The following is a 57671-nucleotide window of genomic DNA, read 5'->3' on the forward strand; positions in this document are numbered from 1 at the left end:
GCGGTCGGCTACATCACCAGCGCCGCCTACGGCTACACCATCGGCAAGGGCATCGCCTACGCCTGGCTGCCCACGGAACTCACCGCTCCGGGCACCACCGTGCAGATCGGCTACTTCGACCAGCGCGTCGAGGCCGTCGTGGCCGAAGAGCCGCTGTTCGACCCGACGATGTCCCGTCTCCGCGGCTGAGCGGCGCCCGGTCGGTGTCAGGGGCTCGTGAGGATGACGAGTCGCTGGGTCGCTCGGGTCATCGCGACATAGCGGTCGACCGCTCCCTCGATGCCCGTGCCGAAGTTGTCCGGGTCGCCGAGGACGACCAGGTCGAATTCGAGGCCCTTCGACAGTTCCGGGGTCAGTGACCGGACGCGGGGCGTCGTCGGCCGGAAGGTGGGATCGCCGATGACGCAGGCGATTCCGTCGGCGTGTGCGGTGAGCCAGCCGTCGAGGATCGCGTGCAGGTCCGAGGCGGGTCCGTGGACGACGGCGACGCCGCCGGTACGGATGGAGGTGGGGACGTTGGCGTCCGGGAGCGCGGCCCGGATGACCGGCTCGGCCGCCGCCATGATCTCTTCCGGCGTCCGGTAGTTGATGCTCAGGGAGGCCAGGTCGATCCGGTCGAGCCCGATGCGTTCGAGCCGTTCCCGCCACGACTCGGTGAACCCGTGCCGGGCCTGGGCGCGGTCCCCGACGATGGTGAAGCTCCGGGACGGGCAGCGCAGCAGCAGCATCTGCCACTCCGCGTCGGTCAGTTCCTGTGCCTCGTCGACGACGACGTGCGCGAACGGGCCGGCCAGGAGGTCCGGGTCGGCGGTGGCCAGTTCGGCCTCGTTCACCAGGCTGACCTGGGCGTCCTCGCCGCGCAACATCCTCACCAGACCTTCGCCGTCGTCACCGTCGGCGCCGGAGTCGGCCACGGCATCGATCAGGGTGTCGACGACCCGGGCCATGTGCTCGCGCTGGGCGGCGAGGGCGGCTTCCTGACGGCGCTTGCGCCGCGCCGTCTCCGGGTCGCCGAGCCGTTGCCGGGCCGCGTCCAGGAGCGGCAGGTCGGACACCGTCCAGGCCTGGGCGTCCGCGCGCTGGAGCCGCTGAACATCGTCGCGGCCGAGCCAAGGCGCGCACATCCGCAGGTAGGCGGGTACCGACCACAGGTCCGAGACGAGGTCGGCCGCTTCGAGCAGCGGCCACGCGCGGTTGAAGGCCGTGAGCAGTTCCCTGTTCTGCCGCAGCGACTTGCGGAGCAGGCCGGCCGGGACCTCACCACCATCCGCCGTGGTGTCGCCCTCGTGCTTGTCGACCAGGATCGTGAGCAGCTCCTCCCAGACCTGGCCGCGTGCTTCGTTGTGCGGCGTACCGGGTTCTGCCGCCTCGAACGCCGCGGCCCAGTCGCCGGCGCCCAGCCAGACATCGGACCAGTGGGTCGTGACCGTCATCCCCTCAGTGGGCGGCTCCTCGTAGAACCTGACGGCCTTTTCGATCGCCTTCACCATCTCGGCGGACGACTTCAGACGGGCCACCTCCGGGTCGGCCTCGATCGTGGCCTCCGCTCCCTCGGCGACCAGGTCCCGCAGGGTGCAGGTCTGTACGCCCTCCTCGCCGAGGCTGGGGAGGACGTCGGCGACGTAGTCCAGGTACGGCCGGTGCGGGCCGACGAACAGCACGCCGCCCCGGCGGTGCCCGAGCCGGGGGTCGGAGTAGAGGAGGTACGCGGAGCGGTGCAGGGCGACGACGGTCTTGCCCGTACCCGGGCCGCCGTCGACCACGAGGGCACCGCGTGATCCCGCGCGGATGATGGCGTCCTGGTCGGCCTGGATGGTCCCGAGCACGTCCCGCATCCGGGCCGAACGGTCGCCGCCCAGGCTGGCGATGAAGGCGGACTGGTCGTCGAGCGCGGCGTGCCCGACGAACGCGTCCGAGGTGAACACCTCGTCCCAGTAGTCGCCGATCCGGCCGCCTGTCCAGCGGTACCTGCGGCGGCTCGCCAGTCCCATCGGGTCGGCATGGGTAGCACCGAAGAACGGCTCGGCCGCGGGGGAGCGCCAGTCGACCAGCAGTTGACGGCCCGTGCTGTCCTTGAGGCCGAGTCGTCCGATGTACACGGGCTCGGGGTTGTCCGCGCCGACCATGTGGCCGAGGCAGAGGTCCAGGCCGAAGCGACGCAGTGCGCGCAGGCGCGCGGACAGCCGGTGGATCTCCGTGTCCCGGTCCATCGCCGCCCGGCCGATGCCGCCGGGCGCCTTGCGTTGGGCACCGAGGAGACCGGACACCTCGGCGATGGTCTGCTCCAGGCACTCGGCGACGGCCGCGAAGTGCTGCTCGTCACCGGCGATCAGCGCCGGGTCCGCCTTGGCGGCGAGGCGGTCGGGAAGGGCGAACACGCTGGTGGTCAGCGAGGTCAAGTCAAGAGCTCCGATCTGAGATCGCCTGCGACATTTCCGCAGGTCCTGGCCTAGGCCGGTAATTCTGCGGTACGACCGGGGCCTTGCCGCAAGCCCCCCTGTGTGCTATAGGTTGAGAGTGGCAAGGAGAGAGTGACCTCCTTGCCCTTTCTCTTTGTCGGCCGCCCGCCCTTTTTGTCGACCACTCGCCCCGAACCTCGAAATGGCCCCCCTCACATGGGGGTAGTGGATTCTCCGCGCTCAGTTCATGGTTATGGGCATGGCAGAATTGCAAACCTTCGTACTGCCTTCCATCGTTGAAGGCAGTGACACCGACGAAGCATTGGGCTAGGCGCTCATCGCCGCCTGGCAAGCCGACGGAATCTTCCAGATTCAGGCCACTCCTGAACAAGAATCCGTCACCGAGCGGGCTCTCGAAGCGTCCCGGGACTTCTTCAGCCGTCCGCTCAAGGAGAAGGCCGGGCATGTATCCGACCTCACCTACAGCGGATATGTCGCGTCCGGCGAGGAGGAGACGGCCGGGGAGAAGGACGGCTCGGAGATATTCACCGTCTGCCCCGACATTCCGGAGGACGATCCGCGCGTCCAAGCCACCTGGCCGTGCCACGGCCCCGCCCCCTGGCCGTCGGACCGGTACACCGCGGCCATGAAGGACTACATGGGCGCCGTCGGCGGCATCGGCCAACGCCTGCTCCGGCTGACCGCTCTGGGCCTAGGCCTGGACGACATGGAGCACTTCACGCGGCTCACCGACGACGGCTGGCACCACATGCGGGTGCTGCGCTTCCCGCCGGCGGACGCCACCTCGGAACAGTTGGAGTCGGTGAGGCGGGCGGCCAGTTGACAGATGGTGGTAGGGGGCCCCATCAGCGCGGTCGCGGAGAACTCGTGGATCACGCGTGCCGTGTAGTCCAGCGGGGCGGAGGCCAGGGGCAGGTGCACGTTCGGCACCGACGACACCTGCAGGCACAGCACGTTGAACAGGAAGCTGGCGTAGAGCTCACCGGCGTAGAAGAGGTTGGCGACCCGGTCGCCGGGGCGCAGTCCGGCCTGGGCGAAGCCGTTGCCATGCAGTCGGCTCATGGCCAGCAGTTCCCGCCGGGTGTAGACGGAGAGCTTGGGCTCGGTGGTGGTGCCACCGGACTTGAAGACGATGCCGTCGGTGAGCGGGCCGGTGAGCACCCGGCTGTCGTGGGCGGTGTTCGCCGCCCAGAAGTCGGAGTGGTCGAGGACGGGCAGGTCCTCGATGTGGACCGGCCCGGGCGGGAGGGCGGCGTACAGGTCGCGGTAGAAGGGTGAGTGCCGACGGGGTAAGCGCTCCGCGACGGTCGCGATGCGCCGGGGGTCGGAACCGGCTTCGGGTTCGGTGACGGCTCTGGCGCCGAAGCGCTCACCGCGGTTCTCCGGGATGAGATGGCGCTCGCGCTGTTCGGGGGTGGACGCGATCAGGGCGGCGGCGGTCGGCCTCCACACCGCGGCCCACAGTCCGTTGGTGAGGGTGCCCAGTTGCTCTTCCACGGTCACCTGTTCGATCCAGCTCAGGCCCGCGCCTCCCCACTCGACCGGCGCGTTCATCGCCTGCAGGCCGCTGGCCAGTACCGTCCGGCGGAGGGCGGCCCGACTCTCCGGGCTGAGCCCGTTGTCGGCCTCGCATTCGTCCTCGTAGACCGCGATTTTCCGGGCGAGTTCGACAGCGGTTTCCCTGAGTTGGGCGAGACGGGGAGAGTAGGAGAAATCCATGGGGTTCCTCTCGGGGTGCCTCTTGTCGGGGCGCCTCTTGGGCCGTGCGGGATCGAAGCTGCTGGGTACACACCACGGCTCCGCGTCCGGCGGGCCTTGAGTCGGAGGGGTGGCGCGGGGCTCGTACCCCTTGCCTGGGCGACATCGAGGGGTCCGGGTCGGCCGGCCCACCCTGGGCGGAGTTCCCGGCGGAATTCTTCACGCAGGGAACGAAGGGTCGTGCGGGCGGCGCGTCCCGGCCTGAGCTAGAGACGGCTTTTCGCTGGCACCACCATGGGGGAAACCGGGGCGCCGAGCTACCCCCGTCTGAGGGTAAAGCGGAGGGGATCGCTCCCTAAAAACCCGGTCAAACGGTGACGGGCGGCGTGATGTGCTGCCGGGCCCGATCGCCGGGCCCGACCGCTCGGCTGTGACTCTACGCGCATCGCCCCTCGCGGTGACTCAACGGTAACTGACGAATCGTCAACTATGGGGCTGCTGCGGGCTATTGACGCGGACGAGGCGCTTGCAGAACTGTTCTCCCGATGACGGGGGCAGCCGCAGCGACGTGTTCCACACACTGCCGGCCAGGTAAGGAGTCGACCCGGTCATGCTTCCGGCGGAGGGCAGCAAAGAGGCCGCGGCCACCCGTGCCGCGGTCCTGACGCTGCGCAGGGAAAGCGGTATGCCCGTCGCCGGTGCGGCCTGGGTCGTCGGACCACGGCAGCTGCGGATCAGCGAGACGAGCGGGGTGAAGTCGCGGTACCGCCGTGGGGCGCCCGTGTCGGCCGGGACCGGACTGATCGGCAAGGTGCTCACGACGAATCGGCTCGCGGCGGTGAGCGACTACCAGGCGGCCCCCCAGATCAGCCATGAGTGCGACTCCTTCGTCGCGGCGGAGGGCGTCAGAGCGATGGCGGCGGCCCCCGTGATCGTGGGGACCACCGTCCGAGCGGTCCTCTTCGTGGCATCGCGCGATGCCGTACGACTGGGCGACCGCGTACTCACAGCGGTGACGGAGGCGGCGCGCGACCTGGAGCAGTTCCTCGCCTCCCACGAGCAGGTCCACCGGCTGCTCTCGGAGGCCCGGGCCGCACGCGACAGCGCCGCGCCCCGCGACGGCGCGGCCCTGGAACGCGTCCACGAAGCCCATGCCGACCTGCTGCACCTGACCGCGACACTCGACGACGGTCACCTCAAGGAACGCTTCCACGAGGTGTGTTCCCTGCTGGAACAGGGCTGCTGTTCCGAGCGGACACCACCGGGGGAGCCGGCCCGTCTCTCGCCCCGGGAACTCGACGTCCTCGCCGCGGTCGCCGCCGGCTGCACCAACCCCGACATCTCCGACCGGCTCGACATCGGCCTGGAGACCGTGAAGGGCTACCTGCGCTCGGTGATGCGCAAGTTCGGCACCAGCACCCGCTTCGAGGCGGTCACCGCGGCCCGCTGGGCGGGGCTGCTGCCGTGAGCTGCCATGGAGACACGCGTGACCTGTCATGGAGACACGGTGGTCGGCCAAGCCGTCCTGGTGGTCAGGTGGCGGAGGCCGGTGGCTGCCAGGTGGCCCGGACCAAGGCCCGCTCGGTGGCGGCGAGGTAGACGGCCGCGGCGAGCCAGGCCCGTGCGTAGCGGTCCGGGTCGGGGTCGTCGATGCGGCCGAAGACGTCACGGGTACGGCGGTCGGCCTCGGCGGTGAGGGTGGTAGCCAGGTCAGCGGCCGCCTGGAACCCGCCGCGCCGCAGGGCTGCCCGGCCGCCCCGGTCGCCGTCGCGCGCCGGTTCGGCGACAACCCGGCGGCCTCCGGACACGGCGACCTCGACCAGTCGGCGCAGCCGCCACAGCGGGGCGTCCGCGAGCGGGTCCACCGGGACGCCGTCGAGGCAGGCCGGGGCGGGCAGGGCGTCCGGCAGAGCGTCCGGCGGCGGGAAGTGCGCGCCCTGGAGACGGTCGTAGCCCAGGTCGGCGTGGCCCTGCCAGTCCGCCGGCAGCCGCAGCGTCGTCTCGGCGTCCGGCACCGGGCCCACCGCGAGCGGGCGCAGCGCGGCGGCGCGGTCGGCGTCCAGGCGGCCGATCACGCGCAGCCGCAGACCGGGCCGGGAGGCGAGCTGACGGAAGTTGGCGGTATGGGCGAGGTCGGGATGGCCGTTGGCCGGTACCAGCCGCACCAGCGGGCCGTCCGAGGCCGGTTCCCCGGCAGGTCCCAGTTCACGGGCGAGCAACTGGTCCCCTGCCGCCCCCACAAGGACCAGGTCACAGCCGATCGGCTCACGCAGCGCCTGCTCGCCCCGCTCCGGGTCCGCTCCCGGAGCCCTCGTGAGCCGATCGGCGACGGCCTCGGCCAGGGGGCGGGCGAACAGGGCGGCGAGCGGGCCCGCCGTCCAGGGCAGACCGGCGACCGGAGTGGCCCGTACGCCCTTGCCGGAGCCGAGACGGCCGTCCGGGGAGAGCGTGGCACCTGAGATCAGCAGCCCGCCACGGGCGAGTTGGGCATGGTTGAGACTGCCCGAGCCGAGCGCGACCGTGGCCGTGGCGGCACCCCGGGCGCGGGCCGGACCGCCGGGCTTGACGTCGGCGAGGGAGAACCAGCGTCCGTCGTCGGAGACGACATGGGTGACGACACCGCCATAGCCGGTGGCCGCGATCACCGGCTCCCGGAACACCCCGTGGACCCGCAGGCTCCCGCCCGGCCGGTAACCGCGGCGGGCGGTACCGACGAGACCCGGATCAGGGTCCGCCGCTGCCAACAGGCCGGTGGTGAGGAGCAGTTCGCGCAGGCCCGTGACCAGGTCGGAGAGCCGGTGGCCGTCGTGGCGGGCCCGGGCACCGCGCAGTCCGCGTACGACCCGTAGGGCTGCCGCCTCGGCACGGTGCAGCCCGGCGAGCCGGGCCGAGTGCGCCGCCCGCAACAACTCCGCCTGCGGCACGGCGCCCGCGGCCGGCACCCCGGCGGCGAGCACGGCCGCGGTGGCGGTCCAGAGGGCGGTGGCGGCGGTTACCTGGGCCTTGGTGGGGGCGGTGGGTGTGGTGGGGCCAGGGTGTTCGGTGGAGTCGGCGGCGGTGGGAGCGGTGACCTCCGCTGCGCTGCTGCCTTCGCCGGCCTTGGAGTCGGGATCTCCTGCTGATACGGCGTCACCGTCGGCGCCGGCCGCCACGGTCGCCGGGGCGGTCGTCTCGCCCGCGTCGTCCGTCGCCTCCGGCGCGGCCATCGCCTCCGCGTCGGCCACCGGGCAGGTGCCCAGTACCGCGGCACGGTGCAGGCACCGGGGTGCGAGCAGACAACTGCACACCGCCTGCCCGGCGTCCGTGACCGCGCCCGAGGGACCGGGTGTGAGGGTGACCTCGGCGTCCTCGCCGCACCGGATGCGCAGGACACCGCCGTCGAGGGTGACGGGCACGGCCGCGTACGACTCGATCGCGGCGTCCAGCTTCTTGCGCAGCCGGGAGGTCAGGCTCTCGACGGCGGTGGCGACCACCTCGGGTGCCACCGGGGGCAGTTCGGCGTTCATCGGGTCTCTCCGCGGAGGCGATCGCCCACCCAGCGGGCGAGGGCGAGGGGACTGAGGGCGGCGACGGGCATACCGGCCGCGACGAGCTGTTGGGCGACGGGCACCGAGTAGCGCGGCGTACCGGTGTCGTCCAGAGCGGCACAGCCCATCAGGTGCACCCCGGAGCTCGCGAGGGCCCGTACTTCGCCGAGGAGCCCGCCCAGCGGGTAGCCCTCCTCGAAGTCGCTCACCACGACCACGAGGGTCCGGCTGGGTACGGTCACCAGGGACCGGGCGTGCGCGAGCCCGGCCGCGATGTGCGTGCCGCCGCCGACCCGTACCTCCAGGAGCAGCGACAGCGGGTCGTCCACCCGGTCCGTCAGGTCGATCACGTCGGTCGAGAACGCGAGGAAGTGGGTGGACAGGGTGGGCACTCCACCCAGGACGGCCGCCGTCAGCGCCGACCAGATGACGGACGCCTCCATCGACCCCGACACGTCGACCACCAGGATCAACCGCCAGTCCGCCTCCTTGCGGGAGCGGGTGCTGAACACCGGCCGCTCCGGTACGACCACGGTCCTGCCGTCGGCCGTCCGGCGCGTGTGCGCCAGGTTGGCGCGCAGCGTGCGCGGCAGGTCGAGCCGACCGCCGGGACGGCGGGTCGGGCGCGGCGTGGCCAGACCCGTCAGGGCCGGGCGCATACGGGTGGCGAGCTCCTTCGCCAACTCGTCGACGAGACGGCGGACGAGCGGGCGCAGCTTGGCCAGTTGCTGTTCGGGCATCCCGCCGGCCAGGGACAGCACGGAGGTCAGCAGATCGACCGACGGACGGACCGCCTTGGGGTCGAGCTCGGCCAGTACGTCCGTACGGCCGTGATCGGCGGCCCGCGCCAGTACCTCCTCGCGGACCTCCGCGCCGAACAACGCGTCCAACTCCTCGGCCCACTCGCGGGCCGTCGGGAACGAAGCCTCCTGGCCGCCGCCCTGGCCCTGACCGCCACCCCGGCCGAGGTCCGAGGAACCCTCGCCCCGGCCGGTGCCGTACAGCTCGTCGAGCGCGTGCGCGTAACGGCGGGCGCCCTGAGGGAGCTTCTCGCTCTCCCTCCCGAGCAGCAGCCGCCAGCGGTCGGTGGGGGAGAGGAGGAGGGCGGAGGGGGCCGTGGACACATCCGTGGGGTGGTGTGCCGTCGGGGGCGCCGGAACGGCACGGTCGGGGGCTCCGGCCGGGTTCACCTCATCGGCGGCCTCTCCGGCCTCGGCACCCCCGGTGATCGCGGGGCTCTCCGCCCCCCTGGTCTCGGCCTGCCCCGCCGTGTCGTTCATCCGCACCGGCAGCCGCAGGGCGTCGACCGCCGCGAGGCCCGCCGTGTCCGCGGCCGTCCACAGGGCGAGGAGTGCCGGTGAGGCGGCGAGTGACAGGTCGAGGCGGTCGCCGAGGCGCTCGGTGACGGTGTTCAGGAGGCGGTCGCGGCCGGCCGGGCTGAGCGTGTCGAAGCCGCCGCGCAGCGCGGGCAGCCGGTCCAGGAACCCCTGGTCGGTCAGCGTGTCGACCCGGTCGAGCAGCGGGTCCAGCGCGGTCGGCGCCGACTGGAGCAGCGGGGCGGCACCGCTGAGCAGCCCGGTGAGCCGGCGGCACAGCGCCCGGCGGCCGTCGGGGCCGGTGGCGGTGTCGATCCAGCCGGCGGCACGCGCGCCGAGGGTGTCGGCGTCGTCGAGGTCGAGCAGGACCCGGGCGGCCAGGGCGGCACCCTGGACGAGCGGGGAGCCGGTACGGGCGAGGGCGCCCAGGGCGTCGTCCATCCGCAGACCCAGGCGGTGTTCACCGGCCCGCGAGGCCAGCCCGATGAGCGCGGCCGCGTCCTCCGGCTCGTCGCTGCCCGCCAGGCCCGGCAGCGCCCGGACCGCCGCCTCCAGCAGGTCGGCGGCCAGTTCGGTGGCCGCCTTCCTGCCCTCGGGCGTGGTGCCGGGGAGGTGCCCCCGGCGCAGCGCCTCCAACAGGTCGAGCGCTTCGAGGAGTTCGGGGAGCGTGGCGGCGGCCGGGAGCACGGCCGCGGCGTCGGCCAGGCGCTCGGCGACCAGCGCGGGCAGGTCGCAGCGGGCGGCCGCCCGAAGCCCGGCGAGGACGAGCGCACAGGTGGGTCCGTCCTCCGCCGACTCCCGGCGGAAGGTCTCCCGCAGGGTGCCCTCGGCGGCCAGGGCGGCCGTCACACCCCGTGTCCCGGCCAGGTCGAGCCGTACGGGAACGGCCGGTGTCCACGACAGCCGCCACCGGGTGGTGAGCGCGGCCCCGTCGCCCGTGCCGGCCACCGCCACGGCCTCGCCGTAGCCCGCGCCGCACACCTCGAGACGCTGGAGCAGGATCTCGCGGCGGCCGTCGAGGGCGGAGCGGAGCGGGTCGAGCCGGACCTCGCGGGAACCGGAGTCGTCCGGGCCCGGCAGCCGCAGCGCGGTCAGCTCCGACTCCACGGACGGGCCGAGCCCCGAACGCGGTGTGCCCGGCGCGATCCGGCCTCGGTCCGTGCCGACCAGGACCACCTCGAGCGCCCGCGCGAGGGCCCGGCCACGGCCGAGCGGCTCGCCCTGCCCCAGCACCGTCGTCAGCGCCTCCAGCACTTCGCCCCGCCCCGGGGCCGTGAGCCCCCGAATCCGGGCCAGGTCGCACGCCATCCGCAGGGTCTCGGCGGCCTCACCGGTCCCCGCGGTGTGCCCGGCCGCGCGCAGCTCCCGGCACACATCGGTGATCGCCCGCGCGGCGGCGCCGTGCAGCGACTCGGGGTCCCCACCGGCCGCGAACACCGCCTGCTGCCAGCGAGGGTCTCGGATGCCCGCGGGGTAGCCGGACCGGGAGTCCAGCAGATCGAAGGCGTACGGCACGAGCGAGGTGACCACGGGCGGGTACCCCTCGACGACGGATTCCCCGACCGCCGACGCCGAGCCCGATGCCTCGCCACCCGCGCGCGGCCCCGGAACCACAACCTCCGCCCCGGCGAGGTCTGCGTCGACCGCCTTCGCCCTCGCGCGGTCCGCGTCGACACCTTCCGCCACGCCATCTTCCGCCCCGGCGCCGACCGTTCCGGCACTGTGCGTCCCCGCACCCTCCGCTCCGGCCCCGTCCGTCAACGCCGGGGCGTGGAACGCCCCGACGACGGCCGCGACCCTGCGCCCACCCGCCCCGGCACGGGCGATCGTGTCGCGCATGTGGGCCTCGCGGGCCAGGTCCACCGGCGGCACGCCGCCCGCCGACTCCGCGTCGCGACGCAGTGCCCACCCCACGCCGAGCGCGGCGCGGCGGATCGCCTCGGGCGTGCAGCCGGGGGCGAGAACCTCCACGCAGCGGTCCCACAGGTCGTCGCCGTCACGGCCACTCCCGGCGGCGGCGAGCGCGTCCGCGAAGGCGGTGGACGGGGCGACAGCGGTGGCGCCGGCCACCGCGCTCCGCGTGTCGTCCATCGTCGCGGGTGCGGGTGCGGGTGCGGGTGCGGGTGCGGGTGCGGGTGCGGGTGCGGGTGCGGGTGCGGGGCCATTCCCCGGAGCAGCCATCAGCACCTGCGCGTTCCACCGCGGATCGCCCATCGGCAGGTCGCAGCACACGACCTCCGCACCCCGCCCCCGTGCCCAGCGGATCGCGGCGAGTTCGGGGGAGAAGTCGGCGAAGGGGTAGAAGCCGAGCCGCCCGTTCTCACCGGCCCCGGCCAGCGCGACCGGGGCGAGCGTGCCCGGGTCGGCCACATGCGGGAGCCACGGCTGGAAGTCGGCCGGCAGCTCCACGCAGACGACCTCCGCGCCCGAGGCGTCCAGCAGGGCGGGCACGGCCGTGGCGAGGGCCGGGCTGTGGTGCCGTACACCCAGCAGATACGGCACCGTGGCGTCGGCGAGGGCCGTGACGGCCGCCCGGGGGTCCTGAGCGAGCGTCACCGGAGGCTCTCCCGCAGGTCCCAGAGGCGGCGCCACATCGCCGAGCCGTCCTCGGCGCGGCGGCGGACCGGGCCGTCCCAGTAGCCGAGCAGACGGGCATGGTCGGCCGGGTCGTCCTTGTGGACCACGCCCAGGAGGTGGCCGGGGACGAGGTCGAGGGCGTCCCCGCCGGGCAGGTAGGCGGCGGCGACCCCGAGGGACGCGGCGACCTGGACGGCCTCGGCGGTGGACATCACCGTGCCGGGCCGCTCCACGTCCCAGCCCTCGGCGGACCGTCCGGCGCGCAGATCGCGGAAGACGGTGACCAGCACGTCGAGCACGGCGTCGTCGACGCCGAACGCCGCGCCCGCCCGCTCGACGGCCGCCGTGGCCTGCCGCTTGACGAGCGCGGTCTCGGCGTCGACGTCCGCGATCGGATGCACGGTCTCGAAGTTGAAGCGGCGCTTGAGCGCGGCGGACATCTCCGAGACACCACGGTCGCGCAGGTTGGCCGTGGCGATGACGGTGAACCCGGGCGCCGCCGCGACCTGGGCGTCGTCCGTGCCGGACAGCTCGGGCACGCTCACCCGCCGGTCGGACAGGATCGACACCAGGGCGTCCTGCACCTCGGGCAGACAGCGGGTGATCTCCTCGACCCGCGCCACCCGTCCGGAACGCATGGCGCCGAGGACGGGAGAGTCGACCAGCGCCTGCGGGGTCGGGCCCTGGGCGAGCAGCAGGGCGTAGTTCCAGCCGTAGCGGAAGGCGTCCTCGGTCGTACCGGCGGTGCCCTGCACGGTGAGCGCGCTGGTGCCGCAGACTGCGGCCGACAGCAACTCGGAGAGCATCGACTTGGCCGTGCCGGGCTCGCCGACGAGCAGCAGGCCGCGCTCACCGGCGAGGGTGACCACGCACCGCTCCACCAGGGCGCGTTCCCCGACGAACTTGGGGGTGATCACCAGCTTGTCGGGCAGTGTCTCGTGCGGCTTGGGCAGCTTCAGGCTCTCGCCGCCGCTGCCGCAGACGAACGTCACCACAGAACGCGGGGTCAGTCGCCAGCCGGGCGGACGGGGGCCCTCGTCCTGCGCGGCGAGGAAGGCGAGTTCGGTGGCGTGGCGCTCCTCCGCGGGCAGGGTCTGCCGGGCCGGACGGGCAGTCGCCGCCGTCGCCACCGTGTCTGTCGGGGTCATGGAAGTCCTTGCTGGATGGGTCGGTTGGTCTGCTGGACGGGTCGGTTGGTCTGTCTGTCGATCTGTCTGCTCGATCAGGGAGAAGGACGCCCGGGGTCGAGCGCCCCGTCCCTCAGCGGCGGCGGCCCCGCCGCACCTTCAGCTCCTCGAACCGGGGAGCGTCACCGTCCTGGACTCGCTGCCAGGCCCTGCGGTACAGCTCGGCGGCCGGCTCGGTCGGCACGATCACGCCAAGCGGCGCGTACTCGTCGCTCAGGAGGTCGCCGAACAGCGGCAGCTTCCATCGCTCCAGCGGGACCCGCGGCGCCTTCGTGTCCACCCAGGCGCCGGGCAGGAACAGCGAACGCCCCGCCCTGGTCCGGCCGGCCTCGACCACCAGGTCGCCCGCGGCCAGTTCGGCACGGGCCGTCTTGAGCCGGGCCGGCTTCCACCCCGTCCAGCGGGCTGTCATGCGGTCGGTCGGGTCGGGCATGGCGAGCAGCATCAGATAGAGCGTGGCGGCGTCCTCGCCCATGCTGTACTCCTTGGCCACCTCGGTCACCAGCTCCGGCACCGAGCGGCTCGGGTCCTGCGGCCACCAGGTGCCGTCCTTGCCCCGCTCGCCGGCGAGCGGGGCGCCCGGGTCGGCGAGGAGAGCCGCGAACCGCGGGGCGCGAACCAGCCGCAGCGCCACCTCGGCCGCATACGGCCGCTGGTCGTCGACGCGCAGCGCGGGCAGATACGGGTCGTGCCCGGCCGCGTCGAGCAGCGCGACCCGCAGGCCCGGCGACGGCTGGCTGTCGTGGGTGGCCAGGATGACGGCGCCGTACCGCTCGAAGCCCTGGCCGACCTCGGCCGGAGCGCCGGCGGTCTTCCGGAACGCCGGGAGGCTGATGTACCGGCCGAGGTCGAGCACCAGCCCGGGGTGGTCCAGCCGCTCGCGTACGGCGGTGAGCGCGGTGGGCAGCGCGGCCCGGAGCGGGTCGCCGGCCGGCAGACGGTGGGCGAGCCAGGCGGCCAGACCGACCGCGCCGACCAGTGTGTCCGCCGTGAACCCGACCGCGTTCCCGTCGACGGGCCGGACCCGGTCGCCGTTGACCGCCCACTCCAGGTCCCGGGTGAGCCGGGGCTCGCCGGCCGGGTCCAGCAGCGCGGGCAGCGCCTCCCGTACTTCCCACCGGGCGTGTTTGATCGCGCGGACCGCGTCGCCGAGCAACTCCTCGGGGACGGCCGTGCGCTTGCCGACCTTGCTGTTCCAGACCTCGGCCGCGGCGGCCACGTTCGGTCCCTCGGCCCACAGCCGGGCGGGGTCGGCGGGCAGCAGCGCGGCCACGACCGCGGCGCGGATGTCGCCGTCGACGCCGCGCAGTTCCTCCTTGGCGTCGGCCGCCGGGGCGGCCTTCACCCCGAGGGCGTTCCGCGCCTCCGTCGTCAGGAACGTCCGCTCGTAGACGTCGACCCGCGGCAGACCGGCCACGATCAGCCGGGCCATCGTCTCGGTGACACCGGTGAGGCGGGCGAACTCCCCGGCGGCCTCCGGGAACCAGGGCGCCGGACCCCGCGCGTCCAGCTCCGTGAGGAACGCGCCGAGCCGGCCCGCCTCCCCGTCCTCGCCGAGCGGGGACGACTTCCGGAGCGTGTACGGCTCGGGGACCTCGAACCGTCCGGACGGGTCGTGGAAGAAGCCGGTGAAGACGCAGCCGTCGCCGGCCTGGCGCATCCATTCGTGCTGTACGAGGGCGATGAACGCCCCCTCGCCCAGCGGCAGCAGCCCTCGCCACCGGCCCTCGCGCGACTCGCCCGACGGGCCGCGCAACAGGTCGGCCTCCAGGTGCAGTTCCACCGTGCGCCACCGCTCGGGCGCGGCGGTCGACCCCAGCCCCAGGGCGTCGAATTCGCCGAGCAGCGCGCGCAGCGCCTCCCGGTGCTGCTCGGAGGTGGTGCCGGCCGCCGCCCGGAACGCCAGGGCCGTGGCGCGATCGACCAGGGTCTCCAGGTCCGGCTGCCCCGAGGGCAGCCCGGGGCCGTCGTGGTGGAGGCGCACGGTCCGCCCCTCCGGTACAGGGGCGTCGGAGAGCCCGGCGGCCCGGCCCATCGCGCGCAGGGAGCGGAAGACGGTGGTGACCTCCTCGTCGCGGTTCCACCAGTAGCCGCCGACCACTCCGAGTCCGCTCAGCGCTTCGACGAGCACGACGTCCGGTGGCCCGACCGGACCTTCGTCGTCCAGCCCGCCTTCGAGGGCCCGGGTGAGCCGGGCCGCCGCCGCGTCGAGGACGGCCTGCTGACCGGCGGCGTGCCGGACGACTCCCGCGATGCCCGCGACGAGCGCGTCATGCGTGACCGGCAGCAGTGCTCGGATCGCGTCGGGCAGCGCCTTCTTGTCGTCCTGCGCGGCAGCCGCCAGCAGCGCCGCCGACGTGTCCCGGTCGATGCGCCGCAACGCCTCGGAGCCCTCCGGGTCGCGGGGCGTCATGCACTCCCAGTACTGCACCGGCGGCAGCAACAGCGTGCCCTCGCCGAAGACACCGGGCGTACGGTCGGTCTTGGCCACCGAGGTGACGACACCGTCGGTGTCGACGATTTGGAGCTGCCAGCCGTTGCGGACGACCGCGCGGGCCTGGTCGTCACCGGGGAACACCACCAGCGCGGACGGCCAGGCCATGTCGGCGGGCAGGGTGACGGTGTGTCCGGCGAGGTTCTGGGCGCGCCGGGAGCCGTCGGGCAGCCGCACGATGCGCAGGCCGACCAGCCCGTCCACGGGCGCGGAGGCCGGTGCGGGACCGGCCGTCGGCGAGGGGCCCAGCCAGCCGCCCTCGTAGGTGCTGCCCGCCGAGGCGTCGCGCAGGGCGTCCGAGAGGAACGCGGGCATGCTCATGCGTCCGCGCTCACCCGTGGCCGGGTCGTACTCGTACCAGCCGTGCGCCGCCCGGTCCTCGTTCTCCGTGTGCCACACCCAGTACGAGACACCGTCGGAGACCATCAACCGTTCCTCGGGGAGCCTGGTGTCTCCGGCGCGCAGGACACCGCCGCCGGTGGTCCGGCCGCCGCCGGGCAGGGGCAGGGTGATCGGGAAGTCGGCCCGGTACCAGTCCATCTGGGTGCCCCGGGTGCTCTGCGGGCCCTCAAGGCTCACAGCGCGGTCGGCGCGGGTGTGCCAGTAGCCGCGCAGGCCGTCGTCGCGGGACCGCCAGTAGACGAGCAGTTCGCCGTCCACGTGGTGGAAGCCCGGGTCGCCCCAGCGGTCGTTCGCCGGGATGCGCAGGTCGTGGGTGAGGACGGTGCCCTCGGCGCCGATCACCCGGGCCTGGGAGCCGCCCGCCACGACGAGGTGCGGCCAGGCGTCGGCGACGATCAGGTCCTCGACGTCGTTCTTCGGAACGAGCGTGGCGGCCGCGTCCTCCCAGGCGGGCCAGCCGAGTTCGTCGAAGAGACCGGCCTTCAGGGTGCGGGCCAGCACCGGCGCGAGGTCGGTGGCGACGGCCTCGCGGACCTCCTCCTCGGCCAGCGCCAGCGCCTCGGCGGGCAGCCACTTCAGCCGGGTCAGCGCGTCGGGCAACTGGGGCAGACCGACGACGGTGAACCGCCGGACCACTTCACGCACCCACTCCGCGAGCATCGGGCGCCCGCCCGGCGACGCCGCCAGCAGCCGGAGCGCCCGCAGACCGTGGACGTTGTCGCCGAGGTGGTCGGCACCCTTCCGGAATGCCTTGTGGAAACGGGAGTCGGCGGCCAGCGACAGCAGCTCGCGCTGCCCGTCGCCCTTGGCCCACGCGGCGAGCAGCAGCATGGAGTTCTTCCCGGGGGCCGCCACGGGCACGTCCAGCGACAGCAGCTGATCGAGCAGGTCGAGGTCGTCAGCGGCCTCCAACTCATCGCCGGACGCGGTGAGTCCGGCCCGAAGCACCTCGGTGGTCCGCTCCACCAGCGCGTACAGCTCCGGCAGCCGCTGGGATGAACAACGCGCCTCCTGACGGAACTTCAAGAACCGCTTGAGCCAGCCCGCCGTACCGTCGCTCGACCGCTCCTCCACGGGCAGCGACGTGTCCCACAGCCCCGCGAGGGCACCGGACGCCTCCAGCACCCCCAGCCACAGCGCGGGCATCGCGTCGTCCTCCACCGACGGGACGATGTCCAGCAGAGCGCCCCGCACCCGCGGCTCACGCCCGGCGAGCGCCACCAGGGCCGCACGGTGTCCCTTCCACCAGCCCGCCGCCGCCCGCAGCGTGGCCGGCAGACCCAGCAGCTCGGCCAGATACTCCTGCTCGGTGAGGTCGGCGTCCCGGCCGGCGGCGCGGGCCAGCTTGCGCAGGTCGTTCGCCATCTGCGCCGACGGCGGCAGACCACCCGCGGTGCGGCGCAGGCACAGCCGGGTGAAGCGCCGCAGAGCCTCCTCGGCGGGGACCCGCGCGGCCAGCTCCTTCGCGTACGCCGACAGCACCTTCACCGGGAGCGCGCCGGCCAGCGCGAACTCCAGGAACACGGCGTCCAACCGCTCCTCGTCCACCACCAGCCCGTGCTCGGCCTCGGCCTTGCGGGCGCGGGTGAACAACTGGGCCGCGTACGTGGCGTTCTCCTCGGCGAGGAACACGCGCCCGGCCTGCTCGTAGAACGTCGGCAGGAAGTGCGGCACCGATGCCGCCAGCCGCTCGCCGAGTTCCACGAAGGCGTCCATGGCCGCCTTCGGCTTCGACTTCGCCTGCCGGGCCGCTCGCTCCAACTCCGGTACGACGCCCAGCGCGCGGTGCCCGTCCTCCGGGTGGTGCACCAGCACCCACTCGGGGAACCCCAGCGACTGGCGCAGCCCGAGGCCCACCACGGCCGGCTCCGCGTCCCGCTCCAGACCGAGGAACCCGGCGGCCAGGTCCTCCGCCGCGCCCAGCTCCCCGGCCACCAGCCGCACCACCACCCGGTCGTCCAGGCCCGGGTGACGGTACGTCCGCGCCGTCAGCGGAACCGCCCGCTCCCCGGCTCCCTCGATGTCCGGCGGCAGCACCCCGCCCGCCGCCAGCAGCTCCTCGTACGACACCCGCGTCCCCCCGCTCATGCGTCCTTGCCCTCCTCGATCTCGCGCCCCGCGTACAGCGCCGCGGCCATCCGCATCCCCTCCGACCAGGCCACCGGGCCCACCTCGCGCAGCGGCAGGGCGCGGCCGTCCGGGTCCTGCCAGGTGAGGCCGCCGAGCTCCATCTCGCCGTCCCAGTACGGCTCCCCGATCCACACGGAGGCCTCCACCGTGCGCCCGCCGTCCCGCACCCGGGCCGTGGCGTAACCGCCGGACACCCGGTAGCCGAGTGACGAGGCGCGCGCGGCCAGGGCGAAGCGGGAACGGAACGAACCCCCGGTGAACTCCCGCACCTCGGTGGTCTTGGCGGCGAAGTCGTCCGGCCGCCGCCAGATCGCCCGGTGTATCTGCTCGACCCGCTGGACGATGCCCAGCTCGGCCGCGAACTCCCGCAGCTCCTCCAGGTCCGGCAGCAGCACCGGATGCGGCAGTGTCACCGTGCGCGGGGACAGCCGTACGGTCTCGCCGTCGAGGTTCACGATCCGCAGCTCGCCGGAGTCGGTGGCGCCCCGCAGGAAACCGACCTCGTCCGGGTCGTCACCGACCACCGCCAGGTCGCGCAGCGCGGACTGCCACGCCTCGTCCGGCCACACCCGGGCCAGCAGGCCGGTGGGCACGGGTAGTGACGACACCATCCAGGAGTCGACCTGCGCGACGCACGCCGCGGCATGCCGATCCAGCCACTCGGCGAACCTCCGCAGCCGGTCCACCTCCGGGTGGTCCTTGAGCGCGCGCGGCAGCGACTTCAACTGCCGCCCCGCCGACCGGCCCGAGGTGGCCCGTGCCGCCACCCGCCCCTCCACAAGGGCGACTTCATACCCGTCACCCGCCGACAGCCAACCCACGACCCCCGCCTTCCGCGTCAAGAGCACCATGAAGAAAGCACAGTTCAGCCGGGGAAATCCCGACCCAGCGCGATCATGTGCGAAACGCTATCGGCGACCACTGACAATCGGCCCGGCGCCCCCTGTGACAGTGCCCGCCCGGCGGGCCGTGCGGACGCGGCGACGAGCCGACACGCGAGGCGATCTTCCCGGCGTCCGGCAAGCCAAGCGCAGGAAGATCGCCGCCGCATCCGTAGATCTACGTAAAGAACTACGTACTACTGGCTGGTTACCGCCGATGGCGCACCGATGCGCGGAGTCACGCTCGGTACGCGCCGATGGACCGGGCACCCTCCGTGCGTGTCGCTCGGCTGAACCAGGGGGGCGGTTGGCGGCCGCCGGCCGGACCGTGGGCACCGAAGGGCTGGGCCCCGTACTCGCCGACCGGCGGGTACGGGGCCCAAGTACGCGAGTGGGTCAGAGGGCAGCCGCGGCGCTGTGGAGGTTCTTGGCGGCCAGGGCGAGTCCTTCGGTCTGGGAGTAGGCCGCGTCCTCGTGCTCGATGTTGACGGCCATGTCCGGGTCGATGTCGGCGAGGGCGCGCAGGAACTCGGTCCAGAACGGGACGTCGTTGCCTTCGCCGACGGCGACGAACTTCCAGGCGGGGTTCTCGGGCCAGGCGTTGCACCAGAAGCCGTAGCCGGTGGGCACCTTGCCGGGGGCGTCGGCGGGGACGCGGGTGAAGGAGATGTCCAGCACGCCCGCCCGGGCAGAGCGTGGCGTCCTTCGCCGCCGCGTGGAACACCAGCGGGCCCAGCCACTTGACGGAGGCGATGACGTCCATGCCCTGCCACATCAGGTGGGAGGGGTCCATCTCGGCGCCGACGTGCGTCGCGCCCGTCTCGTCGACGAGACGCTTGAGGGTGACGGGGGAGAAGACCACGTTGTGCGGGTGCATCTCGATGGCGACCTTGACGTCGTTGGCCCGCGCCAGCGCGTCGATCTCCTTCCAGAACGCGACCGCCACGCCCCACTGGTAGTCCAGGACGTCCATGTAGACGCCGTCCCACGGGTTCACCACCCAGGACGGGTACTTGGCGTCGGGGTCGGAGCCCGGGGTACCGGACATGGTGACCACGCGCTTGACGCCGAGGAGCCCGGCGAGCTGGATGGTCGATCGCGTTCCGGATCAGGGTCGCCTGGCCGCTCGCGCTCTCGTCGTTGGAGTAGATCAGCTCGACGTTGTCCTTGGCGGCGGCGGCCTCGGCGCCCTTGCGGATGATGTCCCAGAAGGTGTCGCCGGAGGGCGCGTGGGTGACCATCGCGATCTTCATACGGGGGGTGTCGGCCTTGCCGGCCGCGGCGGCGCTGCCGCCTTCCTCGGCTTCCTTCCCGCCGGAGCTGCTGGAACAGCCCGCGAGGACCAGGGCAGCAGCCGCGGCGACGCCCACGGCTGGGGCGATTCTGCGGGAACGGGAAAGGGATCTGCGGTTCATACTGCTTGCACCTCACTGTGCAACTGAGAGGGGAGTACGGATGACCGGCCACCGCCGCCCGGCCGTCGGATGGGCCGGAGTGGACGCGAACGGCCCCGGTGGGGGCGGCGCGAGCAGTACGGGTGGCTGCCGCGCGCTGAAGTGCTTCGATAGTGCCTCGAGATCACTTCGTTGGAACAACAGGACAATTTAAAGCGCTTTAAGTTCTGGTGCTATCAGCCTTGTTTCATGAGGGTGTCAAGGGTGTTGCACGAGGAGATTTGCCGCGGGGAGGCACAAGTGGGCGACGGCGAAACCGCGCGTCACCGGAACGGCACGCACAAACGCCCCCGGCTGGAGGATGTGGCCGCACGGGTCGGTCTGTCCACGGCGTCGGTGTCCCTGGTGCTGCGCGGCGCGCCCGGCCCGAGCGAGCGGACCCGGCAGCGCGTCCTGAAGGCGGCCGCCGATCTCGGTTACCAGGTGGACCGCACCGCCAGCACGCTCGCCAGCAGGCGCAGCCGACTGCTCGGCGTCCTGGTCGACATCCACAGCCCGTTCCATGCCGAACTGGTCGAGCATCTGCACACCGCGGCCGAGGAGGTCGGCTACGACCTCGTCCTGAGCACCCTCACCCGGTCCCGCGACGAGGCCACCGCGGTGGAGACCCTGCTGGCCTTCCGCAGCGAGGCGCTGATCCTGCTCGGCCCGACCTCACCCGGGGACACGCTCGCCGCCCTCGACAACAAGGCCCCCGTCATCGCCGTCGGCCGCCGGATCTCCGACGCCGGCCTGGACGTCGTACGCAGCGCCGACGACGACGGCGTCGGCCAGATCGTCGATCACCTGGTCGGACTCGGCCATCGCGAGCTCGTCTACGTCGACGGCGGCAAGGGTGCCATCGCCACCGACCGGCGCCGTGGCTACCGTACGGCCATGCGTCGCCACGGTCTGGACGACCGCATCCGGATCCTTGCCGGAGACAACACCGAGGCGGCCGGTGAGCGCGCCGTGCGGCATCTCCTCGACGGCAGGCGGCTGCCCACCGCGGTCGTCGCGTACAACGACCAGTGCGCCATCGGTGTGCTGACCGCCCTGTCCCGTGCGGGTGTCGCCGTCCCGGGCCAGGTGTCCGTGGCCGGTTACGACGACGACACGCTCTCCCGGCTGAGCTGCTTCAACCTGACCACCGTCAGCCAGAGCGCCCGGGAACAGGCCCAGCACGCGGTGACCGCCGCCGTAGAACGACTCGACCGCGACCGCACCGAACCCCGTGAGGTCGTCCTCACTCCCCACCTCGTCCTCCGCGGCACCACGGCCGCACCCGCCTGAGGCTAGGCGAAGCCGCCGTTGCTCATCAGGAGTTGGCCGTTGACCCACTGGCCCTGTGGGGAGCAGAGGAAGTCGACGAGGTGGGCGGCGTCCTGGGGGGTGCCGAGGCGGTTCAGCGGGGTCCGGCCGAGGATGTACTCGCGGCCTTCGTCGGTCATCCAACCGGTGTCCACCGGCCCCGGGTTGATGACGTTGGCGGTCACGCCCAGGTCGGCGAACTCGTGCGCGGCGGCCAGGGTGATGCGGTCCAGGGCGCCCTTGCTCGCGCCGTAGGGGAGGTTGCCGACGGTGTGGTCGCTGGTGAGGCTGATGATCCTGCCGCTGCCCGGGGTGGCCGCGAACCGGCGGCCGTACTCGCGGACGAGCAGCCAGGTGGCGCGCGCGTTGACCGCGAAATGGCGGTCGAAGCTCTCGACGGTGGTGTTCAGCAGGCCGGAGTCGACCGATTCGCAGTGGCACATGACGAGGGCCGTGACGTTTCCCAGCCCGCGTTCGACCTCGTCGAAGACGCGGGCCGGGGTCTCCGGGTCGGCGAGGTCCGCCTCGACGGCCAGGGTGGCGGCACCGCACTCGGCGAGGGCGTCGGTGATCGCCTCGGTCGCGCCGGACTCGATGCCCCAGGCCATGCGCTTGTCGTAGGGCGTCCAGTAGGTGAAGGCGATGTCCCAGCCGGATGCCGCCAGTTGGCGGGCGATGCCCGCACCGATGCCGATCGTGCGGCCCACGCCGGTGAGCAGAGCGAGGGGGCGGGCGGAGGAAGGGGAGGGCTGGCCGTGGTCGGAGTTCGTCGTCACGGTCCAGGATCGTTCATGATCGGGATCGGCTCGGCAACCGTATCTCGCGGCCGGCTCAGTGCCAGCCGAAGCGGCGGTCGACGACCGCGGCGAACTCCTCCAGGGTCAGTACGGCGTCGCCGTTCTGGTCGGCGGCGTCGAAGAGGGCCGAGGAGGCGTCGGTGTCGCCGACTCCCCAGAACGGGAGATCCCCCGACGCGGCGAGGGACGGACCCTTCGTACGCAGGGCGTTGATCACCTCAGCGCGGGTCAGCGTGCCGTTCTGGTCGAGGTCGAGTGCCTCGAACAGTCTTCGGGCCTTGTCGCTTGGCATAGGGTTCTCGTCCTCTTCCTCGGCGGGTGGGTGAGCGGGCGGGGCGGATGGGTCCGCCTGCCCGGCTCACGAACGACAACGATTCCTCGCCCACCCCGGTTCCCCGCCGCCGTACGGCAGGGCCTACAGGGCCCGGGCGATGAGGAGGGCGACGTCGTCGTGGTCGTCGGAGTGGCGCAGGCCGTACAGCAGCAGGTCGCAGGTTTCCTCCAGGGAGTGGGGGGGTTCGTCGAGGAAGCCGAGCAGGGCGCTCAGGCGGTCGTCGAGGGGGTGGTACCGGGTCTCCACGAGGCCGTCGGTGTAGAGGACCAGCAGGTCGCCGGGGTCGAGGCGGGCCGTGGTCGTCTCGAAGGCGATGCCGCCGACGCCGAGCGGGGCGCCGGTGGGCAGGTCGAGCAGCGTCGGGGAGCGGCCGGGGCGGGCCAGCGCGGGCGGCATGTGCCCGGCGTTGGCCATGCGGCACTGCCTCGTGACGGGGTCGTACACCGCGTAGAGGCAGGTGACGATGTAGTGCTCCAGATCGCAGGTGATCTTGTCGAGGTGCTGGAGCACCGCTTCGGGGTCGAGGTCGAGGTCCGCGTACGCACAGGTCGCGGTGCGCAGTCGGCCCATGGTGGCGGCCGCGTCGATGCCGTTGCCCATGACGTCGCCGACGACCAGGGCGGTTCTGTCGTCGCTCAGCGGGATGACGTCGTACCAGTCGCCGCCGACCTCGCTGGTGGCCTGGGCGGGCTGATAGCGGGAGGCGAGTTCGAGACCGGTGTGCCGGGGCGGGTGGTCGGGCAGGAGACTGCGCTGCAGCGTGAGCGCGGTGTTGCGCACGCTCTGGAACCAGCGCGCGTTGTCGATGGCCACGGCGGCGCGACCGGCCAGCTCGGCGGCGAGGACGACATCGTCGTCGTCGAACGGCAGCGGGTTGCGGGTGCGTTTGAGGTCGAGGGCGCCGAGCACCTCGCCGTGGGCGATCAGCGGTACGGCGAGATACGAGTGGACGCCGGCGCGGGCCAGCAGGGAGCCGGCCTCGGCGTCCCGGGCGATGCGCGGCAGATCCTGGTCGCCGACGTGGCGCACGAGGACCGGCCGGCCGGTGTGCACGCACAGCGTGACCAGGCGGTCGCCGTCGTAGGCCGCGAGGTCACCGGGCGGGTCGGCGGCATGCAGCGCCACCGTGGGCTGGGCCGCCTTGAGCGCGAGGGCGCGGAAGAGCTCCGGGCCGTTGTCCGGTCTGCGGGAGCGGCGGCAGGCCAGCGCGGAGTCGAGGACGTCCACGGCGACCACGTCGGCGAGTTGCGGGACGGCGATCTCGGCCAGCTCGCGGGCGGTCTCCTCCACCTCCAGCGTCGTCCCGACGCGGGTGGAGGCGTCGGCGATGAGGGCGAGCCGGCGCCGGGCCCGGTCGGCCTCGGCGGCCGCGCGGTGCCGTTCGGTGACGTCGACGACCGAGGTGGCCGCGCCGAGGACCCGTCCGCCGGGGTCCTCCAGCCGGTAGAAGGAGAGCGACCAGGCGTGCTCGTGGTCGGGGTCGGTCGGCGGGCGGCCCACGTGGTACTGGTCGAGCAGCGGGGTGCCGGTGGTGAGCACCTGACGCAGCGCGGACTCGATGGTTTCGATGTCGGGCAGGGACAGGGCCTCCCCGAGATGACGGCCGACGTGGTCCGTGGCGGGGATGCCGTCGATGCGTTCCAGCGCCGGGTTGACCAGGAGGTACCGCAGGTCGGGGTCGAGCAGGGCCAGGCCGATCGGGGACTGGTTGATCAGCCGCTCGCACAGCGCGAGGTCCGTCTCGACGCGCTGGAGCAGGGTGTGGTCGGCGGCGATGCCCAGGGCGTAGACGTCCCCGAGGTCGTCCTGGAGCCGCATGTTGCGGAACTCCATCAGCCGGCTGCCGCCGTCCTTGTGCCGGATGGGGAAGGCGCCCGCCCAGCTCCGGCCGGTCTCCAGCACCTCCGCGAACAGCCTGGCCACCGCCTTCAGATGCTCGGGATGGATGAACAGCCGTGCGGCGTACTTGCCGAGGGCCTCCTGCGCGGTGTACCCGAAGAGATCCTCCGCCTGCGGGGTCCAGAACACGATGCGGCCCTCGGAGTCGACGACCATGGCGGCCACGCTCAGGACGTCCAGCAGACCGGTGGGCGGGGGCGTGGGCGGCCCGGACTCGGGGATCGGGCCGTGCGCATCGTCGGCGGACCGGAAGGATTCGGCTGTCATACCGGTACCACCTCCACCGCTGCGCGGGATCCGGCGGCTTCCGGTGACCTGCGTCGGCGTCGCCGCGATCCCGGGTACCGACCATCCGCACTTCCATGCTGCCCCCGGTCCGGTATGTCCGGAAACATGGAGCATCTCTACGTATTTCGCCGCATCTCGACGGCGGGCCCGCCGGGGCCGTGCGCAAGGCGCGGACAAGCAGGACCATGGTCGTGTAAAGGACGGCACCGAATGACATCCATGGACCCTGCGCGAGAAACATCCGGCGGGCCGGCGCCCGCGGGGCCGCGCGATCTCCTCGACGCGTCCACCGACGCGGCGGCGGTCGTGTCCGCCGCGGGCGTCGTGATCGGCTGGACCCGGGGCGCCGAAGCACTCCTCGGCCACCCGGCCGCCGAGGTGGTCGGCGGGCCCGCCGCGCGGCTGGTGGCGCTGCCCGCGGACCCGGCGAGAGCGGCCGGGGTCGCCGCGCGCTGCCGTGCCGGAATGGGCTGGAGCGGCCTCATCCCCGTACGCCACCGCGACGGCCGGATCATCGACGTCGACCTGCGGGTCTCCGCGTCCTTCCACATCGGCGGCGACGAGTGCTTCCTGGTCTCGGCGCGGGAACTGCGGCAGCGGTGGACGGCGGGCCGGTCCGTACTCGACGGGTTCCTGGCCCGCGCCCCGGTCGGCATGGCCGTGATGGACCCGGACCTGCGCTACGTGTGGCTGAACGACACCCTCGAACGATTCGGCGGTGTGCCTCGTGAGCAGCGGCTGGGGCGTCGGCTGAGCGAGCTGCTGCCCGGACTCCAGGCGACCACCCTCGAGGGGCTGATGCGCCAGGTCCTGGAGAGCGGAGTCCCGGTCACCGACTACGAGTACATGGGCTGGAGCTGGGCCGACCCCCACCGCCAACGCGCCTACTCCACCTCGTTCTTCCCCCTCGTCGACGCCGACGACGCCGTCACCGGCGTCTGCTACCTGGTCCAGGACGTCACCGAGCGGTGGCACGCCCGCCGGCTGCTGTCGCTGGTCAACGAGGCCGGGGCCCGCGTCGGCACCACCCTGGACGTGATGCGCACGGCCCAGGAGCTCGCCGACTTCGCCGTGCCCCGCTTCGCGGACTTCGTCGTCGTCGACCTCCTGGAACCCGTCCTCAGCACCGAGGGCCACGGCGCGTGGCTGACCGACGCCGGTCCGGCCCCCGCCAGGCCGGTGATGCGCCGCGCCGGAATGAGCTCGGTGCGCGAGGGCTGCCCGGAGGCCGTGGCACGGGTCGGGGACAGGGCCGGCTTCTTCCCTCCGCAGCACGGCGTGAACCTGCTCATCGACGGCGAACCGATCCTCATGCCCGTCCTCGACCCGTCCGACGACCTGTGGGCCGTCGAGCAGCCCGAGCGGGCGGAGAGCATCCGGAAGTACGGCCTGCACTCCCTCATCTGTGTGCCGATGCGCGCGCGGAACACCGCCCTCGGACTCACCACGTTCGTACGGTCGCTCAATCCCGTCCCGTTCCAGCCCGACGACGTCCTGCCGGCCCGGGAACTCGTGGCGCGAGCCGCGCTGTGCGTCGACAACGCCCGCCGCTACACCCGGGAACACACGGCGGCGGTCACCCTGCAACGCAGCCTGCTGCCCCAGGCGTTGACGGGCGGAACGGCGCTGGAGGTGGCCTCCGCCTATCTGCCGGCCGACCCGACGGACGGGGTGGGCGGCGACTGGTTCGACGTGATCCCCCTGTCCGGGGCCCGGGTGGGCCTGGTCGTCGGCGACGTGGTCGGCCACGGCATCACCGCCGCGGCGACCATGGGCCGACTGCGCACCGCCGTACAGACCCTGGCCGACATGGAGATGCGGCCCGACGAACTGCTGGCCCACCTCGACGACCTCGTGCTCCGGCTGAGCGAGGAGAAGCCCGACGACGGGGCGGCCGACCGCGGCACCACCGCGTTCCTCGGGGCGACCTGCCTCTACGCCGTCTACGACCCGGTCACCGGGCGCTGCACGATGGCCCGGGCCGGTCACCCGCCGCCCGTCGTCGTCGCCCCCGATGGGCGGGTGTCCTTCCCGGAGCCACCGGCCGGGCCTCCGCTCGGGCTGGGCGGCATGGCGTTCGAGGCCACCGAGATCGAACTCGCCGAGAACAGCCTGATCGGCCTCTACACCGACGGCCTCATCGCGGGCGCCGACCACGACATGGAGCGCGGCATGTCCCGGCTCGGCGAGGTACTGGCCCGGTCCGCCGCCGACCCCGGCACCCTGTGCGCCTCCGCCGTGCGGCAACTCGTGCCCGTGCCGCAACCCGACGACATCGCCCTCCTCCTGGCCCGCACCCACATGCTGGGCGCCGACCACGTCGTCTCCTGGGACGTGCCCGTGGACCCGGCCGCCGTCGCCGACGTCCGGGCCCGGGCGACCCGCCAGGTGGTGGCCTGGGGGCTGGGGGAGCTGGCCACGACGACCGAGCTCATCGTGAGCGAGCTGGTCACCAACGCGATCCGCTACGGCACCCCACCCCTGGGGCTGCGCCTGCTCCGCGACGCCCGCCTGACCTGCGAGGTCTCCGACGCCAGCAGCACGGCTCCCCGGCTGCGGCACGCCCGGAGCATGGACGAAGGCGGCCGCGGTCTCTTCCTGGTGGCCCAGCTCAGCCATCGATGGGGGTCCCGGTACACGGCGAACGGGAAGATCATCTGGGCCGAGCAGGAGATCGAGCAGGAGATCGAGCAGGAGGGCCGGTTCACCCCTCGGCGAGAAGGCCGTCCATCTGCCCGACCGCCTGCTTGAGGCCTTCCTCCATGCCCATCTTCGCCAGCTGCTCCATCTGCTCCCGGGTGTCGAAGACGGACCGGATCTCCATGTGGGTGCCGGCGCCGTTCTCGTGTCGGGTCAGCCGTACCTGCGTGGTGGTGGTCGGCATGGTGGCACTCGGGGTGCCGTCCGCGTCGGCGAAGCCGTCGGTGAACTCCAGGGACGTCGGCGGGGCGATCGACGTGACACGCCACCAGCCACGGTGCTTGTCGCCCTCGGGGCCCGTCATGAAGTAGGTGACTTCGCCGCCCGGCGTCAGGTCGTGGGCCTCGACGGTGGCCGGGTAGGTCGGCGGTCCCCACCAACGCTCCAGCCGACGCGGGTCCGCCCACAACTGCCACACCTTCTCGACCGGAGCCGCGAAGTCCGCGATCAGAGTGAGGGTGAGGTTGTCGAAATCCTTGTCCACGCTGGTCACGCTCATCTGTTCTGTCCCTCTTTCGGGTCGGTTTCTTCCGTACGGGGGTCCTGCGTGAGCAGATCGGCCATCCGCTCCACTCTGCCGCGCCACAGGGACTCCAGCTCGTCGAGCGCCTGCCGGGCCCGCGCCACCGCGTCGGGCTCCGTGCGGACGAGCTGCTCCCGCCCCCGCCGCTGCTTGCTGACCAGCCCGGCCCGCTCCAGCACCGCCACGTGTTTCTGCACCGCGGCGAAGCTCATCGGGTAGGCGGCGGCCAGGTGCGAGACCGACAGATCGCCCTGCACGCAGCGCCGCAGTATGTCCCGGCGCGTGGTGTCCGCCAGGGCATGGAAGAGCCGGTCCAGGCTTCCGTCGGTTCCGTCATCTACAACCATTTGGTTGTACGTTAGCGACATGGGGGCGCTCTGTAAACCGCCGTGGGCCCAGCCGCTGAAGTTTTGAATCACTCAGCCGTCTATCTGTTGACTTTCGGCTCGATGAGCCAGAGGATTCCCGGGGTGACCCTTCCCTCCCACGCCCTGGACGAGGCCGCACACCGCTGTCTGGTCGCCGGCTTCGGCGGCACCACGACCGTCCCCGACACCCTGAAGCGGCTCGTCGACCGCGGACTGGGCGGGGTCATCCTGTTCACCCGCAATGTGCGGGACGCCGACCAGGTACGCGAACTCACCGCCACGCTCAGGGCGTTGCGCCCGGACCTGCTGGTGGCCATCGACAACGAGGGCGGCGGCATCGGCCACCTGGTCGGCGCGGGCGCCCCCGAGGTGCCCGGTTCCTGGGCCCTCGGCGTCGCCGACGACCCGGCGCTCACCGCGGCCTGCGCCGACGCACTCGCCGGGCACCTCGCCTCGCTCGGCATCACCGTCTCCTACGCCCCGGTCGCCGACCTCCAACGGCGCCCCGAGAACCCGATCGTGCGCACCCGCGCCTTCGGCGCCGACCCCGAATTGGCCGCCAGGCACCTGCGCGCCTGGATCGCCGCCACCGAGGCACGCGGCATCGCCTCCTGCGCCAAGCACTTCCCCGGCCACGGCGGCACGGTCACCGACAGCCACCACGAACTCGCCGTCGACCCACGGCCGCACGCCGATCTCGACCTCGCCCCCTTTCGGGCGGCGATCTCCGCAGGCGTGCCGATGCTGATGAGCGCCCACGTCGTCTTCCCGGCCCTGGACCCCGACCGCCCCGCCACCCTCAGCCCCCGCATCCTGGGCGACCTGCTCCGGGGCGAACTCGGCTTCGACGGTGTGCTGGTGAGCGACGCGCTGGAGATGAAGGCCATCGCCGACCGCTACGGCGAGGCCGCCGGCGCCCGCCTCGCCCTCGCCGCCGGCGCCGACCAGGTCATCGTCGCCGTACCGGACCTCGGCACGACCCTCGCCTGCCGGGACGCCGTCCGCGACGCGCTGGCCGCCGGGGACCTGGCCGAGGACCGGGTCGCGGAGGCCGCCGCACGCGTACTGCGCCTCGCCGAGCGATACGCGGCACCGACCGCGGCGGATGCCGTGGCTCGCTGGGACGAGGGCGCCGGGCTGGAGGCGGCGCGCCGGGCCGTACGCAGCCGGGGTCCGCTGCCGCCGCCCGTGCCCGGCGCCCACGTCGTCGACCTCTTCCCGTCACCGCATCCCGCGCTCAACTGGGGCGGCGAGGACCTCCTGACCGAACTGCACGCCCTCGACCCGACCGCCACGGGGACGGCCGTAGCCGGGGAGCCGGGGAACGTGGATGACACGGACGCCGTGGTGGCGGAGGCGCTGAGCGCGGCCGAGGGGCGCCCGATCGTCGTCGCCGTCTGCGATGCCGGGCTGCACCCCTGGCAGCGGCGACTGCGCGCCGCACTGCTGGCCGCACGGCCCGACGCGGTACGGGTGTCGACAGGGCTGCCGGAGCCGGGGGACGAGGACACCGTCCACACGTACGGGCGGGGCCGGGCCAATCTCCGGGCGGTGGCGGAGGTGCTGGCGGGGGCGCGGTGACGGGGGCGATTCGGTGGTGCGGCGATGGGGTGCCCCGGAGGCGATGATTGGCAGATCTGTTCCGGGGACACGCCGCGAACGAGGCGCGCCGCCGGAACAGATCTGCCAATCACCGAGTGCCCACGGGCCGCCCCAACGGCTCGCGGCCCTCCCGGCACGGGACGGCCGCCCTCCTCATCCCGCCTGTACCAGCTCCTTGATCCCCCGGGCCGCGAGGTACTCCATGTCCTCCGCCCGGTCCTCCAGAACCACCGCCGGACGCGCCCCCTCCGTCCGCAGCCGTATCCACGTCTCGAAGAAGGCGCCGCCCGGACCGGATACCGAGCGGGTCGCCGGGGTGCAGTCCAGGACCAGGGCGGTGTCTCGGACCGGCACGGAACGCGACGGCTCGGCGCGCAGTTCCGCCACCGTCTCGGCGAGGGCGTGCGCGATCGGCTTGCGGTGGCCCGTCGAGTCGAACAGGCCCAGCGTGTACTCCAGTTCGGGGAAGTCGGCGAGGGAGCGGTCCACGTCGTGGGAGCACCACCAGGTCACGCCCCACAGGCCCGTGCAGTCCGCCGCGTTCAGCAGGGTCGCGCGGGCGAAGCCGGGCGCGTCGGCCGCCGGGATGTGCGGCTCGGGCGCGCCGGTCTCCTGCACCCAGACCGGGCGGGCGGGGTCGGTCGCGTACGCCTTGGCCAGCTCGGTGCCGTACTCGGCGAGGTGCCGCACCTGCGGGGAGCGGGGGCCGTAGCGGCGGGCGCAGTCGGCGGAGAACACCCAGGGGTGCACGGTTGTCACATCGCCCTTGCGGGCCGAGGCCTCGGGGGTGAAGGGGTGGTCGTCGCCGTACCAGGCGGCGTCGTACGCGGAGTGCGTGACCAGGCCGCCGCCCTCACCCAGCCCGTCCCTGGCCGCCGCGAGCAGCGTGTCCAGGTAGTGGTCCACCTCGGCAGCCGTCACCGGGTTGTGTTCCACCAGGTTGTTGAGTTCGTTGCCGAGCTGGAGGCCGATGAGGTTCGGGCGGCCGGTCAGGGCACGGCCGAGCGTGCGCAGCAGGGCCGCCTGCGCCTCGATCGCCTCGGGGTCGGTGAACACATTGCGGTGGTGCCAGCCGCGCGTCCACTCCGGGTAGAAGTCGAAGCTCGACAGATGGCCCTGAACGCCGTCCACGACGACGTCCAGGCCGCACTCGGCGGCGATGTCCACGAGCCGGCAGAGCTGGTCGACGACGGCGGCACGGATCAGGGTGCGGTTGGGCTGGAGGAGTGGCCACAGGTGGAAGACGCGTACGTGGTCGAAGCCCAGCCCGGCGATCTGCGCCAGGTCCTCCCGCGCCTCGCGCGGGTCGAAGTCGTGCCATGCGTGAAACCAGCCGCGGCGCGGGGTGTAGTTGACGCCGAAGCGAAGTTCGGGAGCGGGCGGGGGCGTGCTGATGGCGTCCTCCTCGGGGCCTCGGAAAACTCCTGGGACCTTGTCTGGGGCGAATGTATCAACCACCATGGACGACAATGAATAGTGATTTGAACCAAGACCTCGACATCGACCTCGTGGTCGGTCTCGACGCCGGCGGCACCCGTACCCGTGCCGTCGTGGCGGACGCGCGGGCAGGTCGTCCACGGGGTGAGGGCATGGCCGGGCCGGGCAACGCCCTGACCGTCCCGGTTCCGGAGCTGACCGGTCACCTCGCCGAGGCGATCGGGCGGGCCGTGCCCGAGTCGCTGCGTGGCCGGGTGGTGGCGGTGGCGGGCGGGTTCGCGGGCGCGGCGCGCAGTCCTGCGGACGAGCCGGGCCGGGTTCGGGCGCGGGGCGCCCTCACCGCCGCGCTGGGCCGACTCGGTATCGCCCCGCGTTCGGTCGAGACCTACAGCGACATCGAGGCCGCGTTCGCCGGAGCGCCCGGTCACCCTGCCGACGGGCTCGCCCTGGTCGCCGGTACGGGTGCCGTCGCGGCTCGGATCGCCGGCCGGGTGCTCGTCGCGACCTCCGGTGGCGACGGGTGGCTTCTCGGGGACGACGGGGGTGGGTTCTGGATCGGGCGTGGTGCGATACGTGCGGCGTTGCGGGCGGCGGATGGGCGGGGGCGGGGGACGGTGCTGGCGGCGATGGTCGGGCGGGCGCTGGAGCTGCCGGGCGACGTGCTTCCGCAGGAGGGGTACGGCGATGGGGGCGACCTTCGCTGGACTGCGGCTCAGCGTGCCGCTTACCGGGCGTGCTTGCTTCCCGCCGTCATGGGGCGTCCGCCGACCGACCTCGCCGCGTATGCGCCGCTGGTCAGTCGGGCTGCCGAGGAGAAGGACGTGGTTGCCGAGGGGATTCTTCGGGAGGCGGCCGACGCTTTGGCCGACATGGTGGCTGCGCTGGCTCCCCGGGAGGGTGAGCCGCTTGTTGTCACCGGTGGGCTGCTTGCCCCTGGGGGGCCGCTGTTGACGCCTCTGAATGAGCGAATGGCTCATCTCGGGCTCGTGATTGCTCCGGTGGTCGATGGCTGCGATGGCGCTGTTGCCCTGGCTTGTGAGGGGCTTGATTAGGTCGTAGTTCGGCTGCGGGCTTGTTGTGGCTGGTCGCGCAGTTCCCCGCGCCCCTATCGGGGCGCTGCAGTTGCCCCCAGTTCGAAGCGCCCCGCCCCTCACTACTCGAAGGACCTCGCCCCCGTGCCCACCACCCCCCTCTACCGCACCCCCACCGCCCCCCTCCCCACCCGCGTCGCCGACCTCCTCTCCCGTATGACCCTCCGTGAGAAAGTCGGCCAGCTCAACCAGCGCATGTACGGCTGGGACGCCTACCGGCGCACCCCCGACGGCGGGTTCGAGCTCACCGAGGCCCTCTACGCCGAGACCGAGCGCTTCGCCGGGCTCGGGGCGCTGTACGGGCTGATGCGGGCCGATGCCTGGTCCGGTGTCGAGTACGGCACCGGACCCGATGCCGCGAGCAGTGCCGGACTCGCCGACATGGTGCAGCGGCATGTCGTCGAGCGCAGCCGGCTCGGCATTCCGGCACTGTTCGTCGAGGAGGTTCCGCACGGGCACATGGCACTCGACGGCACGGTTCTCCCCGTCAATCTGGCCGTCGGAGCCACCTGGGATCCCGACCTCTACGAGCGGGCCGCGGCCGACGCCGCCGCCGAACTCCGCGCCCGCGGTGGCCATGTGGCGCTCGTCTCCGCGCTGGACATCGTCAGGGACCCGCGCTGGGGCCGTACGGAGGAGTGCTTCGGTGAGGATCCGTACCTCGCGGGACGGCTCACCGAGGCGCTGGTCAGGGGGATGCAAGGGGAAGGGGAGCGGTTCGCCGCCGACAAGGCCGCCGTCGTCCTCAAGCACTTCGCCGGGCAGGGCGCCACCGTCGGCGGCCGCAACTCCGCCGAGTCCGAACTCGGCCCGCGCGAACTGCACGAGATCCATCTCCCCGCCGCCCGCGCCGGGTTCCGTGCCGGGGCCGCCGCCGTCATGGCCGCGTACAACGAGGTCGACGGACTGCCCTGCTCCGGCAATCGCGCCTTGCTCACGGGGCTCCTGCGCGACAGTTGGGGGTTCGAGGGGCTGGTGATGGCCGACGGTCTCGCCGTGGACCGGCTGGCACGTATCACTGGCGACAAGGTCTCCGCCGGCGCCCTCGCTCTCAACTCCGGTGTCGATCTGAGCCTGTGGGACGAAGGCTTCACCCATCTGGAGGAGGCGGTCGAGCGGGGGCTGGTGAGCGAGGAGGCGCTCGATGCCGCGGTCGGACGGGTGCTGCGGCTCAAGTTCCGCCTCGGGCTGTTCGAGGAGCACAGTTCGGTGACATCGCCGCCATCGGGCTACGGCCGAGAGGTGAGCACCGCCCTCGCCCGAGCCGCCGTCACCCTCCTCCGCGACGACGGCGGCATCCTGCCCATCCCGGCGACCGTCTCCCGTATCGCCGTCCTCGGTCCGCAAGCCGCCACCGTCGCCCACCAGTCGGGTGACTACACCGCCCCGCAGCGCCCCGGCACCGGCGCGAGCGTGCTCGACGGGCTGCGGCGGCTCGCCCCGCCAGGCACCGAGATCCGCCACGTCCGGGGCTGCGCCCTCACCGGCGGCGACCTCTCCGGCATCCCCGAGGCGGTCGCCGAGGTCGCCGCCTCCGACCTGGCCGTGCTGGTACTGGGCGGCAGCAGCGCCCGTACACCCGACACGGAGTTCGACGCCAACGGGGCCGCGCTCACGGCCGTGTCCGAGATGACCTGCGGCGAGGGCGTCGACCTGGCCGGGCTGCGGCTCGGTGCCGCCCAGTACGCCCTCCTGGACGCCGCCGTGGCGACGGGCACGCCGACGGCGGTCGTCCTGGTCCAGGGCCGCCCGCACGTCGTCCCCGACCGGGAGGCCGCACTACTCACCGCCTGGTATCCGGGGCCGTGGGGCGGCGACGCGATAGCCGAGGTGCTGCTGGGGCTCGCGGAGCCGACCGGACGGCTTCCGGTCTCCGTGCCGCGCTCCGTGGCCCAACTCCCTATCTACTACAACCACAAGGACACCGAGTACGGCGGCTACGTGGACGAGAGCGCCGAGCCCCTCTACTCCTTCGGGCACGGGCTGTCGTACACGAGCTTCGAGTACGGCACGCCACGCCTGTCCGGACGTACCGTCGAGGTCGACGTCACCAACACCGGGAAACGACACGGGCGTACGGTCATCCAGGTGTATCTCCGCCGACTGCTCACCTCCGCATGGCCGCGCACCCTCGAACTGGCCGCGTTCGAGGGTGTCGGCCTCGCGCCGGGCGAGCGCCGCACGGTCTGCCTGGCGTTCGAAGTGCCCCTCGGGGTGAGCACCGCCGAGATCCGTGTCGCCGAGTCGTCCCGGGCGGCGCTCACCGCCGTACCCGTCGTCCTGGACCTCAGAGCTTGACGGCCCCTGACGAGACGCCCTTGTAGAACCACCGCTGCGTGATCACGAACAGGACCAGTACCGGGATCACGGAGATCACCGAGCCCGCCATCACCAGCCGCTGGTCGTAGCCGAAGGACGAGGACTGCAGGCGGGCGAGGCCCAGTGTCAGCGTGAAGTGGTCCTCGGTGCGCAGCACGATCAGCGGCCACAGGAAGTCGTCCCAGGCGCTGATAAAGGTGTTGATCGTGACGACGAGGATGGCTCCCCACGCGGACGGCAGATACAGATAGCGGAATCTCTTCCACTCGCCCGCGCCGTCCAGCATCGCCGCGTCCTCGATCTCGCGCGGGACGGCGAGGAACGCGGCCCGCATGATGAGGACGTTGATGGCGGCGACGAAGCCGGGCAGCCAGACACCGGCCAGGTTGTCGACCAGGCCCAGGTCGCGGATGCTCAGGAACAGCGACACCATGATCGACTCGAAGGGGAACATCATGGACGCCATCAGCAGCACCCACACCAGCTTCCGGCCCCGCCAGGAGGGCTTGGAGAGCATGTAGCCGGCGAGGGTGGAGAAGAGCAGCTGGCTGCCGACCGACAGAACGACGACGATCGTGCTGTTGCGGATGTACGTCCACACCGGGACCTGGTCGAACACCTGCCGGTAGGCGTTCAGGGTCGGCTCCCGGGGGATCAGTGAGGCCCTCGCGCCGAACACGTCCTCGCCGACGCCCTTCAGGGACGACAGCAGCTGCCAGACGAGCGGGCCGATGGTGATGCCGAGGATGAACAGCAACAGCAGGTAGCGCACGATGAGTTCGCGGGGGCGGCCGTAGTCGCGCCAGCGGGGCACGAACCGGCGTTTGGCGACAGCCGTCGTCATGCCTCGTCCTCCTTCGTCAGCCGCTGTGCGAGCAGCGTGAGGCCCAGGGTGAGTACGAAGAGGGCGACGCTGACCGCCGAGCCGTAGCCGGCGTTGCCGGTGAGCGGGTCGAGGGCGACGTCCCGGATGTAGAAGGGGAGGGTGCGGTCGGCGCCGCCGGGGCCGCCGGTGGCACCGCCGAGCATGTAGATCTCGGTGAAGACGCGGAGCGAACCGATGCCGGTGAGGGTGCCGACCAACAGCATCGACGTACGTACGCCGGGCATGGTGACGTGCCAGAAGCGGCGAATCGCGCCCGCGCCGTCCACCGCGGCCGCCTCGTGCAGCTCCTTCGGGACGTTTCCGAGCGCGGCCAGGTAGAAGATCATGTACCAGCCGAGGCCCTTCCACAGCGTCAGGCCCATCGCGGAGAACAGGATCAGCCAGGAGTCGGAGAGGAAGGGGATGGCCTCGCGGATGATGTGGGCCTTCTGCAGCCACGTGTTGACCAGGCCCTGGTCGCTCAGCAGCCACTGCCAGCTCAGGCCCACGACAACGCTGGAGGCGAGGACCGGCGTGTAGAAGGCGGAGCGGAAGAAGCCGATGCCGGGGAGGTTCTTCTCCACCAGTACGGCCAGCACCAGCGGCAGCAGCACCATCAGCGGGACCACGATCAGCGCGTACAGCACGCTGTTGCGGGTGGCGAGCCAGAAGTCGGAGTCGCCCAGCAACCGTGTGTAGTTGTCCAGGCCCACGAAGGACGCGGCACCGCCGAGCGGTTTGGCGTCGGTGAAGGACAGCAGCAGCGTGTTGAGGAACGGGTAGACGCCGAAGACGGTGACGCCGATGATCGCCGGTGCCATCCACAGCCAGGGCAGCCACCAGCGGCGGTAGAGCGCGGCGCCGCCCGCGTCGGCGGTGGGTCCGGGCTTGATGGCCCGGAGCAGGCGGCGCCGGCCGTTCGGTTCCCCGGGGCGGGGGCCGCGGGGAACCGCGACCCCCGATTCCTTGGTGGGGGAGGAGAGGGTGGTCATGCTCAGCTGCCCTGCTCGATCAGCTCGTTGGCCTTCTTCTGGGCCTCGTCGAGGGCGTCCTGGGCGCTCTTCTTGCCCTGCATGGCCAACTGGATCTGGGCCGAGATGGCGTTCAACCCCCCAGGTGTGAGGGCGATTTCGTCGGCCGTGGCGGTCTTGCGGTCACTGGCCACGATCTTGCGGGCCTCGGCGAAGGGATCACTGCCCTCGACCGACTGGAAGAACGGGTCGTTCAGGGACTCCGTGGTGGAGGGAAAGATGACCACGTTCGGGTCCTTCGCCCACTCCAGCTGGTTCTCGGCGTTGGTCAGGAACTGTGCGAAGGACAGCGCGGTCGTGGCGTTCTTGCTGGTGGAGGCGACACCGATGTACTGCGGGGCGCCGACGGTGTGGCCCAGGTCGTCCAGCATGAAGCGGGCGACACCCGTCTCCTTGTAGACGCTCGGGTTGTTCTGCTGGATGAAGCGCAGGAAGTTGGGGTTCGTCGGGCCGTAGACCAGCTTGCCCTGGCCGTAGACGTTGGCCGGGTCCTGGGTGGAGGAGAGCGAGTCCCTGGGCATGCCCCCGGCCTTGTAGAGCTTCGTCATGGCCTCGACCCACTGCACGGTCTTCGGGTCGTCGGCGAAGGTGAACTTCTTGCCGTCGGCGGACAGGATCTGGATGTTCATCTGCTGCCAGTCGGCCGGGATGCGATGCTGCGGGTTGGCGAGGAACGCGTAGTACTCGCCGTCCGAGGCCTCGGCTATCTTCTGGGCGTCCTCGAACAGACCGAGCACGGTCGTCGGAGGTTTGGCCGGATCCAGGCCCGCCTTCTTCATCAGCTCGGTGTTGAAGGTCTGCACGATTCCGCCGGAGTACCAGGGCAGCACACTGTGCACCTCGGTGCCGTCGGCCTCGGCGTACGTGCTCGACTTCCACATCGCCGGAGTGAACGGCTTCCCCGAGTCCGGGGCCTTCTCGTCCAGATTGAGCAGATAACCGCTCTTGGTCAGCGCGATCGCCGTGTTGACGTTGATGTTCACCACGTCCGGCAACGTGCAGCCCTGCGCGTCCGCGACCAGCCGCTGGGTGAACGTGGCGTCGCCCGGGTCGTCGACCCACTTGACGTTTGTGTCGGGGTGAGCCTTCTCGAAGGCCTCGATGACACCGTCGAAGTAGCCGCTGAAGTCCTTCTTCAAGTTGGTGGTCTGGAAGGTGATGCTGCCCTTCACCTCGCCGGTGAGCTCGCCGGACCCGACGTTGCCCTTGTCCACCTCGCAGCCGCCCGCCGTGGCGGAACCGTCGTCGGACCCGCCGCCGGACAGGCCACAGCCGGCGGCCGTCAGCGACAGAACGACGAGACAGGCCAGGGAGCCGGACAGTCTTCTCACACACATGGGGTGTCCTCCTGCGACCAGTTGTTGGATCAAATCACCAACTTGGACTCCGAATGATGAAAAGGTGGACCAGAATTCATCGGAGGTCAATGGGTCTTCGTGTTGCGTTTGGGTTCCGTATGCGAGACCGCGACATGGGACATGCGGCTCAGTGCCGGTGCTCGTGGTCCGGATGCGTCGGATCGCCGGGGTGCTCGTGCCCATGGGCGTACACGACGTCGGCGCGAGCGGCGTCCAGCCAGTCGAAGAAGGCCCGACGGCCCATTCCCCGCCGCAACTCCCGCGCCACGTCGCCCCGCACCCGCTCGTACGGCAGGAAGTCGTCCGGCACCGCCCCGCCGTAGGGGTCGACACCGCGTCGTAGCGCGTCCTGGGTGAGACAACGGTCGAGGTTGCGCTCGTAGTAGTCCCGCACGGCGTCCTCCGGGACCCGCTGTTCGGCCTCCAGTGCCGCCAGCAGGGTGCGCGCGGCCGGGGAGTGCGCGAGCGCGACGGCGACGATGCTGCCGAGATCGGCGACATCGGTCCCCGCCACGTCGAGCACCCGCGCCGGGGACACCTCCTCCGGCGGCGCCAGCCCCCGCTCCGCACAGGCCCGCCGAGCCAGTTCATCGACGACCACGACCTGTGTCGCCCACCGCCTGCGCTGCCGCTCGGCCCGCGCGAACGCATCCGGCCGCGTCTCCCGGTCCCGCGCCGGTACGGCGTCCAGCACGGCGTCGACGCGTTTCCTCGGGAGGGCCTCACCGGCTACGACGGCGGCGTACTCGCTCATGGCGTCACCTCCAGCACGACCGCCTCGGTGTAGGCCACACAGGCGTGCCAACCCACCTTCGCCATCAGCCAGTACGACCCCGGCGGCACCGCCGAGCCGTCCACCTCCAGCGCGCACTCCAGCGACTCCCCGGCCGCCACGGTGAACCCCTGGCAGCCCGGCGCGACCCCGGCCCAGGTGCCCCACGACGACACGGCCCACAGGGTGCCGTCGACGGGCCCCCGGGTGGTGTTCCGCAGCTTCACCAGGACCCGCGTCCGCTCTCCCCGGCGCACGGAGACCCGCTCCACACCCAGCGAGGTCACCAGGCTCGGCCCGGTGCGCCCGTCCGGTTCGCCCTCCGGCACGGTCCCCGGCACATCCAGCGCCACGACGTCCTCGTACGTCTGCCCGCCGTACGTCAGCCGCGCGGCAAGCCGGTGCCGTCCGGGTGCCGCGTCCGGTGGGGGCGTCACCGTGATGTCGGTGAGGGTGAAGCCGCCGGGGCCGAGAGCGTACGGCAGTTCGGCCGGCTCCGTGGACCAGCCGGGCGGCACGTCCAGCTGGACCGTGCCGGAGACGGGCGCGTCGGTCAGCTCCGAGGAGACCCGGACGGTGGCGGTCACGGGCCCGGGGACGGTGAGCGCGGACGGTGAGACGTACACGGCCACCGGCATGTTGCCGCGCGGCGCGGGTCCGGAGTTGTGCAGCCAGTAGCGGGTGTGGACCGGCTGGGCGGGTTCGTGGGCGGCGATTCCCGGACCATCGGCCGGCCGTGCGTCCTGCGGGGTGGTCAGCACGGTGGCGACCTCGAAGCCGGTCAGGCCGATGTCCACACCGCCGTCCGGGCTCAGTGCCTCCCCGGGCTTCTCCAGTACGTCCGCCCGCGCCGCGTCCGCCCAGGCCAGCGGCCCGGTCACCCGCGCCCGCACTGGTCGCCCGTCCACCTCGTGCAGCCGTACGACGACGCCCTCGGCCGGGTCCACGGGCGCGGACCCACCCCCGGCGAGCGGCGAACCGGCCGGTTTGAGGGCGTCGAGCAGTACGCGTCCCTCGGGCTCCAGCGCCAACAGGGTGGCCGTGCGCGGCAGTTCGGCGGCTTCCTCGGCGGCGGGGCGCAGCCGGGCGGTGAGCGGATGGTTGAAGGCATGCCCGGCCTGGGGCAGCCGCAGCTCGCGCCAGTCGCCCTCGCCCGCGACGACGGCGTACTTGAACGTGTGCGACCAGCGCTGGAGTTGGAAGCCCGAGCCGTCGGGGGCGGCGCGGCGCGGCGGGTCGACCCAGATGCCGGAGGGCCAGCCGGTGCAGGACCGCATCAGGGACATGTAGAGGTCGCCGGAGGAGGTGACCACGCAGCCGGGCGTGCCCCGGTTGAGGATCGCGAAGCCGCGCCCGTCCCAGGCGTCGCCCGGCGGCAGCGCCTCGCCGCCGCCCGCCGCCGTGGCCCGTACGGTCGCGTCGCCGAGGTCGGCGATGAGCGCGTCGACGGCCTTGGCGTCGTCCTCGGGGCCGGCGCCCGCGACCACCAGCAGCGGCAGCCGTTCGAGGTCGCGCAGATCGGCGCCCGGCACCCACTCCTCGCGCAGACTCGCGCGGGGCGCTACCCACACCGCCGCGACACCGTCCTCGGCCAGTTGCCGACGCAGTTCGCGTGCCGCTGCCGGGTCCCAGCCGAGGGCCTCGGCGACCACTGGGTTGCGGTCTGGGCCGCCGACGGCGATCCGGATGTCGGGCAGGTTGGAGTCGACCTCCAGGTCGCCGTAGCGCGGACCGCCCGCGATGGTCGATGTCGCCGTGACACCGGCCCGCACCAGGGCGGCGGCGAGGGGCGTGCCCAGCTCACCGGCGGCGTCCCAGTCGGCGTGGATCAGCTCGGCGACTCCGATCGACCGGTGGCCGAGGAGCCGGCCGGTGTCGTCGTGCACGGCGACCCGGGCCGTGGAGCCCAGCCCGAACCAGGTGTTGGCCGGGTTGTCGAGCGTCCACGGGAACCGCTCGCTGTCCACCTCCACGAACCCGAAACCGCGCCCGATCACCGCGTCGGCCACCTCGTGCACCGGCAGCCCGCCGCGCACGTCCGACGGCCAGCGCACCCGGATCAGCCGGTCGGCGCCGTCGTACCCGTCGATGGTCGTGGATACGTCGAGCCGGTCGACGCCCGCCCACAGCGTCAGCCGCTGGGTGTAGGTGAACAGCCCCAGATCGGCGCGGACGGTGATACGGGAGCCGGCGGGGGAGTACTCGACATCGATGTCAGCGGTGACGTCCCGGCTGCGGGCGGCCGTCGTGCCGGTCGGCGTGAGGTGCCAGGGTCCCTCGCCGAAGCGGGGGTGGCGCGGATACTCCTCCTGCACGACGAGTTCATTGCCGATGTCCCCGGCGCGCAGCAGCTCCCGGCCGCCCTCGGCGAGGGCGCGCAGGCTGCTGACGCCGCCGCCGCGCGCGGGGTCGACGGTGACCTCGTAGTACTCGTTGCGGATCGTGGTGCTCTCGCCCGGCGCCCACTCGGGCACCGGACCCTCGGCCAGGGAGAGGGCTTTGAGGCCCATACCGGGTACGTCCGGGACCACTACCTTCAGCTCGCCGTCCTCGCGTACGGCGGGCAGGGGCAGTCCGGTGAGATCGAGTGGGACGAGCCCGGGGTCGTCGACCGTGAGCACGTCCCGCCGCTGCCAGGTCGCGGAGTTGAACACGACCAGGTCGGGCGCACCGCCGGGCAGTGGGGCGACCCGGCGGGCGAGGGCGTCGGTGGCGTCGGCGTGCACGGTGCGGGCCAGGTCGTACAACTCCCGCCAGCCGGTGAGCAGATCGATGTAGACCTGGTCCGACTCCGAGCCGGTGATGGCATCGTGGTGGGCGCCGTAGATCAGCTGCCGCCAGGCCTTGTCCAGGGCCGCGTCGGGATAGGGATGCCCGGTGGTGAGGGAGGCGAGGGTCGCCCAGGCCTCGGCGTCGGCGAGCAGCGTCTCGCCGTACCGCTGGGCCTGCTTGGTGTCGATGTAGGAGACGTCCTTGCCGGTGTAGACCGGGTTCATGTCCCGGGTCTGCGGCGACGCCTTGCGGCCCTCGGCGTCGAGTTCGGCGCGTACGGCGGCGAAGAAGTCCTTCGGCAGGGCGCTGACGAAACGCGGCCACACGTACCGCTCGTTCCAGTCACGGTGGATGGCCATGACCCAGCGACACGGTGGCGCGTAGTCCCCGCCGACCGGCAGCAGCACGTTCCGGGTGAGCGCGACCTGCTTGAGCCCTTTGAACAGCTTGAGCGCGGCGGCCTCCGCCTCGGGCAGGGTCGGCGCGTTGTCGATCGCCCAGCCGGCGCCGTAGTGGTTGACCATGTACGCCGTCAGCAGCCCGCGCCCGGACGGGGCGATCCAGCTGAACTCGGCCGGGAACTGCATCCGGTTCGGATCGCGTGGCTCCTCGCCGAACACGGACAGCGTCGGCCCCCACTGGTGGAACGGCCCGCGTGCCCACGAGCTGGAGGAGATCCCCGCGTCCGCCATCAGCCCCGGGAACTGCGGGTCGTGCCCGAACGCGTCCAACTGCCAGGCGGTTTCGGGGTCCGCGCCCATGATCCGGCGCTGGAAACCGTCGCCGTACAGGGCGTTGCGGACGGTGGCCTCGGCGCCGGTGAGGTTGGTGTTGGGCTCGTTGTAGGTGCCGCCCATGATCTCGACGCGCCCGGTGCGGATCAGCTGCCGCAGGAAGGCCCGCTCCTCGGGGAAGGCGTCCCAGTAGGGCTTGAGGTAGTCGACCTCCGCGAGCACGAAGGTGTACGCCGGGTCGCGCCGCGCCAGATCGCAGTGGGCCCGTACCAGGCTCATCCCGGACTGGCCGCGTGAGTCGAAGGTACGGGCGGGCAGGCCGGTAGTGGCGGGGTCGTCGGCGACGTCCCAGGTCTCGGTGTAGGCCGCCTGGGTGTTCCACCAGACCGGGTCGTAGTGGAAGTGACTGACCATGAACATGGTCCAGCCGGGCTCGGCGGCCGTGAACTCGGCGGCGTGGTGCACGAGTCGGCCCGCGCCCGCGTCCTCGGCGGTGACCGTGATGGCACGCCGTTCGCCGGGCGCGAGCCCCTCGGTGGTCACGGATATCTCGGCGCGTACGGTGCCGTCGTCACCCACGGTCGCGACGGTCTCCCCGACGCTGTGGACGCCCGGGCCCTTCACGGTCAGCACGACCGGACGGCCGGGGAGATGCTCGATCTGGACGGCCAGGACCTGGTGCGGATTCTCGGCGCTACCGGTGAAGAGCTCGGTCGACTCGGCAGAGATGACGCGCATGAGGCTCCTACGAGTGCTCGGCGGAGCCCCATCCTGGCATCGCGGAATGATTCAATCAACCATCAGTTGTCATTCCGGGTGGTTCATTCATGCGGCCTCTGTGTGTCCGCATGTCCGGGTCAGCGGGCGCGCCGGGACTTCACCGTGTGCTGTCCGGCGATGTGGTCGGTCAGTGCGAGGGAGGCGCTGGCCCGCTGGTAGGAGAGCTGGGCGACCCGGACGTAGACGCAGTCGATGAGCGTCAGCACCGAGTGGCGCGCTCCGATGCCCTCGGGGCGGAAGCTGGTCTCCGCGGAGGAGGAAATGAGGCGGATGTCGGCGGACCGGGCCAGCCGGGAGCGCGGGTCGGAGGTGAGGGCGACGGTGGTGGCGCCGCGCTCCTTGGCCAGCTGGAAGGGTTCGATGACCTCGCGGGTCCCGCCGGAGTGGGAGATGCCGATGGCGACGTCCGCCGGTGTGAGCAGGGCGGCGGAGGTCGTCGCCGCGTGCACCTCGGTCCAGCCGCGCACCGCGCAGCCGATGCGGAACAGCCGGGTCTCGGTCTCCCATGCCACGGCCCCGCTGCCGCCGACGCCGTAGACGTCCACGCGCCGGGCGCGGGCAACGGCCTGGGCCGCGCGCTCGATCGCGTCCAGGTCCATCCGGTCGATGGTCTGCTGCACCGCCCGCAGGTCCGCGGTGCCGACGACCTGCACGACCCGCTCCAGGCTGTCGTCGGGGGAGATGTCCGGACCGATCTCGGCCGTGCCCCAGTCGGAGGCCTCGCCCCGGCCGCGCTCCTGGGCCAGTTCGATCAGCAGATGCTGGTAGGAGTCGAGGCCGATGGCACGGCAGAAGCGGGTCACGGTCGCCTGGGAGGTGCCGGTGCGACGGCCCAGCTCGGCGGCCGAGCAGTGGGTGACGGCGGCGGGATCTTCGAGGATCAGCTCGCCCACCTTCCGCAGGGAGCCGGCCAGCCGGGGCAGCTCGGTGCGGATCAGGGTGGTGACGTCGGTGGAGGGCATGCAGAGAAGGTATCAGCCACCGATTCTCCTGATCTGTGAATACCAGGACCCAGTAAACGGGCTCATTGCCCGTGGCGCGCGGCGTGTGATTTATTGATTCACGAGTTGAGATATATAGGGTGGTTCAATCCATCAGTGGGGAGTCCCAGGTGTCCGACGAGTCCGCTGCCGACGAGCCCGTGATCGAGCCCGTTCCCGTGATCGAGCCGGTGAACGCCGAACGCTTCGCGCGCGAAGGCCTGACCGTCCTCCACCGCCTCACCGAGTCGGCCCGCGCCGCCGTGACCCGCGCCGCCGGACTCATCGCCGACTGCGTACGCGCCGACGGCGTCGTCCAGGCATTCGGCACCGGCCACTCCCAGGCCCTCGTCCTCGAACTCGCCGGCCGCGCGGGCGGACTGGTCCCCACCAACCGCCTCAGCATCGCCGACCTGGTCCTCTACGGCGGCGACCATCCGAGCGTCCTCGACGACCCGCTCCTCGAACGCAAGCCGGGCATCGCGGCCCGCCTCTACGAACTCGCCGCGCCCCGCCCCCAGGACCTCTTCGTCGTCATCTCCAACTCCGGCGTCAACAACGTGATCGTGGAGATGGCCCTCCAAGCCAAGGAACAAGGCCACCGTCTGCTCGCGATCACCTCGCTCTCCCACACCCGCGCCGTCCCGGCCGGCCACCCGAGCGGCAAGAAGCTCGCCGACCTCGCCGACGTGGTCCTCGACAACGCGGCCCCGCACGGCGACGCGCTCCTCGAACTCCCCGGTGGCGGCGCGGTCTGCGCCCTGTCCACGCTGACCGGTGTGCTGCTGGTGCAGATGGCGGTCGCGGAGGCATCGGGTCTGTTGCTCGCCGCCGGACTGCGCCCGCCGGTGTATGTCTCCGCCAACGTCCCCGGCGGCTTCGAAGGGAACCTGGAACTGGAGAAGCGGTACGCCGGACGGATCCGGCGTACCGCGAGCTGATCACTCCACGGGTACGGGCGTCAGCGCGACGGCCAAGGGATAGGCGCCCGTCTTCAAGGGCTCCTCGGCGGCGCCCGACCCGGTGTCGACCGGCACCAGGGTGTTCCCGTCCGCGGTGGTGACGTAGGCCGTCCCCCCGTTCCAGTCCAGGCCGACGTCGAAGGCGGACCTCCCGACCGTCACCTTGGTCCCGGGGGCACCGGTCACGGTGTCGACGGGGGTGACGTAGTCGCCCGTACTGGGGCTGACCCACAGCGTCCGGCCGTCCGGCGACAGGGCGAGCCCGTAGGCCTGGCCGGTGACCAGGAGGGTGGGCTCGGTGTCGTTCGTGGCGGTGTCGATCGGAGTGACCGTCGAGCCGCCGGAGTTGGACACGTACACCCGCTTGCCGTCGGGCGCGGCCACGACGTTGAACGGGCGCGGTCCGACGGGGATCGCGGTCCCGGCCGTACGGTTCGCGAGGTCGACCGGGCTGACCGTGTTGTCGTGGATGTTCGCCACGTACAGGGTCCTGCCGTCCGGTGTGATCGCCATGTTCTCGGGCCCCTTACCGACCGTGACCGTCGCCCCCGCGGTGAGCGTCCCGGTGTCGATGGGCTGCACGGTGCCGTCGGTGTAGTTGGCGACCCAGAGCGTGGAGCCGTCGGGCGTGAGGGCGAGCCCGGCGGGCACCCGGCCCACGGCGACGCTCCCCGTGACCTTTCCGCTCGCCACGTCGATCACGCTCACCGAGTTCGCGCCCTGGTTGGCGGCATAGGCGGTGCGCCCGTCCCGGCTCACCACCGCCTCACCGGGGTTGGCGCCCACCTTGATCTCGGTGCTCTCTCCGGAGAACAGGTCCACTGAACTGACGGACGCCCCACTGAAGTTGGCGGTGAGCGCCCGGAATGTGCCGCTGCCGTCGGTGACCTGGACGGGGATCGCCCGGCCGAGGACGCCGTCGCCGCCCGACGCCACCACGGAACGGACCCCTTCCGAGGCGCCCGCACCGGCCGTGAACGTGACGGTCGCGGTGGCGCTGCCCCCGGCCGGAACGGAGACGGTGCCGTTCTCGGGGGAAGCGGTGACGCCGTCCGGCACGGTCAGCTTCCAGGGGACCGAACGGGCGGACGCGGACCGCTCGTCGGAGAAGGTGAGCGTCACGGTCCGCGACTCGCCCGGTCTCAGGGAGACGGAGGCCGGGGTGAAGGACGCGTCGACGCCGGGGGCGGGGGTGTTCTCCAGCATGGTCGTGTAGAGGAACTGCTCCATCACCCCTGGCGACACCTGCTGAGGTATGGCGTCCAGCGCCTTCCGTTCACCGCGCAGCCGCTCGTAGTACCGCGCCACCGCCTCGCTGTCGTCCCGCTTGTTGGCCAACAGCAGCTCGACGGCCGTCAGCCCGGCGTTTCCGTACGCGCCCAGCTTGTCGAGCCATGCCGAAGTCTCCGCCAGGAAACCCGGGTTGGCGAGGTGCGCGCGCAACCGCTCGGGGGTTGCGGCCATGTCGGTGAAGTACGCCTTCAGCGCGGCGGCGGCCCGGTCCAGCCCGCTGTCCTGCTCGTACGCCTTCCGGAAGTCGGCGATGAGACGGGTGAGCGTGGGGGACTCGGTCGCGTCGAGCTGCGAGGAGTAGTTGTTCTCGGCGAAGATCCGCAGCCATTTCGCCGCACGCGGGCCGGCGAGGTCGCGTACGGAGGCGAGGAACGCGGTGCGCGGGTCGTACGCCTCCGGGTTCCAGAGGTAGGCGGCGGAGGTGAACAGCGCCAGCCGACTCGCCTGGCCCTGGACCATGGGGTTGGCGGTCACACCGACGGCGGCGCTCGCCACGCCCGCTTCCCGGCCCGTGTAGGGGCCGAGGAGGAGACGGCTGGTGACGTAGTCGTTCACCGGGTAGTTGTCCCAGACCAGGATCGGGTGGCCGTACACCGCGCGGGCCTGCTTCACCTGCTCGGTGGTGATCGTGGGGGCGATCACGCCGACGCCGGTCCACTCCACGACCACATCCGGGTCCAGCTTCTCGCGCAGGGCCGTCTTGTACGGGGTGTCGGCGAGGTCGGAGTACTCGGTGGGGACCATTTCGAGGGGCTGGAGCCCGATGGGGGTCCCCCCGCTCGAGCGAAGTCGAGAGTGGGGGAGGCCGGCGGAGAAGGCCTGCCACGCCTCGTTGATCAGATGCGCCTGCGCGGTCCCGGCCGCCCCGCCCCCGCTGCCGAACTTCTCCTCGTCGGCGGCGCAGTTCCATTTCGTGTAACTGATGTCGTCCAGCGGGATCACGAAGGACCGCACCCCGATGTCGTAGAGCGAGGCGAACTTGCGGACGAGCGCGGCGATGTCGTCGGCGGCGGAGTAGCAGACCGACAGACCGGGCGAGAGGGCGTAGGTGAAGCGGACGTGGTTGGCGTCGGCCCGGTCGACCAGTTCGGTGAGCTTCTTCAGCTCGGCGGCCGGGTACTCGTCCCGCCAGCGCTCCCGCAGATACGGGTCGTCCTTGGGGGAGTAGACGTACACGTTCTGCTTGGTGCGTCCGTAGAAGTCGAGTTGGCTCAGCCGCTCGGTGTGCGTCCAGGGGGTGCCGTAGAAGCCCTCGACCACACCGCGCAGTCGGGCGGCCGGCCAGTCGCGGACGGAGACGTCCGGCAGCCGCCGCTGCGTGATGAGTTGGCGGAGGGTCTGGGCCGCGTAGAACGTGCCGGTCGGGTCGGAGCCGGACAGGGCGAGGAGGGGGCCGCCGGAGGTGCGCCCGGAGGCGAGGACGTATCCGCCGGAGGGCAGCCCGGCGGGGGAGGCGGCACCGAGCCGCTTCAGGGCGCGGCCGGTGTCCGCGTTCTCCTTCGGGCCGCCGACGAAGACGGTGAGCCCGGCCGGGGGCGGCCGGTGACCGGCGGGCACGGTGACGATCCGCTCGGCACCGGCCGCCCGTAACACGGTCTCGACGGCCCGGCGGGCGGCCAGGTCGGTGCCTTCGCCGACGACCTCGACCACCCGTTCGGGCACGGCCACGGAACCCCGGCCCGCCTCCATGTGCCGCGGCGTCGGCCAGACCTTCGGCAGCGGAGCCGAGTCGGCCGCGGCGGCCATGGGAGGAGGCGAGGTGAGGGAGAGGCCGAGGGCCAGCAATAAGGGCAAGGTCAGGCGTCTGCCCAGGACGTGGATGAATGAATCCATCGAGACATGCTAGAGATGTCGAATCAATCATTCAATGGGGCGGGAGGTGCGTGAGGGGGAATGCGGGCGGCCCTCAAGGACGTACAGCCGTGACCAGCCAGTAGCGACCCAACAGCCGTACGCCGCCGTCGCTTTGATACGTGCGGAAGACGTCCACCGCTGCCCGGTGGGCGCGTCCCTCCGTGGCGGTATCCGCCTCCGCCTCGTTCAGCCAGTGGCGCAGCGGGCCGAGGCCGAAGAGGAAGTCGGCGGCGTCCTCGGCGTCCTCGCCCCAGTACTGGGGTGCTTCGACGCCCTCGACGGACACGTCGTCGAAGCCGGCGGCGGTCAGCACCCGGCGGGTGTGGTCCGGGTCGGCGAAGGCGAGCGGGCTCGGGCCGGTGGCCTTGGACAGATCCGGCAGTCGTACGTGCTCCCCGATCGCCGCGAACACCGTGGACTGGTCCATGCGGTCGAACGGCTGGGGGCAGACGAAGGCGAGCCGTCCGCCCGGCCGCAGCCCACGTCCGATGTTGCGGAAGCCGTCGACGGGGTCGGCGAAGAACATGACGCCGAAGCGGCTGACGGCGACGTCGAACGAGGCCTCCTCGAAGTCGTGCACCTGTGCGTCGGCCTGGATGAAGTGCGCGTTGTCGAGGGATTCGGCGGCGGCGCTCGCGCGGGCCCGTTCCAGCATGGGCGCGGACAGGTCGATGCCCAGCGCGTACGCGGCGCGTTCGGCGGCGAGACGGGTGATACGGCCGTTGCCGCAGCCGATGTCGAGGACGCGGTCGGTCGGGGCGAGGGCCACCGCGTCGAGGAGCGGGGCGTTGGCCCCGTCGTTGATGGCGTCGTAGCGGCTCTGGTGGTCGGCCCAGTGCCGGCCTTCGTACCCGTTCCAGGCGGCGGTCTGCTGTGCGTTCACGGGGCTGTCCGTCGGATTCGTCATGCCTTCATGGTGCCGCGTGCCGCCCTCGTGCGGTCATGGTCCGCTCCCGTTCGGTCGACGGGCGAGTGTCAGTGCTCGGTGTCACGCTGGGTTCATACAGGATCCACGAAAGGCGACCACCATGATCACCACTGACCTCACCCCCGGTTCCCCCTGCTGGCTCGACCTCGGAGCTCCCGACGTGCGGGCCGCCGCGGCCTTCTACGGCGCGGTGCTCGGCTGGGAGTACGAGTCCATGGGGGAGGCGGAGGAGTTCGAGGGCGGGATGTTCAAGAAGGACGGCAAGACCGTCGCCGGGCTCGGCAAACTGACCGAGGAGGGCGCCCGCTCGGCGTGGATGATCTATTACATGGTCAGCGACGCGGACGCCACGACCCATGCCGTGGAGCGTGCGGGCGGCACGGTGCGGGTGCCGCCGCGTGACCTCGACGACTGGGGCCGGATGGCGCAGTACAGCGACCCGCTGGGCGGCCAGTTCGCCGTCTGGCAGCCGGGGAAGGACAAGGGCTTCGAGCTGGCGGACCAGCCGGGCTCGCTGTCCTGGACCGAGCTGTACACGAGCGACGCCGCGGGCGCGAAGGACTTCTACAGCGATGTCTTCGGCTGGCGGTTCAGTGACATGCAGTTGCCGGGCGGCGGAGGCACGTACTCCCTCATCACCCCCGCCGATCTGCCCGAGGAGCGCATGCACGGCGGCCTCATGGAACTCCCCGAGGATCAGCTCGCCCTGACGAACGGGCGGCCGTACTGGCACCCGGTCTTCAACGTGACGGACTGCGACGCCGCGGTCGCCAAGGTCACCGGGAACGGGGGCAGCGTGCAGATGGGGCCGGAGGACGCGCAGGGCGTCGGCCGCCTCGCCGTGTGCCTCGACCCGGCCAAGGCGGACTTCGTGGTGCTCACTCCGGAACGGAGTTGAGCCGGGACAACCGCCGCAACAGATCCCCGCTTGCCGTGGCGATCAGCGGGGGAACACCGAGGTCGTCGAGTATGTCGGCGGCGGCCCGCATCTCCACCACCGTCCGGCGTACGGCGTGGCGGTGGCTGCCGTCGACCAGCCGGTCCGGGTCGCGGCGTCCGCGCGGCTGAGCTCGCGGCGATGACCTGCCGCAGCCACTTCTCGCAGTCCGCGGCCCGGGTCGCGTCGAGGGCCTCGACGACGGCGGCCGCCCAGCCCTTGCGGAACACGCTGCGCAACTGTTTGCGTTCGGCCGCCGGTCCCGCCGGTCCCGCCGGTCCCGCCGGTCCCGCCGGTCCCGCCGGTCCGTCGAGCACGTCCACCGTCGCGCCGACACCCGTACGGCACGCGGCCGTGCGGGCGGTCGTGGACTGGGTCTCGGCCACCGTCCCGGGCGCCGACACACCGGCCGCCCGGAGGTTGACCGAAGCCCTTGCCCCAGGCCCCGGCCCCGCGCGGCTCATCCCCTCCGGGCGAACCGCCGGCGTACGCACCGCGGCGCTGCTGAACGGCACCGCCGCGCTCGCCGTCGCGGATCTCGTCGACGCCATCGGCGAGGAATTCCTGCGCGCCGTGACCATCGGCTATGAGATCGGCACGCGGATCGCCCTCGCCGTCGGGCCGGCGCATCACCGCCACTGGCACACCACCGGATCGGTCGGCACGCTTGGCGCGGCGGCGGAGCTGCTCCGGCTGGGGCCGACAGGTTCGCGAGCGCGCTGGCCCTCGCCGGCACCATGGCGGCCGGGTCGCAGCAGACCTTCCTCGCCGGAGCCCCCTCCGCATGACGCCGACGGCTGCGGCAACGTAGGCCGGCGACTCTGTGCTCCCGGCCCCTCGACCGTGCGTGACCTGCTGCTTTCCCAGCGGTGAGGGACGCGCCGCAGCCGCCGGGGGCTCCTATGGTGGACTCAGGCACGGCGACGGACGCTGAGGCGGCGCACCATGGCGGATACGGCGATCGACTACGCGGCGGTGTTCCAGGCGCTGCCGGGGATGGTCGCGCTGCTGACACCCGACCTCGTGTACGCGGACGCGAACGAGGAGTTCCTGCGGCAGTCCGGCCGGACCCGCGAACAGGTCGTCGGCCGGTATCTCTTCGACGTGTTCCCCGACAATCCGACCGACCCGGCCGCCACCGGCATGCGCAATCTCGCGGCCTCCCTGGCCCGGGTGGTGGACACAGGTGAACGTGACGCGATGGCGCTCCAGCGGTACGACGTGGAGTCGACGCGGCGGCCGGGGGAGTGGGAAGAGCGGTACTGGAGCCCGGTGAACACACCGGTCCTCGGCCCCGACGGCAGCGTGGTGCTGCTGATCCACAAGGTGGAGGAAGTCACCGAGCTGATCCGCGCCCGCTCCCGCAGGCAGGACGACCGGGCCCGGGTACTGGAGGCCGAGCTCTACACCCGGGCCCGTGAGCTGCAGGAGGTCAACGAACGGCTGCGCAGGGCGCACGCCCGGGAACGCGAGGTCGCGCTCGCGCTCCAGAAGGCGATGATGCCCACGCCCAGCCCCGTCCGGCACCACCGCGCCGCGGTGCGCTACCGGCCGGCCGTCGGCGCGCTCAACGTGTGCGGCGACTGGTACGACCTCGTCGACCTGCCCGGTGAGGACCGGATCGGCGTGGCCGTGGGCGACGTCGTCGGACACGGTCTGGCCGCCGCCTGCGCCATGGGCCAGCTGCGCAGCGCGCTCAGCGCCGCCTCCCTCGTCGCGGCCGGCCCCGCCCAGGCGCTGTACGCCCTCGGCCTCTACGCCGACTCCGTCGAGGGTGCCGAGAACACCACCGTCGTCCAGACCTGCATGGACTGGGCGACCCACACCATCACCTACAGCAGCGCCGGCCACCCACCGCCCGCACTCCTGCGCTGCGACGGCACGGTCACCTTCCTCGACCAGGCCACCGATCCACCCCTCGGAGCCCGTCCCGAACACGTCCCCCGCCCCCAGGCCGCCGTCGGCTTCACCGAGGGCGACACCCTGGTCCTGTACACGGACGGCCTGATCGAACGCCGCCACGAGGACATCGACACCGGCCTCACCCGCCTCGCCGACGCACTCACCCGCCACCGCCACATCGCCCCCGAACCCCTGGCCGACGCCCTCCTCCTCGACCTCCTCCCGCCGGACGGCGCCACCGACGACACGGCGCTGGTCATCATCCGACTGTGACCCCGCGTCCCGGGGGACACCGGCCCGCCGAACGCGACCCGGTCAACGCCCGGAACGGTGAGCCGTAGCGCTCTCGTGCAGCGCTTCGAGCGCGTCGGCGACGACGCTCCGCCGGTACCAGTCCTGCCAGTTCGCCACGTCGTCGGCGAGCGACCCTAGAGCCCGCTCCCGTGCCTCGGAGAGCCGGTTGCCCGCCGACGCCCAGTGCGCCGAGACCACGCCCACACAGTGCCCGGTGGTGGTAGTCCGATGCCCGGCAGGTCCGAGCGGCGCAGCGCCTCACGCACATGCGGCCGTGGCTGCACCACCAACAGGACCCGCCCCTTGGCGGCCGGCCCCCGGGTGACCCGGTCGAGGGCGTGGACGGCGGAGGCACTCGCCACACACAGATCCGTCAGGTCGAGCAGCGCCTTGCTCCCGTGGCCTCGGCCCGAACCAGATGCGAGACGAGGGCGCGGGCGAAGTCCTCGGAGTTGGAGGCGTCGAGGGTGCCGCGCAAGGTCAACAACGTCACCGGCTCCGCACCGCGGCCGTCCAAGGGCCAGGACTTCATCAGCAGGGGGGACGTGTGGGCGCCGTCCTCGGGCGTGACTGATGGGATGTCATGAGGACAGGCGCCTCCTGGGCAGCGACGGATCACCTCTGGGCCGCGTCCTGCCCGAGGGCCTCCACTCTGCACAGCGCCGGCGTCCGGACACAACGACCCCGTGCCGTGTCCGCCCGGCCGCCACGGCCGTCGGCCGGACGCCGCTCACCCGATGTACGCGCGCGCGGACGACGACCGCCGCGCGCGCTCCAGCGCCGTCAGCCGCCGCTCGATCTCCGGCGGCACCGGTGCCCGTTCCCTGAGCACCCAGGGCAGTCCGGCCACCGCCCGCGCGAAGGCACGGGCCGAGGCCCTGTCCCGGGGGACGGTCACCATCAGATGGGCGGTGCGCCGCAGCGCCGGCAGCAGGGGACGGCGCAGCCAGGTGAACCAGAGCGTGTTGCGCAGCCCCAGGATCCGCCGCGCGGTGCTGTCCCGTAGCCCGGAAGCCCGGTGATGGACCATCAGCTCCTCGACGTAACTCAGCCACCAGCCCCGCAGCAGCAGATCGGTGGCCAGCAACTCCTCCTCGCCGCCGAGCCACAGACCGGGGTGGAAGCCGCCCCCCTCCCGAAAGGCGTCGGTGCGCATGACGGTGGCGGCGGCCAGGAAGGAACCGAGCGCCGGGCCCGGCAGCCAGGCGGGGCCGCCCAGCGGCGAGTCCCGTAGCTCCGCGACGACCGGGTCCTCGGTGCCGGACGGCTCCACGACGATACGGGCCGTCACGCAGGCCAGCCGGGGCCGCCGGTCGAGCAGGTCCGCCGCACGGCGCAGACTGCCCGGCTCCCACCAGGTGTCGTCGTCGCAGAACGCCACATACGGCGTGCGCACCTCGCGCACGGCGAGATTGCGCCCCACCGCGCCCAGGTTCGCCCCGGGCTCCAGCAGCAGGACCTCGGGGAAGGCCTGCCGGACCACCTCGGCCGTGCCGTCGGACGAGGCGTTGTCGGTGACGATCACCCGGGGCCGCTCGGGCAGCCCGCGCAGGAGCCCCAGCGTGCGCAGCAGTTCGGCGCGACGGTTGTGGGTGATCACCACCACGGTCGAACGACCGTCCCGGCCGCCGGTGTCCGTCGGGCGGTCGCTCACGGCGCACCCCTCCCCTCCGCGCAGGGGCGGCCGTCGAGCAGGCGGGCCGCGCTCTCCACGTCCGGTGGCAGCGCCTCGCGCCGCGCGAGGGCGGCGGGGAGCCGGGCGAGCACTTCGCGCAGGGCCAGGCGGGCGCCGGGTTCACCGGCGGACGCGGCGGTGACGAGGCGCGCGACCGCCCGCAGGGCCACCGGGAGCGGACGCCGCAGCAGCAGGGTCAGTACCTCGTTACGCAGCAGCAGATGGCTCCGCCCTCCGCGACCGCCGGGTTCGGGGTGGTGCCGGGCCGTCAACGAGGGTTCGTAGGTGACGCCCCAGCCGTCGGCCGCGAGATCGTAGGCGAGCAGCGTCTCCTCGCCGCCGAAGAACAGCAGCGGGTGGTAGCCGCCCGCCCCCAGGAAGGCGTCCCGGCGCACCACGCATGCACAGGCGAGGAATCCGAGCACCGGACGCCCCGGCAGGTCGGGGGCACACGGCAGCGGGGAGGCGGCGAGCACGGCGTTGATCGGGTCCTCGTACCGGTCGGGGCCGACGAGGGTGCGGGCGGCCAGCAGCCCCAGCCGGGGGTGGGCGTCGAGCAGGTCCGCCGCCTTCCGCAGCGCGCCCGGCGACCACCAGGAATCGTCGTCGCTGAACGCCACATAGGGCGTCCGGGCCCGCAGTACGGCGATGTTGCGGCCCAGGGCTCCGGTGTTCCGGCGGGGCCGGACGACGCGGGCGGCCGAGGGATGTCCGCGCAGCACCCGGAGAGTGGCGTCGTCGGAGCTGTTGTCGACCACGATGACCGGCGGGCGCTCCGGCAGCGCGGTGAGGGCGTCGAGGGTCCGCAGCATTTCCGCGCTCCGGTCACGGGTGATCACCGCGACCGTCACCCGGCCGTCCGGGGCGATCACGTCGGTGGCCTCGGCCCGGGAGTCACACCGATCGGACACGAGCGCCATCTCCCTTCCCCGGCGGGCCACTTGACGGACCGGGCCGAAGCAGGACCAGCGCCGCGGCGGTGACCTCGTCGACGTCGATGCGCAGTAGTTGGGGATCGGGCATGTCACCGTGCGGGTCGCCCGGTGGACCGGGTTTCCACAGCGCGATGTGGTGACGGGATCGGGGCGGCCCCCACAGCAGCGGTGACACCGGGCCGAAGAGCGTGACGGACGGCGTGGCGTGGGCCACGGAGAGATGCGCGAGCCCGGTGTCGCCGCTCACCACGAGCGCGGCGCGGGCGACGAGCGCCGACAGCTCAGCGAAGGGGAGCCCGCCCCGGAGCACCTCCCGAGGCGGCAGCCCCGCGCGTGCGGCGACGGCCAGGACCAGCGCGTCCTCCCTCGGGCCGCCGCTGACGACGACACGGTGGCCGACGGCACGCAGGCGCCGCACGAGCGCCGCGAAACGCTCGGCCGGCCAGCGCCGAGACACGGACTCCGCCCCGGGATGGACGACCACGGCGCCCGGCGCCGGCGACGGCACCTCCGGCGGCGGTAGCCGTAGGTCGGAGGGGTCCGCGGTGATGCCGTACGCCGCGAGAAAACCGCACCACCGCTCGCGCTCGTGCTCGTCCTTCCGCCACACGGGAGGCCGGGCCACGGCCGGGTCCGCGTGGGCGTAGGCCAGCAGCCGGGCGGGGGAGAGGGCGGCCAGCGCGTCGCGGCTCTCGGGACCGTTGCCGTGCAGGTCGATCGCGAGGTCCGGGGGCGGACCCCGCCAGTGGTCCAGCGAGGGCACGCCCCGGTTCGGTGCCTCGGCGGGCAGGATCTCGTCCACGGCCGCGGTGGCCAGGGCCGCTTCGCCGAGCGTCGCCGGGAGCGCCAGCACGAGGCGCCGCCCGGGGAAGGCCCGCCGGATGCCCCGCAGTGCGGGCACCCCGGTGAGCAGGTCGCCCAGGCCCAGCGCGCGCAGGACCAGCAGGCGGGGCCGATGCGGTGCCGCGGTCACCGGCGCCCCCGCTGCGCCGGCCGGACCGGCCGCGGGGCCGACGCCGCGCGCTCGGCGATGCCGGTGGTCGAACGGCCGTCCAGGTAGGGGAACAGCACCACCTGTCCGCCCCAACTCTCCACCAGCGACGCCTCCGGCAGCCGGGCGAGGGCGTAGTCGCCCCCCTTCGCCCAGATGTGCGGGCGCAGCTCCCCCAGCAGCCGCTCCGGGGTGTCCTCGTCGAACACGGCGACCGCGTCGACGCACTCCAGCGCCCGCAGCACCCGGACCCGGTCGGCCAGCGGGACCAGCGGTCGGCCGTCGCCCTTGCGTCGGCGTACGGACGCGTCCGAGTTCACGCACACGATCAGGCAGTCCCCGGTGGAGCGCGCGGCCTGCAACAGGGCGACGTGACCGGCGTGCAGCAGGTCGAAGCAGCCACCGGCGGCGGCGACGGTCCCACCGGCCGCACGCACCCGGGCGGCCGTGCGCAGGGCGTCGTCCGAAGGCTGCGCGGCATCCGCCGCACGCGGACCGCCGGCCGCCGCGCCGTCCACGGCGAGCGAGCGGCCGCCGCCCTCGGCGACGTACCGGGTGGCGGCGTGCACGGCACCCCGTACGGCCGTCTCGGTGAGCTCCCCGTCCGCGAGGAGCCCGGCGGCGGTCGCCGCGAACCGGTCGCCGGCACCGCAGGCGTCGCCGTCGGCCGTGACCGGCGACGGCACCAGCAGCGGAGTCTCCCCGTGCGACAGCAGCGCGCCCCGCCCGCCGAGCGTCACGGCCACGGAGGCCGCCCGCCAGGCACGGACGAGGGCGCCGGCGTCGCGAGCCGCCCGCTGCAACGCGCCCTCGTACTCCGCCTCCTCGCTGGTGGCCGACCGGGCGGCGAAGCCGCGCGCCTCGGTCGCGGACGGCGTGGCCAGCCGGACGCCCGGCACCGGAGGGCTCCCGCGCGGATGCGGATCCCAGACGACCGGCACCCGGGCCGCCACGGACCGGAGCACCTCGCGCAGCACGTCGGCGCCGCCACGCCCGTAGTCGGACACGAGCAGGGCACGGGCCTCGGCGACCGCCCGGCACGCCTCGTCCGTCCCTTCCGCGGCACGCCCCTCGCCGTCGTCCAGACGCAGCAACGGCCTGCCGTCCACGAGGACCCGGGTCTTGCTGGACAGGCCACCGCTCAGCGGCAGCCGTACGAGGCGCACCCGCCCGGCCAGCAGCCGGCCCAGCTCCTCGCTGGCCTCGTCGTCGCCGAGCGCGGTGACCAGGGTGACGGGCCTGCCGTCCGCCGCGGCGAGGCAGGCGGCCAGGGCCGCTCCGCCCGGCCGGCTGGTGCGCCGGGTGCCGCTGACGACCGGGACGGGCGCGTCGGGTGCCAGGCGCTCGGCACGGCCGCACAGGTCGTGGTCGAGCAGCGCGTCCCCCACGACGAGCAGCGGGGCCGGGGCGTTCATCGGCCGCCCTCCCCGAAGACACCGGACCCACCGGACCACCGGCCGTTCCCGGACGGCCGTAGCCGCTCGACGGCCCGGTCGAAGGACTCGCAGAGCATGTGCACCGCTACGAGATGCAGCTCCTGGACGGTGGCGGCGGAGCCCGCCTCCACGCACAGGGCCTCGTCCGCGATCCCCTGGAGGGGATTGGGCGCCGGACCGGTCAGGGCCCGCACGGTCATCCCGACACGGTGGGCCTCCTCCGCGGCGACGAGCAGGTTCTCACTGGCGCCGCTGGTCGACAGCAGCATCAGCAGGTCCCCGGCCCGGCCGTGAGCGGCCACCTGCCGGGCGAAGATCTCCTGGACGCCGTAGTCGTTGGCGATGGCGGTGGTCGAGGAGGTGTCGGCGTGCAGAGCGAGCGCGGAGAACGGCGGACGGTCGTTCCGGTAGCGGCCGACCAGCTCGGCGGTCAGATGC

40 protein-coding genes and 4 pseudogenes (1 of these 44 running past the window's edge) are annotated in these 57671 nt (G+C 72.6%); 12 read left to right on the forward strand and 32 right to left on the reverse strand.

Annotated elements, in window-relative coordinates:
- Positions 1-189: glycine cleavage T C-terminal barrel domain-containing protein (locus F3T56_RS29150; RefSeq protein ID WP_281291920.1), on the forward strand; the 189-nt coding region annotated here is incomplete at its 5' end.
- Positions 190-206: 17 nt separating this feature from the next.
- Here F3T56_RS29150 and helR read toward each other — a convergent pair.
- Complete coding sequence (gene helR, locus F3T56_RS29155; RefSeq protein WP_149828359.1) at positions 207-2399, reverse strand: RNA polymerase recycling motor ATPase HelR; 2193 nt, start codon at positions 2397-2399, stop codon at positions 207-209.
- 337 nt (positions 2400-2736) lie between these two features.
- Between helR and F3T56_RS48305 the strand changes: the two are divergent.
- Positions 2737-3015: pseudogene (locus F3T56_RS48305) on the forward strand (2-oxoglutarate and iron-dependent oxygenase domain-containing protein); the annotation flags it as partial.
- A 38-nt stretch (positions 3016-3053) separates the two neighbouring features.
- On the opposite strand, the gene F3T56_RS48310 reads toward F3T56_RS48305, so the two are convergent.
- Positions 3054-4139 carry an acyl-CoA dehydrogenase family protein gene (locus tag F3T56_RS48310; RefSeq protein WP_246203984.1) on the reverse strand — a complete coding sequence of 362 codons (1086 nt, stop codon included), beginning with the start codon at positions 4137-4139 and terminating at the stop codon, positions 3054-3056.
- A 589-nt stretch (positions 4140-4728) separates the two neighbouring features.
- Between F3T56_RS48310 and F3T56_RS29170 the strand changes: the two genes are divergently transcribed.
- Positions 4729-5586 carry a LuxR C-terminal-related transcriptional regulator gene (locus tag F3T56_RS29170; RefSeq protein ID WP_149828360.1) on the forward strand — a complete coding sequence of 286 codons (858 nt, stop codon included), beginning with the start codon at positions 4729-4731 and terminating at the stop codon, positions 5584-5586.
- A gap of 64 nt (positions 5587-5650) precedes the next feature.
- Here the strand turns inward: F3T56_RS29170 and F3T56_RS29175 are convergent, their stop codons facing one another.
- The 8 genes and pseudogenes from F3T56_RS29175 to F3T56_RS48325 form a co-directional block, all read right to left on the reverse strand.
- The gene (locus F3T56_RS29175) at positions 5651-7624 is read right to left on the reverse strand and encodes an SWIM zinc finger family protein (protein ID WP_149828361.1); all 1974 of its coding nucleotides are present in this window, start codon (positions 7622-7624) and stop codon (positions 5651-5653) included.
- On the reverse strand, positions 7621-11517 hold the full coding sequence (locus F3T56_RS29180; RefSeq protein ID WP_149828362.1) for a vWA domain-containing protein: 3897 nt from the start codon (positions 11515-11517) through the stop codon (positions 7621-7623). The genes F3T56_RS29175 and F3T56_RS29180 overlap by 4 nt, the downstream gene beginning before the upstream one ends.
- A complete protein-coding gene (locus F3T56_RS29185) occupies positions 11514-12686 on the reverse strand; it encodes an ATP-binding protein (protein ID WP_149828363.1) in 1173 nt (390 codons plus the stop codon). Before F3T56_RS29185 ends, F3T56_RS29180 begins: the two co-directional genes overlap by 4 nt.
- 112 nt (positions 12687-12798) lie before the next feature.
- Positions 12799-17709, reverse strand: a complete 4911-nt coding sequence (locus tag F3T56_RS29190) for a DNA-binding protein (RefSeq protein ID WP_172639190.1) — start codon at positions 17707-17709, stop codon at positions 12799-12801.
- The gene (locus F3T56_RS29195) at positions 17706-18572 is read right to left on the reverse strand and encodes a DUF4132 domain-containing protein (protein WP_149828409.1); all 867 of its coding nucleotides are present in this window, start codon (positions 18570-18572) and stop codon (positions 17706-17708) included. The genes F3T56_RS29190 and F3T56_RS29195 overlap by 4 nt, the downstream gene beginning before the upstream one ends.
- A 456-nt stretch (positions 18573-19028) precedes the next feature.
- Positions 19029-19310 (reverse strand): hypothetical protein, encoded by a 282-nt coding sequence (locus F3T56_RS48315; RefSeq protein ID WP_246203998.1) that lies wholly within the window; start codon positions 19308-19310, stop codon positions 19029-19031.
- A 58-nt stretch (positions 19311-19368) separates the two neighbouring features.
- Positions 19369-19680, reverse strand: a pseudogene (locus F3T56_RS48320) (sugar phosphate isomerase/epimerase family protein); the annotation flags it as partial.
- Between the two features lie 43 nt (positions 19681-19723).
- Positions 19724-20047, reverse strand: a pseudogene (locus F3T56_RS48325) (sugar ABC transporter substrate-binding protein); the annotation flags it as partial.
- Between the two features lie 279 nt (positions 20048-20326).
- Between F3T56_RS48325 and F3T56_RS29210 the strand changes: the two are divergent.
- A complete protein-coding gene (locus tag F3T56_RS29210; protein ID WP_246203986.1) occupies positions 20327-21358 on the forward strand; it encodes a LacI family DNA-binding transcriptional regulator in 1032 nt (343 codons plus the stop codon).
- A 2-nt stretch (positions 21359-21360) separates the two neighbouring features.
- Here the strand turns inward: F3T56_RS29210 and F3T56_RS29215 are convergent, their stop codons facing one another.
- From F3T56_RS29215 to F3T56_RS29225, 3 genes are all read right to left on the reverse strand, one after another.
- Positions 21361-22152 carry an SDR family oxidoreductase gene (locus F3T56_RS29215; RefSeq protein ID WP_149828365.1) on the reverse strand — a complete coding sequence of 264 codons (792 nt, stop codon included), beginning with the start codon at positions 22150-22152 and terminating at the stop codon, positions 21361-21363.
- Between the two features lie 55 nt (positions 22153-22207).
- A complete protein-coding gene (locus tag F3T56_RS29220; protein WP_149828366.1) occupies positions 22208-22465 on the reverse strand; it encodes an EF-hand domain-containing protein in 258 nt (85 codons plus the stop codon).
- Between the two features lie 123 nt (positions 22466-22588).
- Positions 22589-24673 (reverse strand): SpoIIE family protein phosphatase, encoded by a 2085-nt coding sequence (locus tag F3T56_RS29225; protein ID WP_149828367.1) that lies wholly within the window; start codon positions 24671-24673, stop codon positions 22589-22591.
- A 231-nt stretch (positions 24674-24904) separates the two neighbouring features.
- On the opposite strand from F3T56_RS29225, the gene F3T56_RS29230 reads away from it, so the two are divergent.
- Positions 24905-27445 (forward strand): SpoIIE family protein phosphatase, encoded by a 2541-nt coding sequence (locus F3T56_RS29230; RefSeq protein WP_425473645.1) that lies wholly within the window; start codon positions 24905-24907, stop codon positions 27443-27445.
- On the opposite strand, the gene F3T56_RS29235 is transcribed toward F3T56_RS29230, so the two are convergent.
- Together F3T56_RS29235 and F3T56_RS29240 are read right to left on the reverse strand one after the other, a co-directional pair.
- The gene (locus tag F3T56_RS29235; protein ID WP_149828368.1) at positions 27399-27893 is read right to left on the reverse strand and encodes an SRPBCC family protein; all 495 of its coding nucleotides are present in this window, start codon (positions 27891-27893) and stop codon (positions 27399-27401) included. The genes F3T56_RS29230 and F3T56_RS29235 overlap by 47 nt on opposite strands.
- Positions 27890-28264, reverse strand: coding sequence for an ArsR/SmtB family transcription factor (locus tag F3T56_RS29240; RefSeq protein ID WP_149828369.1), 375 nt, complete (start codon positions 28262-28264; stop codon positions 27890-27892). The genes F3T56_RS29235 and F3T56_RS29240 overlap by 4 nt, the downstream gene beginning before the upstream one ends.
- Before the next feature lie 102 nt (positions 28265-28366).
- On the opposite strand from F3T56_RS29240, the gene F3T56_RS29245 reads away from it, so the two are divergent.
- Positions 28367-29866, forward strand: a complete 1500-nt coding sequence (locus tag F3T56_RS29245; RefSeq protein ID WP_149828370.1) for a glycoside hydrolase family 3 N-terminal domain-containing protein — start codon at positions 28367-28369, stop codon at positions 29864-29866.
- 174 nt (positions 29867-30040) lie between these two features.
- On the opposite strand, the gene F3T56_RS29250 is transcribed toward F3T56_RS29245, so the two are convergent.
- The gene (locus F3T56_RS29250; protein ID WP_149828371.1) at positions 30041-31348 is read right to left on the reverse strand and encodes a glycoside hydrolase 5 family protein; all 1308 of its coding nucleotides are present in this window, start codon (positions 31346-31348) and stop codon (positions 30041-30043) included.
- An 8-nt stretch (positions 31349-31356) separates the two neighbouring features.
- Between F3T56_RS29250 and F3T56_RS29255 the strand changes: the two genes are divergently transcribed.
- A complete protein-coding gene (locus tag F3T56_RS29255; RefSeq protein WP_149828372.1) occupies positions 31357-32376 on the forward strand; it encodes an N-acetylglucosamine kinase in 1020 nt (339 codons plus the stop codon).
- A 123-nt stretch (positions 32377-32499) separates the two neighbouring features.
- On the forward strand, positions 32500-34713 hold the full coding sequence (locus F3T56_RS29260) for a glycoside hydrolase family 3 N-terminal domain-containing protein (RefSeq protein WP_149828373.1): 2214 nt from the start codon (positions 32500-32502) through the stop codon (positions 34711-34713).
- On the opposite strand, the gene F3T56_RS29265 is transcribed toward F3T56_RS29260, so the two are convergent.
- From F3T56_RS29265 to F3T56_RS29290, 6 genes are all read right to left on the reverse strand, one after another.
- Entirely contained in the window at positions 34703-35578 is an 876-nt protein-coding gene (locus tag F3T56_RS29265; protein ID WP_149828374.1) for a carbohydrate ABC transporter permease, read from the reverse strand. The genes F3T56_RS29260 and F3T56_RS29265 overlap by 11 nt on opposite strands.
- Positions 35575-36591 (reverse strand): carbohydrate ABC transporter permease, encoded by a 1017-nt coding sequence (locus F3T56_RS29270; RefSeq protein ID WP_149828375.1) that lies wholly within the window; start codon positions 36589-36591, stop codon positions 35575-35577. The genes F3T56_RS29265 and F3T56_RS29270 overlap by 4 nt, the downstream gene beginning before the upstream one ends.
- Before the next feature lie 2 nt (positions 36592-36593).
- Positions 36594-37967, reverse strand: coding sequence for an extracellular solute-binding protein (locus tag F3T56_RS29275; RefSeq protein ID WP_172639191.1), 1374 nt, complete (start codon positions 37965-37967; stop codon positions 36594-36596).
- A 148-nt stretch (positions 37968-38115) separates the two neighbouring features.
- Positions 38116-38742: a peptidyl-prolyl cis-trans isomerase gene (locus F3T56_RS29280; RefSeq protein ID WP_149828376.1), complete on the reverse strand. Its 627-nt coding sequence runs from the start codon at positions 38740-38742 to the stop codon at positions 38116-38118.
- On the reverse strand, positions 38739-43004 hold the full coding sequence (locus F3T56_RS29285) for a glycoside hydrolase family 38 N-terminal domain-containing protein (protein WP_149828377.1): 4266 nt from the start codon (positions 43002-43004) through the stop codon (positions 38739-38741). Before F3T56_RS29285 ends, F3T56_RS29280 begins: the two co-directional genes overlap by 4 nt.
- A gap of 119 nt (positions 43005-43123) precedes the next feature.
- Positions 43124-44008, reverse strand: a complete 885-nt coding sequence (locus F3T56_RS29290) for a MurR/RpiR family transcriptional regulator (RefSeq protein WP_149828378.1) — start codon at positions 44006-44008, stop codon at positions 43124-43126.
- 149 nt (positions 44009-44157) lie between these two features.
- Here F3T56_RS29290 and F3T56_RS29295 point away from each other — a divergent pair, with 149 nt between their 5' ends.
- Entirely contained in the window at positions 44158-44967 is an 810-nt protein-coding gene (locus F3T56_RS29295) for a sugar isomerase domain-containing protein (RefSeq protein WP_149828379.1), read from the forward strand.
- On the opposite strand, the gene F3T56_RS29300 is transcribed toward F3T56_RS29295, so the two are convergent.
- Complete coding sequence (locus F3T56_RS29300; protein ID WP_149828380.1) at positions 44968-48114, reverse strand: beta-N-acetylglucosaminidase domain-containing protein; 3147 nt, start codon at positions 48112-48114, stop codon at positions 44968-44970.
- A gap of 73 nt (positions 48115-48187) precedes the next feature.
- Positions 48188-49042: a class I SAM-dependent methyltransferase gene (locus F3T56_RS29305; RefSeq protein ID WP_149828381.1), complete on the reverse strand. Its 855-nt coding sequence runs from the start codon at positions 49040-49042 to the stop codon at positions 48188-48190.
- 121 nt (positions 49043-49163) lie between these two features.
- Here F3T56_RS29305 and F3T56_RS29310 point away from each other — a divergent pair, with 121 nt between their 5' ends.
- Positions 49164-49961 (forward strand): VOC family protein, encoded by a 798-nt coding sequence (locus F3T56_RS29310; protein WP_149828382.1) that lies wholly within the window; start codon positions 49164-49166, stop codon positions 49959-49961.
- On the opposite strand, the pseudogene F3T56_RS49820 reads toward F3T56_RS29310, so the two are convergent.
- A pseudogene (locus F3T56_RS49820) lies at positions 49942-50106 on the reverse strand (DUF1932 domain-containing protein); the annotation flags it as partial. The gene F3T56_RS29310 and the pseudogene F3T56_RS49820 overlap by 20 nt on opposite strands.
- Before the next feature lie 35 nt (positions 50107-50141).
- On the opposite strand from F3T56_RS49820, the gene F3T56_RS29315 reads away from it, so the two are divergent.
- Together F3T56_RS29315 and F3T56_RS29320 are read left to right on the forward strand one after the other, a co-directional pair.
- Positions 50142-50873, forward strand: a complete 732-nt coding sequence (locus F3T56_RS29315; protein WP_149828383.1) for an MmgE/PrpD family protein — start codon at positions 50142-50144, stop codon at positions 50871-50873.
- Positions 50874-50945: 72 nt separating this feature from the next.
- On the forward strand, positions 50946-52175 hold the full coding sequence (locus F3T56_RS29320) for a PP2C family protein-serine/threonine phosphatase (protein ID WP_149828384.1): 1230 nt from the start codon (positions 50946-50948) through the stop codon (positions 52173-52175).
- A gap of 42 nt (positions 52176-52217) precedes the next feature.
- Here F3T56_RS29320 and F3T56_RS46445 read toward each other — a convergent pair whose 3' ends face one another.
- From F3T56_RS46445 to F3T56_RS29345, 7 genes are all read right to left on the reverse strand, one after another.
- Positions 52218-52394, reverse strand: coding sequence for a hypothetical protein (locus F3T56_RS46445; RefSeq protein ID WP_172639192.1), 177 nt, complete (start codon positions 52392-52394; stop codon positions 52218-52220).
- Positions 52395-52569: 175 nt separating this feature from the next.
- Positions 52570-52728: a hypothetical protein gene (locus F3T56_RS46450; protein WP_172639193.1), complete on the reverse strand. Its 159-nt coding sequence runs from the start codon at positions 52726-52728 to the stop codon at positions 52570-52572.
- A 198-nt stretch (positions 52729-52926) separates the two neighbouring features.
- Positions 52927-53850, reverse strand: a complete 924-nt coding sequence (locus F3T56_RS29325; protein ID WP_149828385.1) for a glycosyltransferase family 2 protein — start codon at positions 53848-53850, stop codon at positions 52927-52929.
- Positions 53847-54782 (reverse strand): glycosyltransferase family 2 protein, encoded by a 936-nt coding sequence (locus F3T56_RS29330; RefSeq protein WP_281291921.1) that lies wholly within the window; start codon positions 54780-54782, stop codon positions 53847-53849. The genes F3T56_RS29325 and F3T56_RS29330 overlap by 4 nt, the downstream gene beginning before the upstream one ends.
- Entirely contained in the window at positions 54766-55779 is a 1014-nt protein-coding gene (locus F3T56_RS29335) for a glycosyltransferase family 9 protein (RefSeq protein ID WP_149828387.1), read from the reverse strand. Before F3T56_RS29335 ends, F3T56_RS29330 begins: the two co-directional genes overlap by 17 nt.
- Positions 55776-57212 (reverse strand): PfkB family carbohydrate kinase, encoded by a 1437-nt coding sequence (locus F3T56_RS29340; protein ID WP_149828388.1) that lies wholly within the window; start codon positions 57210-57212, stop codon positions 55776-55778. Before F3T56_RS29340 ends, F3T56_RS29335 begins: the two co-directional genes overlap by 4 nt.
- Positions 57209-57671, reverse strand: the 3' portion of a protein-coding gene (locus tag F3T56_RS29345; protein ID WP_149828389.1) for a D-sedoheptulose-7-phosphate isomerase. The gene runs 173 nt beyond the window's last position; only the last 463 of its 636 coding nucleotides appear in the window; its start codon lies beyond the right edge, outside the window — the gene reads right to left on this strand; it ends in the stop codon at positions 57209-57211. The genes F3T56_RS29340 and F3T56_RS29345 overlap by 4 nt, the downstream gene beginning before the upstream one ends.

The organism is Streptomyces tailanensis, assembly GCF_008386495.1.
In the GTDB taxonomy this organism is placed as follows: Bacteria; Actinomycetota; Actinomycetes; order Streptomycetales; family Streptomycetaceae; genus Streptomyces; species Streptomyces tailanensis.

Coding starts and splice junctions, on each gene's coding strand:
- F3T56_RS29270 (WP_149828375.1), bottom strand. CDS start 36,591: ATGACCACCCTCTCCTCCCCCACCAAGGAATCGGGGGTCGCGGTTCCC.
- F3T56_RS29225 (WP_149828367.1), bottom strand. CDS start 24,673: ATGACAGCCGAATCCTTCCGGTCCGCCGACGATGCGCACGGCCCGATC.
- F3T56_RS29245 (WP_149828370.1), top strand. CDS start 28,367: ATGAGCCAGAGGATTCCCGGGGTGACCCTTCCCTCCCACGCCCTGGAC.
- F3T56_RS29340 (WP_149828388.1), bottom strand. CDS start 57,212: ATGAACGCCCCGGCCCCGCTGCTCGTCGTGGGGGACGCGCTGCTCGAC.
- F3T56_RS46450 (WP_172639193.1), bottom strand. CDS start 52,728: ATGAAGTCCTGGCCCTTGGACGGCCGCGGTGCGGAGCCGGTGACGTTG.
- F3T56_RS29275 (WP_172639191.1), bottom strand. CDS start 37,967: ATGTGTGTGAGAAGACTGTCCGGCTCCCTGGCCTGTCTCGTCGTTCTG.
- F3T56_RS29190 (WP_172639190.1), bottom strand. CDS start 17,709: ATGAGCGGGGGGACGCGGGTGTCGTACGAGGAGCTGCTGGCGGCGGGC.
- F3T56_RS29265 (WP_149828374.1), bottom strand. CDS start 35,578: ATGACGACGGCTGTCGCCAAACGCCGGTTCGTGCCCCGCTGGCGCGAC.
- F3T56_RS29280 (WP_149828376.1), bottom strand. CDS start 38,742: ATGAGCGAGTACGCCGCCGTCGTAGCCGGTGAGGCCCTCCCGAGGAAA.
- F3T56_RS29185 (WP_149828363.1), bottom strand. CDS start 12,686: ATGACCCCGACAGACACGGTGGCGACGGCGGCGACTGCCCGTCCGGCC.
- F3T56_RS29250 (WP_149828371.1), bottom strand. CDS start 31,348: ATGGTGGTTGATACATTCGCCCCAGACAAGGTCCCAGGAGTTTTCCGA.
- F3T56_RS29300 (WP_149828380.1), bottom strand. CDS start 48,114: ATGGATTCATTCATCCACGTCCTGGGCAGACGCCTGACCTTGCCCTTA.
- F3T56_RS29305 (WP_149828381.1), bottom strand. CDS start 49,042: ATGACGAATCCGACGGACAGCCCCGTGAACGCACAGCAGACCGCCGCC.
- F3T56_RS29170 (WP_149828360.1), top strand. CDS start 4,729: ATGCTTCCGGCGGAGGGCAGCAAAGAGGCCGCGGCCACCCGTGCCGCG.
- F3T56_RS29285 (WP_149828377.1), bottom strand. CDS start 43,004: ATGCGCGTCATCTCTGCCGAGTCGACCGAGCTCTTCACCGGTAGCGCC.
- F3T56_RS29320 (WP_149828384.1), top strand. CDS start 50,946: ATGGCGGATACGGCGATCGACTACGCGGCGGTGTTCCAGGCGCTGCCG.
- F3T56_RS29240 (WP_149828369.1), bottom strand. CDS start 28,264: ATGGTTGTAGATGACGGAACCGACGGAAGCCTGGACCGGCTCTTCCAT.
- F3T56_RS29315 (WP_149828383.1), top strand. CDS start 50,142: ATGACCTGCCGCAGCCACTTCTCGCAGTCCGCGGCCCGGGTCGCGTCG.
- F3T56_RS29235 (WP_149828368.1), bottom strand. CDS start 27,893: ATGAGCGTGACCAGCGTGGACAAGGATTTCGACAACCTCACCCTCACT.
- F3T56_RS29290 (WP_149828378.1), bottom strand. CDS start 44,008: ATGCCCTCCACCGACGTCACCACCCTGATCCGCACCGAGCTGCCCCGG.
- F3T56_RS29175 (WP_149828361.1), bottom strand. CDS start 7,624: ATGAACGCCGAACTGCCCCCGGTGGCACCCGAGGTGGTCGCCACCGCC.
- F3T56_RS29220 (WP_149828366.1), bottom strand. CDS start 22,465: ATGCCAAGCGACAAGGCCCGAAGACTGTTCGAGGCACTCGACCTCGAC.
- F3T56_RS29310 (WP_149828382.1), top strand. CDS start 49,164: ATGATCACCACTGACCTCACCCCCGGTTCCCCCTGCTGGCTCGACCTC.
- F3T56_RS29230 (WP_425473645.1), top strand. CDS start 24,905: ATGACATCCATGGACCCTGCGCGAGAAACATCCGGCGGGCCGGCGCCC.
- F3T56_RS48310 (WP_246203984.1), bottom strand. CDS start 4,139: ATGGATTTCTCCTACTCTCCCCGTCTCGCCCAACTCAGGGAAACCGCT.
- F3T56_RS29255 (WP_149828372.1), top strand. CDS start 31,357: ATGAATAGTGATTTGAACCAAGACCTCGACATCGACCTCGTGGTCGGT.